Source organism: Phenylobacterium sp. (assembly GCF_965284355.1).
Taxonomy (GTDB): Bacteria; Pseudomonadota; Alphaproteobacteria; order Caulobacterales; family Caulobacteraceae; genus Phenylobacterium.
Map to the genome: position 1 here is coordinate 390,197 of NZ_OZ260078.1, position 53,148 is coordinate 443,344.

General features: G+C 68.8%; 61 protein-coding genes and 2 pseudogenes (1 of these 63 running past the window's edge). 23 read left to right on the forward strand and 40 right to left on the reverse strand.

Annotated features, from left to right (window positions below; translation table 11 throughout):
* Positions 1-109: 109 nt before the first annotated feature.
* The 8 genes from ACQ66R_RS01935 to ACQ66R_RS01970 form a co-directional block, all read right to left on the reverse strand.
* Entirely contained in the window at positions 110-763 is a 654-nt protein-coding gene (locus ACQ66R_RS01935; protein WP_430418746.1) for a hypothetical protein, read from the reverse strand.
* A gap of 241 nt (positions 764-1,004) precedes the next feature.
* Entirely contained in the window at positions 1,005-1,832 is an 828-nt protein-coding gene (gene panB / locus ACQ66R_RS01940; RefSeq protein ID WP_430418748.1) for a 3-methyl-2-oxobutanoate hydroxymethyltransferase, read from the reverse strand.
* A gap of 1 nt (position 1,833) precedes the next feature.
* Positions 1,834-2,208: a hypothetical protein gene (locus ACQ66R_RS01945; protein WP_430418750.1), complete on the reverse strand. Its 375-nt coding sequence runs from the start codon at positions 2,206-2,208 to the stop codon at positions 1,834-1,836.
* Positions 2,201-2,800: an RNA polymerase sigma factor gene (locus ACQ66R_RS01950; protein ID WP_430418752.1), complete on the reverse strand. Its 600-nt coding sequence runs from the start codon at positions 2,798-2,800 to the stop codon at positions 2,201-2,203. The genes ACQ66R_RS01945 and ACQ66R_RS01950 overlap by 8 nt, the downstream gene beginning before the upstream one ends.
* Positions 2,801-2,825: 25 nt before the next feature.
* Entirely contained in the window at positions 2,826-3,206 is a 381-nt protein-coding gene (locus ACQ66R_RS01955) for a DUF6249 domain-containing protein (protein WP_430418753.1), read from the reverse strand.
* Between the two features lie 96 nt (positions 3,207-3,302).
* Complete coding sequence (locus ACQ66R_RS01960; protein WP_430418755.1) at positions 3,303-3,614, reverse strand: hypothetical protein; 312 nt, start codon at positions 3,612-3,614, stop codon at positions 3,303-3,305.
* The gene (locus ACQ66R_RS01965; protein ID WP_430418756.1) at positions 3,601-4,140 is read right to left on the reverse strand and encodes an RNA polymerase sigma factor; all 540 of its coding nucleotides are present in this window, start codon (positions 4,138-4,140) and stop codon (positions 3,601-3,603) included. Before ACQ66R_RS01965 ends, ACQ66R_RS01960 begins: the two co-directional genes overlap by 14 nt.
* A complete protein-coding gene (locus tag ACQ66R_RS01970; protein ID WP_430418758.1) occupies positions 4,137-4,586 on the reverse strand; it encodes a hypothetical protein in 450 nt (149 codons plus the stop codon). Before ACQ66R_RS01970 ends, ACQ66R_RS01965 begins: the two co-directional genes overlap by 4 nt.
* Before the next feature lie 156 nt (positions 4,587-4,742).
* On the opposite strand from ACQ66R_RS01970, the gene ACQ66R_RS01975 reads away from it, so the two are divergent.
* Complete coding sequence (locus tag ACQ66R_RS01975; protein ID WP_430418760.1) at positions 4,743-5,828, forward strand: alkene reductase; 1,086 nt, start codon at positions 4,743-4,745, stop codon at positions 5,826-5,828.
* Here ACQ66R_RS01975 and ACQ66R_RS01980 read toward each other — a convergent pair.
* Positions 5,825-6,172 carry an ArsC family reductase gene (locus tag ACQ66R_RS01980; RefSeq protein WP_430418762.1) on the reverse strand — a complete coding sequence of 116 codons (348 nt, stop codon included), beginning with the start codon at positions 6,170-6,172 and terminating at the stop codon, positions 5,825-5,827. The two genes, ACQ66R_RS01975 and ACQ66R_RS01980, sit on opposite strands and share 4 nt — an antisense overlap.
* A 12-nt stretch (positions 6,173-6,184) precedes the next feature.
* Between ACQ66R_RS01980 and ACQ66R_RS01985 the strand changes: the two genes are divergently transcribed.
* Positions 6,185-6,439, forward strand: coding sequence for a DUF2164 domain-containing protein (locus tag ACQ66R_RS01985; RefSeq protein ID WP_430418764.1), 255 nt, complete (start codon positions 6,185-6,187; stop codon positions 6,437-6,439).
* A 109-nt stretch (positions 6,440-6,548) separates the two neighbouring features.
* On the opposite strand, the gene ACQ66R_RS01990 is transcribed toward ACQ66R_RS01985, so the two are convergent.
* Positions 6,549-7,529 (reverse strand): alpha/beta hydrolase family protein, encoded by a 981-nt coding sequence (locus tag ACQ66R_RS01990; RefSeq protein ID WP_430418766.1) that lies wholly within the window; start codon positions 7,527-7,529, stop codon positions 6,549-6,551.
* Positions 7,530-7,668: 139 nt separating this feature from the next.
* Between ACQ66R_RS01990 and ACQ66R_RS01995 the strand changes: the two genes are divergently transcribed.
* On the forward strand, positions 7,669-8,445 hold the full coding sequence (locus ACQ66R_RS01995) for a LytTR family DNA-binding domain-containing protein (protein ID WP_430418768.1): 777 nt from the start codon (positions 7,669-7,671) through the stop codon (positions 8,443-8,445).
* A gap of 9 nt (positions 8,446-8,454) precedes the next feature.
* On the opposite strand, the gene ACQ66R_RS02000 is transcribed toward ACQ66R_RS01995, so the two are convergent.
* The 4 genes from ACQ66R_RS02000 to clpX form a co-directional block, all read right to left on the reverse strand.
* Entirely contained in the window at positions 8,455-8,841 is a 387-nt protein-coding gene (locus ACQ66R_RS02000; protein ID WP_430418770.1) for a VOC family protein, read from the reverse strand.
* Positions 8,842-8,902: 61 nt separating this feature from the next.
* The gene (locus tag ACQ66R_RS02005; RefSeq protein WP_430418771.1) at positions 8,903-9,043 is read right to left on the reverse strand and encodes a hypothetical protein; all 141 of its coding nucleotides are present in this window, start codon (positions 9,041-9,043) and stop codon (positions 8,903-8,905) included.
* 17 nt (positions 9,044-9,060) lie between these two features.
* Positions 9,061-9,525, reverse strand: coding sequence for a hypothetical protein (locus tag ACQ66R_RS02010; protein ID WP_430418773.1), 465 nt, complete (start codon positions 9,523-9,525; stop codon positions 9,061-9,063).
* An 83-nt stretch (positions 9,526-9,608) separates the two neighbouring features.
* Positions 9,609-10,871 carry an ATP-dependent Clp protease ATP-binding subunit ClpX gene (gene clpX, locus ACQ66R_RS02015; protein ID WP_430418775.1) on the reverse strand — a complete coding sequence of 421 codons (1,263 nt, stop codon included), beginning with the start codon at positions 10,869-10,871 and terminating at the stop codon, positions 9,609-9,611.
* Between the two features lie 222 nt (positions 10,872-11,093).
* Here clpX and ACQ66R_RS02020 point away from each other — a divergent pair, with 222 nt between their 5' ends.
* Both ACQ66R_RS02020 and ACQ66R_RS02025 read left to right on the forward strand, forming a co-directional pair.
* Complete coding sequence (locus tag ACQ66R_RS02020) at positions 11,094-11,735, forward strand: HAD-IB family hydrolase (RefSeq protein WP_430418777.1); 642 nt, start codon at positions 11,094-11,096, stop codon at positions 11,733-11,735.
* Positions 11,732-11,983 (forward strand): hypothetical protein, encoded by a 252-nt coding sequence (locus ACQ66R_RS02025; RefSeq protein WP_430418779.1) that lies wholly within the window; start codon positions 11,732-11,734, stop codon positions 11,981-11,983. The genes ACQ66R_RS02020 and ACQ66R_RS02025 overlap by 4 nt, the downstream gene beginning before the upstream one ends.
* Here ACQ66R_RS02025 and ACQ66R_RS02030 read toward each other — a convergent pair.
* The 5 genes from ACQ66R_RS02030 to ACQ66R_RS02050 form a co-directional block, all read right to left on the reverse strand.
* Entirely contained in the window at positions 11,980-12,921 is a 942-nt protein-coding gene (locus ACQ66R_RS02030; protein WP_430418781.1) for a glycosyltransferase, read from the reverse strand. The genes ACQ66R_RS02025 and ACQ66R_RS02030 overlap by 4 nt on opposite strands.
* Before the next feature lie 105 nt (positions 12,922-13,026).
* Positions 13,027-13,647: an ATP-dependent Clp protease proteolytic subunit gene (locus ACQ66R_RS02035; protein WP_430418783.1), complete on the reverse strand. Its 621-nt coding sequence runs from the start codon at positions 13,645-13,647 to the stop codon at positions 13,027-13,029.
* Positions 13,648-13,769: 122 nt separating this feature from the next.
* Entirely contained in the window at positions 13,770-14,414 is a 645-nt protein-coding gene (locus ACQ66R_RS02040; RefSeq protein ID WP_430418785.1) for a PEPxxWA-CTERM sorting domain-containing protein, read from the reverse strand.
* Positions 14,415-14,423: 9 nt separating this feature from the next.
* Positions 14,424-17,918, reverse strand: coding sequence for an ExeM/NucH family extracellular endonuclease (locus ACQ66R_RS02045; protein ID WP_430418787.1), 3,495 nt, complete (start codon positions 17,916-17,918; stop codon positions 14,424-14,426).
* Between the two features lie 210 nt (positions 17,919-18,128).
* Positions 18,129-18,767, reverse strand: a complete 639-nt coding sequence (locus ACQ66R_RS02050) for a DsbA family protein (protein ID WP_430418789.1) — start codon at positions 18,765-18,767, stop codon at positions 18,129-18,131.
* Between the two features lie 92 nt (positions 18,768-18,859).
* Between ACQ66R_RS02050 and nthA the strand changes: the two genes are divergently transcribed.
* From nthA to ACQ66R_RS02070, 4 genes are all read left to right on the forward strand, one after another.
* Complete coding sequence (gene nthA, locus ACQ66R_RS02055) at positions 18,860-19,477, forward strand: nitrile hydratase subunit alpha (RefSeq protein ID WP_430418790.1); 618 nt, start codon at positions 18,860-18,862, stop codon at positions 19,475-19,477.
* The gene (gene nthB / locus ACQ66R_RS02060; protein ID WP_430418792.1) at positions 19,474-20,124 is read left to right on the forward strand and encodes a nitrile hydratase subunit beta; all 651 of its coding nucleotides are present in this window, start codon (positions 19,474-19,476) and stop codon (positions 20,122-20,124) included. The genes nthA and nthB overlap by 4 nt, the downstream gene beginning before the upstream one ends.
* The gene (locus tag ACQ66R_RS02065) at positions 20,111-20,446 is read left to right on the forward strand and encodes a nitrile hydratase accessory protein (protein ID WP_430418794.1); all 336 of its coding nucleotides are present in this window, start codon (positions 20,111-20,113) and stop codon (positions 20,444-20,446) included. The genes nthB and ACQ66R_RS02065 overlap by 14 nt, the downstream gene beginning before the upstream one ends.
* A 66-nt stretch (positions 20,447-20,512) precedes the next feature.
* Positions 20,513-20,725 (forward strand): hypothetical protein, encoded by a 213-nt coding sequence (locus tag ACQ66R_RS02070; protein WP_430418796.1) that lies wholly within the window; start codon positions 20,513-20,515, stop codon positions 20,723-20,725.
* A gap of 24 nt (positions 20,726-20,749) precedes the next feature.
* On the opposite strand, the gene ACQ66R_RS02075 is transcribed toward ACQ66R_RS02070, so the two are convergent.
* Both ACQ66R_RS02075 and ndk read right to left on the reverse strand, forming a co-directional pair.
* A complete protein-coding gene (locus ACQ66R_RS02075) occupies positions 20,750-21,112 on the reverse strand; it encodes a DUF6481 family protein (protein WP_430418798.1) in 363 nt (120 codons plus the stop codon).
* A gap of 79 nt (positions 21,113-21,191) precedes the next feature.
* Positions 21,192-21,611: a nucleoside-diphosphate kinase gene (gene ndk, locus ACQ66R_RS02080; RefSeq protein ID WP_430418800.1), complete on the reverse strand. Its 420-nt coding sequence runs from the start codon at positions 21,609-21,611 to the stop codon at positions 21,192-21,194.
* 218 nt (positions 21,612-21,829) lie between these two features.
* Between ndk and ACQ66R_RS02085 the strand changes: the two genes are divergently transcribed.
* On the forward strand, positions 21,830-23,710 hold the full coding sequence (locus ACQ66R_RS02085; RefSeq protein WP_430418802.1) for an ABC-F family ATP-binding cassette domain-containing protein: 1,881 nt from the start codon (positions 21,830-21,832) through the stop codon (positions 23,708-23,710).
* A gap of 3 nt (positions 23,711-23,713) precedes the next feature.
* Here ACQ66R_RS02085 and ACQ66R_RS02090 read toward each other — a convergent pair whose 3' ends face one another.
* Genes ACQ66R_RS02090 through ACQ66R_RS02100 form a run of 3 tightly spaced genes read right to left on the reverse strand, consistent with a single transcriptional unit; the run spans position 23,714 to position 24,910 of the window.
* Positions 23,714-23,989 (reverse strand): hypothetical protein, encoded by a 276-nt coding sequence (locus tag ACQ66R_RS02090; protein ID WP_430418804.1) that lies wholly within the window; start codon positions 23,987-23,989, stop codon positions 23,714-23,716.
* A 59-nt stretch (positions 23,990-24,048) separates the two neighbouring features.
* Positions 24,049-24,366 (reverse strand): polyhydroxyalkanoic acid system family protein, encoded by a 318-nt coding sequence (locus ACQ66R_RS02095; RefSeq protein ID WP_430418806.1) that lies wholly within the window; start codon positions 24,364-24,366, stop codon positions 24,049-24,051.
* Between the two features lie 58 nt (positions 24,367-24,424).
* On the reverse strand, positions 24,425-24,910 hold the full coding sequence (locus tag ACQ66R_RS02100; protein WP_430418808.1) for a BON domain-containing protein: 486 nt from the start codon (positions 24,908-24,910) through the stop codon (positions 24,425-24,427).
* A gap of 110 nt (positions 24,911-25,020) precedes the next feature.
* Between ACQ66R_RS02100 and ACQ66R_RS02105 the strand changes: the two genes are divergently transcribed.
* The 3 genes from ACQ66R_RS02105 to ACQ66R_RS02115 all read left to right on the forward strand — a co-directional run bounded on the left by ACQ66R_RS02105 (position 25,021) and on the right by ACQ66R_RS02115 (position 27,558).
* Positions 25,021-26,052 (forward strand): lysylphosphatidylglycerol synthase domain-containing protein, encoded by a 1,032-nt coding sequence (locus tag ACQ66R_RS02105; protein ID WP_430418810.1) that lies wholly within the window; start codon positions 25,021-25,023, stop codon positions 26,050-26,052.
* 324 nt (positions 26,053-26,376) lie between these two features.
* Positions 26,377-27,207 carry an HAD family hydrolase gene (locus ACQ66R_RS02110; protein ID WP_430418812.1) on the forward strand — a complete coding sequence of 277 codons (831 nt, stop codon included), beginning with the start codon at positions 26,377-26,379 and terminating at the stop codon, positions 27,205-27,207.
* A 6-nt stretch (positions 27,208-27,213) separates the two neighbouring features.
* Entirely contained in the window at positions 27,214-27,558 is a 345-nt protein-coding gene (locus ACQ66R_RS02115) for a hypothetical protein (protein ID WP_430418814.1), read from the forward strand.
* Positions 27,559-27,568: 10 nt separating this feature from the next.
* Here the strand turns inward: ACQ66R_RS02115 and ACQ66R_RS02120 are convergent, their stop codons facing one another.
* From ACQ66R_RS02120 to ACQ66R_RS02130, 3 genes are read right to left on the reverse strand one after another with little or no spacing between them, the layout of a single operon-like run.
* A complete protein-coding gene (locus tag ACQ66R_RS02120) occupies positions 27,569-29,014 on the reverse strand; it encodes an NAD(P)H-hydrate dehydratase (protein WP_430418816.1) in 1,446 nt (481 codons plus the stop codon).
* Entirely contained in the window at positions 29,011-29,580 is a 570-nt protein-coding gene (locus ACQ66R_RS02125) for a histidine phosphatase family protein (protein ID WP_430418818.1), read from the reverse strand. The genes ACQ66R_RS02120 and ACQ66R_RS02125 overlap by 4 nt, the downstream gene beginning before the upstream one ends.
* A gap of 6 nt (positions 29,581-29,586) precedes the next feature.
* Positions 29,587-31,128 (reverse strand): acetyl-CoA acetyltransferase, encoded by a 1,542-nt coding sequence (locus tag ACQ66R_RS02130; protein ID WP_430418820.1) that lies wholly within the window; start codon positions 31,126-31,128, stop codon positions 29,587-29,589.
* A 240-nt stretch (positions 31,129-31,368) separates the two neighbouring features.
* On the opposite strand from ACQ66R_RS02130, the gene ACQ66R_RS02135 reads away from it, so the two are divergent.
* The 3 genes from ACQ66R_RS02135 to ACQ66R_RS02145 all read left to right on the forward strand — a co-directional run bounded on the left by ACQ66R_RS02135 (position 31,369) and on the right by ACQ66R_RS02145 (position 35,232).
* Positions 31,369-31,707: a P-II family nitrogen regulator gene (locus tag ACQ66R_RS02135; protein ID WP_293359540.1), complete on the forward strand. Its 339-nt coding sequence runs from the start codon at positions 31,369-31,371 to the stop codon at positions 31,705-31,707.
* Positions 31,708-31,739: 32 nt separating this feature from the next.
* Positions 31,740-33,149, forward strand: coding sequence for a type I glutamate--ammonia ligase (gene glnA, locus ACQ66R_RS02140; RefSeq protein ID WP_430418822.1), 1,410 nt, complete (start codon positions 31,740-31,742; stop codon positions 33,147-33,149).
* A gap of 160 nt (positions 33,150-33,309) precedes the next feature.
* Complete coding sequence (locus ACQ66R_RS02145) at positions 33,310-35,232, forward strand: M61 family metallopeptidase (RefSeq protein ID WP_430418824.1); 1,923 nt, start codon at positions 33,310-33,312, stop codon at positions 35,230-35,232.
* A gap of 6 nt (positions 35,233-35,238) precedes the next feature.
* Here ACQ66R_RS02145 and ACQ66R_RS02150 read toward each other — a convergent pair whose 3' ends face one another.
* Positions 35,239-36,147, reverse strand: coding sequence for an alpha/beta hydrolase (locus ACQ66R_RS02150; protein WP_430418826.1), 909 nt, complete (start codon positions 36,145-36,147; stop codon positions 35,239-35,241).
* Positions 36,148-36,311: 164 nt separating this feature from the next.
* On the opposite strand from ACQ66R_RS02150, the gene ACQ66R_RS02155 reads away from it, so the two are divergent.
* Positions 36,312-37,427, forward strand: coding sequence for a helix-turn-helix transcriptional regulator (locus ACQ66R_RS02155; protein WP_430418828.1), 1,116 nt, complete (start codon positions 36,312-36,314; stop codon positions 37,425-37,427).
* Positions 37,428-37,432: 5 nt separating this feature from the next.
* Here the strand turns inward: ACQ66R_RS02155 and ACQ66R_RS02160 are convergent.
* Positions 37,433-37,531 (reverse strand): annotated as a pseudogene (locus tag ACQ66R_RS02160) (PEPxxWA-CTERM sorting domain-containing protein); the annotation flags it as partial.
* Positions 37,532-38,220: 689 nt separating this feature from the next.
* Between ACQ66R_RS02160 and parE the strand changes: the two are divergent.
* The 5 genes and pseudogenes from parE to ACQ66R_RS02185 all read left to right on the forward strand — a co-directional run bounded on the left by parE (position 38,221) and on the right by ACQ66R_RS02185 (position 44,796).
* Positions 38,221-40,271 (forward strand): annotated as a pseudogene (gene parE / locus ACQ66R_RS02165) (DNA topoisomerase IV subunit B).
* 165 nt (positions 40,272-40,436) lie between these two features.
* A complete protein-coding gene (locus ACQ66R_RS02170) occupies positions 40,437-42,044 on the forward strand; it encodes a DEAD/DEAH box helicase (RefSeq protein WP_430418829.1) in 1,608 nt (535 codons plus the stop codon).
* Between the two features lie 49 nt (positions 42,045-42,093).
* Positions 42,094-43,158: a diguanylate cyclase gene (locus tag ACQ66R_RS02175; protein WP_430418831.1), complete on the forward strand. Its 1,065-nt coding sequence runs from the start codon at positions 42,094-42,096 to the stop codon at positions 43,156-43,158.
* Between the two features lie 66 nt (positions 43,159-43,224).
* A complete protein-coding gene (locus ACQ66R_RS02180) occupies positions 43,225-44,031 on the forward strand; it encodes an enoyl-CoA hydratase/isomerase (RefSeq protein ID WP_430418833.1) in 807 nt (268 codons plus the stop codon).
* Positions 44,032-44,130: 99 nt separating this feature from the next.
* The gene (locus ACQ66R_RS02185; protein ID WP_430418835.1) at positions 44,131-44,796 is read left to right on the forward strand and encodes a glutathione S-transferase family protein; all 666 of its coding nucleotides are present in this window, start codon (positions 44,131-44,133) and stop codon (positions 44,794-44,796) included.
* Here ACQ66R_RS02185 and ACQ66R_RS02190 read toward each other — a convergent pair.
* From ACQ66R_RS02190 to ACQ66R_RS02240, 11 genes are read right to left on the reverse strand one after another with little or no spacing between them, the layout of a single operon-like run.
* Positions 44,793-45,071, reverse strand: a complete 279-nt coding sequence (locus ACQ66R_RS02190; protein ID WP_430418837.1) for a 2TM domain-containing protein — start codon at positions 45,069-45,071, stop codon at positions 44,793-44,795. The genes ACQ66R_RS02185 and ACQ66R_RS02190 overlap by 4 nt on opposite strands.
* 44 nt (positions 45,072-45,115) lie before the next feature.
* Positions 45,116-45,511, reverse strand: coding sequence for a HesB/IscA family protein (locus ACQ66R_RS02195; protein WP_430418839.1), 396 nt, complete (start codon positions 45,509-45,511; stop codon positions 45,116-45,118).
* A gap of 12 nt (positions 45,512-45,523) precedes the next feature.
* On the reverse strand, positions 45,524-45,901 hold the full coding sequence (locus tag ACQ66R_RS02200) for an SUF system Fe-S cluster assembly protein (RefSeq protein WP_430418841.1): 378 nt from the start codon (positions 45,899-45,901) through the stop codon (positions 45,524-45,526).
* A gap of 13 nt (positions 45,902-45,914) precedes the next feature.
* Positions 45,915-47,129, reverse strand: a complete 1,215-nt coding sequence (locus ACQ66R_RS02205; RefSeq protein WP_430418843.1) for a cysteine desulfurase — start codon at positions 47,127-47,129, stop codon at positions 45,915-45,917.
* 2 nt (positions 47,130-47,131) lie between these two features.
* Complete coding sequence (sufD, locus tag ACQ66R_RS02210; RefSeq protein WP_430418845.1) at positions 47,132-48,163, reverse strand: Fe-S cluster assembly protein SufD; 1,032 nt, start codon at positions 48,161-48,163, stop codon at positions 47,132-47,134.
* Positions 48,160-48,909: a Fe-S cluster assembly ATPase SufC gene (sufC, locus tag ACQ66R_RS02215; RefSeq protein ID WP_430418847.1), complete on the reverse strand. Its 750-nt coding sequence runs from the start codon at positions 48,907-48,909 to the stop codon at positions 48,160-48,162. The genes sufD and sufC overlap by 4 nt, the downstream gene beginning before the upstream one ends.
* 4 nt (positions 48,910-48,913) lie before the next feature.
* The gene (locus ACQ66R_RS02220; RefSeq protein WP_430418849.1) at positions 48,914-49,318 is read right to left on the reverse strand and encodes a hypothetical protein; all 405 of its coding nucleotides are present in this window, start codon (positions 49,316-49,318) and stop codon (positions 48,914-48,916) included.
* Complete coding sequence (locus ACQ66R_RS02225; protein ID WP_430418851.1) at positions 49,315-49,626, reverse strand: hypothetical protein; 312 nt, start codon at positions 49,624-49,626, stop codon at positions 49,315-49,317. Before ACQ66R_RS02225 ends, ACQ66R_RS02220 begins: the two co-directional genes overlap by 4 nt.
* Positions 49,623-51,092: a Fe-S cluster assembly protein SufB gene (gene sufB / locus ACQ66R_RS02230; RefSeq protein ID WP_430418853.1), complete on the reverse strand. Its 1,470-nt coding sequence runs from the start codon at positions 51,090-51,092 to the stop codon at positions 49,623-49,625. Before sufB ends, ACQ66R_RS02225 begins: the two co-directional genes overlap by 4 nt.
* Complete coding sequence (locus ACQ66R_RS02235) at positions 51,092-52,243, reverse strand: cysteine desulfurase family protein (protein ID WP_430418855.1); 1,152 nt, start codon at positions 52,241-52,243, stop codon at positions 51,092-51,094. Before ACQ66R_RS02235 ends, sufB begins: the two co-directional genes overlap by 1 nt.
* Positions 52,240-52,674, reverse strand: a complete 435-nt coding sequence (locus ACQ66R_RS02240) for an Rrf2 family transcriptional regulator (protein ID WP_430418857.1) — start codon at positions 52,672-52,674, stop codon at positions 52,240-52,242. Before ACQ66R_RS02240 ends, ACQ66R_RS02235 begins: the two co-directional genes overlap by 4 nt.
* 149 nt (positions 52,675-52,823) lie before the next feature.
* On the opposite strand from ACQ66R_RS02240, the gene ACQ66R_RS02245 reads away from it, so the two are divergent.
* Positions 52,824-53,148, forward strand: partial view of an alpha/beta hydrolase gene (locus ACQ66R_RS02245; protein ID WP_430418859.1) — the 5' portion only. Its footprint extends 326 nt past the window's final position; 325 of the gene's 651 nt are visible here — the first part of the coding sequence; its start codon is at positions 52,824-52,826; the stop codon falls past the right edge of the window.

Below are 53,148 nucleotides of genomic sequence, written 5' to 3' on the forward strand. Positions count from 1 at the left end.
CGGAACCACGGACCATCGCGGACCAGCACGGACGGAGCCGCGTGGGTGTCGGTGATGGTCGGTGATGGTCCGTGGTTCGATGTCGAGGGCGCTTCGCGCGGGCGGCGCGTCAGCCGGAGGGGCGCCAGGGCGGTTTCGCGGGACGCGCCGGGGTGTAGTCCGGGGCCGTCGCTTGCAGGCCGGCGGTGAAGGCGCGGGCGGCGGCGTTGGCGGCGGCGATGTCTTCGGGTGTGGCGGGTTCGGGGTCGGGGAAGAAGGTGGGGTCCGGCAGATCCCGCCAGCGTTGGGCGTAGTCGTCGGGGAGGCCCAGGGCCTTGCAGACGCGGCGGATGACGGCGTCGACGTCGTCGACGATCCAGTCGGGCTTCTCGGTCCAGTCATCGACTTCGCGGTCGAAGCGGTGACACCAGTCGGTGTGGAGCGTCTCGTCGCCATCCGCGGCGGCGGAGATCACCCGCTCGACGGCGTCCTGCACCAGCGCGGTGCGCTCATCGATGGCCTGGTCATGGAGATCTCGTGCGGAACGGCGCGGCGCCTCGCGTTCGGCCATGGCGCGGTCGGCCCTCAGCTTGCTGAGCAGGGCGAGCGTCTGGCGGAGTGAACGGGTGAGCCGGGTGTAGGCGCGGGCCAGGTCGGAGAGTTCGGCCACCTCTTCGGTGGCGAGCGCCTTGTTGTGGAGGCGCTCGGCGAAGGCGAAGTCCATGCGGGCCGCGCGGGCCAGCAGCTGGTCTTCCTCGAAGATGTCGGGCGTCTCGCCGGGCATGGTCGGGAGTGGAACACGCCCCTACGACAAAAACGGTCTTAGAAGCGCGCCTCGCTTCCAACTTTTCTTTGAACGTCATGGCCGGGACAGGCCCGGCCATGACGTTCTCAGGGTTGGTGATGGAGCGCGGGCGGGGATGCGGTGCGCCCTGCGGCCAGCGCCTCGTATCTGGGTGGCCGGGACAGGCCTGGCCATGTGGTTCAGGGGTATGGGATGAGGGGGGTTCAGGGCTTCGGGAGCCCTACCCCGCCTTGGCGAAGTAGATTTCGGCGGGACCCGGGAAGGTGCGGTTGCGCACGTCTTCGGCGTAGGCCGCGACGGCCTTGGCGATCTCGCCGCGGATGTCGCCGTAGCGGCGGACGAACTTGGGGGTCCAGTCGAACAGGCCCAGCATGTCGTCGGTGACCAGGATCTGGCCGTCACAGCCGGCCGAGGCGCCGATGCCGATGGTGGGGACGGCGATGTCCTGGGTGATCTCGCGGGCCAGGCCCTCGGCCACGCCTTCGACCACCACGGCGAAGGCGCCGGCGTCGGCGGCGGCGCGCGCCTCCTCCAGGATCAGGCGGCGTTCCTCGCCGCCCTTGCCCTTGGCCTTGAAGCCGCCCTCGACCATGACCGCCTGGGGCCTCAGGCCCACGTGGCCCATCACCGGGATGCCGCGGCGGACCATGTACTCGATATTGGCCGCCACCGTGGGGCCGGCCTCGACCTTCACGGCGCTGCAGCCGGTTTCCTTCATGACGCGGGCGGCGTTGTCGTAGGCGACCTCGGCCGAGCCTTCGTAGCTGCCGAACGGCAGGTCGACCACGACCATGGCGCGGCGCGACCCGCGCATGACCGCCTGGCCGTGGAGGATCATCATGTCGAGGGTGACGCCCACGGTGTTGGGCAGGCCGTGGATCACCATGCCGACGCTGTCGCCGACCAGCAGCAGGTCGCAGTGCTCGTCCAGCAGATCGGCCATCGGGGCAGTGTAGGCGGTCAGGCAGACGATGGGCGTCCCGCCCTTGCGCGCGAGGATGTCCGGCGCGGCGACACGACGGACGGGCGCTTCCCGATGGCTGGACAAACTACATTTCCTCGATCAGCCGCGACGCGAAGTAGAACATGGCCACCGCCGCCAGGGCGACGGCGATCCACACGCCATAGCCGCCCGAAAGGGCCGACACCATGTCGGTCGAGGGTGAAACGCGCGAAAGGCCCTGACCGACCAGTCGGGCCGACTGTTCGGCGGTCTCGACCCGCTCGAAGAGATTGGACATGAACAGCTGGCTGGCGCCGATCACGCCGCCGGTGAGGCCTGCAGCCCCGATCAGCCAGCGGCGCAAGTTCCAGCCGCGGTCCAGCTTGCTTTCGATCCGCTGGGCGAATGCGGCCGCGTCCGGAAGTTCCGGCGCGTCCATGAAGAGGCGTTCCAGACGCCGCTCGAAATCGAGTTCAGCCATTGCTCCGCCTCCCTTCAACAGTTGCGCCAGAGTCGCCGGCTTCCTTGGCCGGCGCCAGTCGCGCTCGGAGCTTTTCCAAACCACGTTTGACATGGGATTTGACCGTTCCAAGCGGCAGGTTCAAGGCCTCAGCCGCCTCCCCATGAGAAAGACCCGCGCCGTAGCACATCGACACGCAGAGCCGCTCGGCCGGGCTGAGGACCTTCAGGGCCTCGTCCAGATCGATGCGGTGGTCGGCGTCTCCGGCCGTGGCGTCGGCCTCTTCATCGGTTCCTTCGACCGCCAGTTCGGCGAGCCGCTTCTCGCGCTGCAGGCGGCGCAGATACTGCCGCGCCGCGATGCGTTTGACCCAGCCCGCGAAGGTCCCCTCCCCGCGGAACTCGGAGATCCGCTCGAACGCGGCCAGCAGCGCGTCCTGGGCGACATCGTCGGCTTCGGCGCCCTGGGCGCCCATCCGACGCAGCAGGCCCCGGATCGCAGAGCCGTGACGACGCACCAGCTCCCCGAAGGCGCGCCGCTCGCCCGCCGCGGCGTGGGCGCAGAGCTCCACATCGTGGAGACTGGCGTAGGTCGAGATCGTTGCGCCCGACATGGGCATCTATCCCCCGATCGCGCGCTTAGGGCTTCGTCTTGTTGAGCGAGGCCAGGGCGATGAAGGCCAGGCCAATGAAGATCGGGAAGGCCGCGATGCCCAGGATCGGGTAGAGCGCGTCGGCTTCCTCGAAGCTGACGGCCGCGCCCATGGCGACGAGGCCCGCGCCGATGCCCAGCCAGATGATGCCGGTGCGCAGGTCACGCTGCGGCGACGGCGGCAGGCCCGGCGTGCGCACATTCGACGACATGGCGTCGATGATCTCGGTGGGCAGCGGCTGGCCCTTCTCGATGGCGACCCTGAGGGTCTCGGCCATCCGCTGGCGTTCCATGCTCTTGAAGTAGCGCGGAACGATCACCAGCGCGGCGATCATCGCGAAAAAGCCCAGGGGGATCAGAATTTCCATCTCGATACAGTCCTCTCCAGGTGAGCGGCTTTCCGCCCTTTCTGATGGTTAGAGGCGCAGGACTGGCCCGACAGATGCAGACCCGCGCATGAAACCTTAGTCATGATTCCGGAGGCCACCCGGGATCAGGCGACCGTCGAGCACCGCCACGGCGGTGACCGCCAGGGTCAGGCAGGCCATGACGGGAACCAGTCCCGCGGAGGTGGTGGTGAGCAGCGGCGACAGCGTCGGCCAGGCCGCCCACAGTACGAACCCGCCGGCCGCCGCCACGATCGCCAGCAGGCCCATGTCGGCCACGAAGCGGCGTCGCGCCACCTCGGCCATCACAGCGGTGGAGAACGCGGGGTCGCGGGCCGGCGGTTCGTCCTCGGCGAAGAGGGCCTTCAGGCGCGCGTCAGCTTCCATCATCGGAGCCTCCCAAAACCTGCAACAGCCGCGTGCGGCCGCGCGTGACATGACTCTTTACCGTGCCCAACGGAAGGCCAAGCGCGTCCGCCGCCTCCGCGTGGCTGAAATCGGCCGCCAGGCAAAGGGCCACGCAGGCCCTCTGGTCCGGCGGCAGTTCGGCGAGCGCCGCTTCGAGCGCCAGGCGCTCGTCGGAGAGCGGGCGGGCGGACACGGGGCGATCGGCTTCATAGCCGGCCTCGCGGGCGCGGCTGCGGCCGGCGCTGCGGATCGCGCTCAGGTGCTTGTTGTAGCCGATGCCGCACAGCCAGGCCCGGACGCTGGCCCCGGACTCCAGCTTTCCGATCGCGGACCACGCCGCCAGGAACGTCTCCTGAGCCAGATCGTCGGCCTGGGCCCAGTTCCCGCAGGTGCGGCGCAGGAAGGCGCGCAAAGCCGCCTGGTGGCGTTCCACCAGGCGCGCGAAGGCGGCGGTCGAGCCCGCCTTGGCGGCCTCGACCAGCTGGGTGTCCAGGCCCTCGGGGCTCATCGGCTCCGGAAGGTCGAGGTGAAGATGGCGGCCACCAGGTGCCCCGCAGCGACGCAGGTCATGATGATCGCAACCAGCCGGAAGGGCCAGTCGACGCCGGGGATGTCGGCGTACTCCGAGGCGAACCAGAAGCCCGCCGCCACCGCGCCGGTGATGATCGCCGTGCGCCAGGCCCAATAGGGCGTGTAGCGCCAGTAGCGGTGGCGCATGCGGCGGGCGGCGCGGCGGCCGACGCGGCCATACATCACGTCGTCCTCGTCATCCTCCTCGTCCTGCAGCGCGCGCAGCAGTTCCGGCGGCGGATCCTTGCCCTGACTGGTGTAGCTGCGGAGCAGGTCCAGCCGGTCCTGGCTGCGCTTGTAGGACAGCCAGCGGTCCCACGCCCCGAACACGAAGAAGGCCAGGGGGAACAGCAGCCACCAGTAGCTCGAGAAGAAGTCTTCCATCTTGCGTCGCTCCGATCCGGCGACGGAGCCCTCTCCGACCGCCCTTTGCCTCTAGTCGCCGCCGCCCGGGCGATTGGATGCAGCGGTCGCCGCGGTTCTGGACTGACGCCGCGTCCGGCCTCCCAAAGTCGTCGCTGCTGCGATGGAGAGCCCCCGATGACCGACCTGTTCGACCCCTGCGAATTCAACGGCCTCAAGCTGCAGAACCGCATCGCGCTGTCGCCGCTGACGCGGACGCGCTCGAACGACGCCGGCGAGGCCGGAGAGCTCCAGGCGCTCTACTACGCGCAGCGCGCCTCGGCGGGTCTGCTGATCACGGAAGCCACCCCGGTGGCGCCGGGCGGGCGCGGCGGGCCCAACATCCCCGGCCTGTGGAACGACGACCAGATCGCGGGCTGGCGGCAGGTGACGGACGCGGTTCACGCCAAGGGCGGCGTGATCTTCAGCCAGCTCTGGCACGCGGGGCGGCTCAGCCACTCGTCGCTCGGCGGCGGCGAGGCGCCGATCGCGCCTTCGGCCTACCGCCAGCCGGGCCAGATCTTCACGCTGTCAGGCCCGCACGACTACGAAGAGGCCCGGGCGCTGCGCCTCGACGAGATGCCGGGGATCGTCGAGATGTTCCGCGCCGGGGCTGTGCGCGCCAAGGCGGCCGGGTTCGACGGCGTCGAGCTGCACGCGGCCCACAGCTATCTCATCGATGCGTTCCTGCGCGACATGACCAACAAGCGGACCGATGCGTACGGCGGCTCGATCGAGAACCGCGCGCGGCTGCTGGTGGAGGTGCTGGAGGCGATCATCGGCGTGTGGGGGCCCGAGCGGACAGCCGTGCGGCTGGCGCCCATCGGGCATGCCTACCAGGCCTGGGATTCAGATCCCGGGCCGCTCTTCACCTACGTCGTGGAGCGGTTGAACGACCTGAAGGTGGGCTGGCTCGACATGGTGGAGGGCGACACGGGCATCTCGCGCACCGCCGAGCCGTCGTTCGACCTGCAGACGCTGCGGCGCCTGTTCAAGGGCGTGACGATCGCCAACAACATGTACGACCGCGACCTGGCCATCGCCGCCCGCGCGGCCGACACCGCCGACATGATCGCGTTCGGCCGCCCGTTCATCGGCAACCCCGACCTGGTCGAGCGCCTGCGCCGCAACGCCCCGCTGCACGTGGCCGATCCGCGCAGCTACTACGGCGGCGGCGCGCGGGGCTACACCGACTTCCCGACCCTGGAGACCGAGGCCGGCTAGTCCGAAAGGGCCGCGTAGACCTCGGGCTTGAAGCCGACCGTCAGCTTGCCGCCGCGGTCCAGGACTGGGCGCTTGATCATCGAGGGCTGGGCCAGCATCAGATCGATGGCCTTGGCCGCGTCGATCCCCTGCTTCTCGGCGTCGGGCAGCTTCTTGAACGTGGTCCCGGCCCGGTTCAGCAGCACCTCCCAGCCCAGCTGGCGCACCCAGCCTTCCAGGGTGGCACGGTCGATGCCGACCTTCTTATAGTCGTGGAAGTCGTAGGCGACGCCGTGCTGGTCCAGCCAGGTCCAGGCCTTCTTCATCGTGTCGCAGTTCTTGATGCCGTAGAGCACAGCCGCCATCGGGGCCTCCGCATGTCGAAGATCGAACTCCCCAAGGACACGCGCGACGCCCTGGCCGTGGCGCTGTCGCGATACCTCAAGGATGAGCATGACGTGGAGGTGACGGGATTCGACGCCCACTTCCTCCTCGACTTCATCATCGAGACCATCGGGCCGCACGTCTACAACCAGGGCCTCGCCGACACCCACGCGCTGCTATCGAAGAAGCTGGACGAGCTCGGCGAGAGCATCTGGCACCTGGAGAAGCCGGCGAAGCTGCGGCGCTAGAGCGCGTTGGGCGAAAGTGGAAGCCGGTTTCGCCCCTGAAACGCGCTCTAAATCAAAAAGATGGAGCCTGTTGATCGGGTTCAGATGATCCATCTGAACCCGACAGGCTCTAGCGCAGCTTCTCGCGGAAGAAGCGGACGACCTCCCTGTTGAGCTCGACGTGGAAGGCTGAGCGGTCAAAGCCCGGCGTAGGCGTGCAGATGGCGGCGGCGCGGGCGACGGCCTCGGGCGCGCAGGCCGGCAGGAAGTCGAAGTGGTCGGCGCCCTTCACGAAATGGAACTCGGGCGGCGTCGGCAGGCCCGCGCGGACCGGCTCGACATAGAGCGGCTTGGGCAGCACGCGGTCATGCTCGGCCTGCCAGAGCTGGATCGGCATGGTGAGCGTCTTAAGGCTGGCTTCGGTGAAGGCGTAGCCGATGGCGGGCGCGGCCGAGACGATGACCTTGAGCCGGCGGTCCGGCGTGGTCTGCGCCCAGGCCTTCGGCGGACCGCTGGCGCGGATGAGGGCGCAGTCGAAGTACTCCGGGTGCGCGCCGCAGTGACGGCCCAGCCGGGTCGGATCCGCCACTGCGCCGGCGGCGGCAAGCACGGTGAAGCCGCCCGACGAAAAGCCGAACGCCCCCACACGCGCGGGATCCAGGCGATCCTTCTCCGGCCAGGCGCCCAGCATGTGGTCCACCAGAAGGCTCAGCTGGCGCGGCCGGTTCGGCATGTCGGTGGCGCGGCTCTGGTCGCGATAGTTGTCGCCGGTGTGGGTCAGCGCGGCGGCCACGAACCCGGCCTCGGCCAGGGCGATGGCGGTGTCGTAGTGGCTGCCGAAGAATCCGCCGTTGCCGTGCGACATCACCACCAGCGGCAGGCGCTCGCCCTTGAAGGGCGCGCCGGCCGCGACGGTCTGCGACGCCAGGCCGAACGGAGTCGGTTTGGCCGCCGCATCGGTGGGGTACCAGACGCCCACCTCGATCTGGGCGCCCGAGGGGTCGGGGATGTTGAGGACGCGGAAACCGACATCGGCCAGGGCCGGCGTGGCCAGCGACGCCGCAGCGACGGCGGCGGCAAGAATGCGAACGAGAGCGGACGGACGGGACATGGGGCTCCTCACGAAGATGACGTCCCTGCCCTCGCCCGCCGCGGCGGCCTTCGCCAGAGCGCCTTCGCGAATGGGCGAACGGGTTCGCGGGCCGGCAGGCGGGTTCTCAGACGCCCGACGCGCGCTGTAGAAGGGGCCCATGGCCGAGGCCCATCCGCTCCCGTTCAACACCCCGCGCGACTGGGCGATCGACCTGGCGGTGGCGGCGGGCGGCGGCGTGTTCCTGGGGCTCGTGGGGCCGTTCGGCAGCTACTACAACGACGACGCCCTGCCCCGCGTCGCCTACTGGGTCGGGACCTTCACGCTCAGCGCCCTGACCTATGGCCTGGCGATCCGCTGGACCATGCCACGGGCCGAGGCCGCCGGGGTGCCGATCTGGGCCTGGCTGCCCGCCATGGCGGTGGTGGTCTGCGCGCCGGTCGCCATTGCGACCCGGCTGATCGCCGTCGCCGTGTGGCCGTTCATCAGCCGGGTGGGCTGGCTGGAGTGGTACGGCCAGTCGCTGCTGATCACCGTCTTCTTCACCGGCGGATACGTCCTGCTGCGCCAGTACCTGCAGCCGAGGCGGCCGGCGCCGGTGCGGCCCGAGCCTGCCGACGGAGAGGCGCCGATTCTGCGGCGACTGCCCGGGCGACTGGGGCAGAACCTGCTGTGCCTGCAGATGGAGGATCACTACGTCCGCCTGCACACCGACCAGGGATCGGAACTCGCCCTGATGGCGCTCAGCCAGGCGATCGCCGAGTTGAACGGGTTGGAGGGCCTGCAGGTGCATCGGTCCTGGTGGGTGGCCCGGCGTGCGGTGACCGGCGTGATCGAGGACGGCCGCAACCTGCGCCTCAGGCTCTCCAACGGCCTCGAAGCCCCGGTCTCCCGCGCCAGCGTCGCGAAGCTCCGCGCCGCGGGCTGGATCGGCTGAGCCGCATCTTCAGCCGCGGGGCGTCGGGCCCTTCCAGTTGAGCTCGATGGTCACGCCGTTGGGGTCGCGCACGAAGATCTGCCGCACGGAGGTTCCGGGCGTGGCCGTGGCGCGGAACGGCAGTCCGGACGCTTCGACCCGAGCCAGGGCGTCGTCGTAATCGGCGATGTCGAAGGCGAAGTGATCCAACGCCGAGCCGGCGCTGTCGGCCGCAGGCTTGTCGACCTGCACCAAGTGGACGACATCCTTGTCGCCCGCGTAGAGCCAGGCGCCCGGGAACGGGAACGGTGGCCGCCAACCCTCGGCCAGGCCCAGCACGTCGACCAGGAACGCCTTGGTCGCCGCGAGGTCGGCGGTGCGGATGTTGATGTGGTCGAGGGCGCGGATCAGGCTCATGACGCGAACGTGGGCCTTCCCGCACCGGCCCGCCACCTCGATGGCCGATCCGACTGGGTTTTCAATCGAACTCGTCGAAGCGAGGCCCAGGTTTCGGACGCTCGCTCAGGCGCCAAACGAGGTAGCCCGCGCCGACAAGCAGGATGATCAGCACGGCCAACGCCACCCAGTGAAAAGCCATGCTGAAGGTCAAGCTGGGCATCCGGCCGCGCCGGCCCGCTACTTCGGCGTGACGCTGGCGACGGCCAGCCAGACGCCGGGCTTGTAGTGGCAGTAGCCCTCGTCCTTCTCCCGAACCTCGGCCGCCACCGTGGCGCAGGCGCCTCCGACCCGGCCGACGATCGTCACCAAGCGGGGCGCTGTCTGCGGCGCGGTGTCGAGTTGCGCCTTGGGCAGGTAGAGGCCTACGCGCCGCTGATCGAGGATCACGATGGAGAGCGCGTCGGTCTGAGCCGCCTCGGCCCGGCTGGGATAGAGGGCGATGTCGCGCCACCAGCCGTCGAGGCTGACGCACTTGCCCACGAACTCGGCCGGATTGGCCGCGACCTCCGCCGGCTCGGCGGCCCTGGCCGTCTTCGCCGTGCAGCCCTTCGCGTAGGCGGCGGACGGCGCAGGATCGCCGGCCAGGACCGGTGTCGTGGTCCACAGGCTCGCGAGGACAGCGGCAGTCATCAGTCGGCGCATCGGGGCCCTCTCCTGCGGCGATCCATAAACGACAAAGGCCCCGCAGTCGCCTGCGGGGCCCTCAGATCGGTTCGGGATGGCGCTTAGGCCGCGCCGCCCTTGTCGCGGCGCTCGGCGTAGATGATCAGCGGCTGGGCGCGGCCCTCGATGACCTCCTGGTTCACCACCACCTCCTCGACGCCGTCGTAGGTCGGCAGCTCGTACATGGTGTCGAGCAGCACGCCTTCGAGGATCGAGCGCAGGCCGCGGGCGCCGGTCTTGCGCTGGATGGCCTTGCGGGCCACCGCGTTCAGCGCGTCGTCGGTGAAGGTGAGGCCCACGTTCTCCATCTCGAAGAGGCGGACATACTGCTTCACGAAGGCGTTCTTGGGCTCGGTGAGGATCTTCACCAGGGCCTTCTCGTCCAGATCGTCGAGCGTGGCGATCACCGGCAGGCGGCCGATGAACTCCGGGATCAGGCCGAAGCGGAGCAGATCGTCCGGCTCCACCTGACGGAAGATCTCGCCCGTACGGCGCGCGTCCGGATCCGAGACCTTGGCCCCGAAGCCGACGCTGGTGCCCTGCCCGCGCGCCGAGATGATCTTCTCCAGGCCGGCGAACGCGCCGCCGCAGATGAAGAGGATGTTGGTGGTGTCGACCTGCAGGAATTCCTGCTGCGGATGCTTGCGCCCGCCCTGCGGCGGCACGGAGGCGACGGTGCCTTCCATGATCTTGAGCAGGGCCTGCTGGACGCCCTCGCCCGACACGTCGCGGGTGATGGACGGGTTGTCCGACTTGCGGCTGATCTTGTCGACTTCGTCGATGTAGACGATGCCGCGCTGGGCCCGCTCGACGTTGTAGTCGGCAGCCTGCAGCAGCTTGAGGATGATGTTCTCGACGTCCTCGCCGACATAACCGGCTTCGGTGAGCGTCGTCGCGTCAGCGACCGTGAACGGAACGTCGATGATTCGGGCCAGGGTCTGGGCCAGCAGCGTCTTGCCGGTGCCGGTCGGCCCGATGAGCAGGATGTTGGCCTTGCCCAGTTCGACGTCGTTGTTCTTCGTCGCGTGGTTCAGGCGCTTGTAGTGGTTGTGGACGGCAACCGAGAGAACCTTCTTGGCGTGGTCCTGACCGATCACGTAATCGTCGAGAACTTCGCGGATCTCCTTGGGAGTCGGCACGCCGTCCTTGGACTTCACGAAGGAGATCTTGTGCTCCTCGCGGATGATATCCATGCACAGTTCCACGCACTCATCACAGATGAATACGGTCGGACCCGCAATCAACTTGCGGACTTCGTGCTGGCTCTTGCCGCAGAAAGAGCAATACAGGGTGCTCTTCGAATCTCCGCTGGCGGCCTTGGTCATGGTCTCATCTCACTCTTTCGACGAGGCGGGCCGGTGTTCTGGATCGCCTCGACCCGGGCATCTGACGCCCTAGCCCTGCAGGATACGCGCCGCGGGTTGTCCAAGTCTTGACATTCCCCGATCCGCGCCGGGATCACAAGCCTTCGCTCGCCGGAGCGACAATGTGCGGCGTGGAGCCGGAACCTTGGGCGCCTCGCCTTACCAAATGGGAAACACGCGGAAATGGCACAAGAGCGTGACGTCGATGACGCGGACATTCCCGATGGTCCCGAGCGGCCGCTCGTCGCCTTCGACTTCGACGGCACCCTTACAGTGCGCGACAGCTACATGGCGTTCCTCAAATGGCGGACGCCGGCCGCAAAATGGTGGCTGGGCCTCCTGCGGCTGATCCCGGCCAGCGTCGCCTACCTGTTCGATCGTGACCGCGGACGGATCAAGGCGGCCGCCACGAAGGTCTTCCTCGGCGGCGTGCCGCGCCCCCAGCTCGAAGCCGACGCGCGCCGATTCGCTGAGCACTCGCGCAGTCTGCTGCGGCCTGACGCGGTGATCGCCTGGAAGCGGTGGCGCAAGGAGCCGGTGCGCCTGATCATCGTCACCGCTTCGCCCGACATCGTGGTGGCGCCGTTCGCACGGGGCCTGGGCGCCGACGACGTTCTGGGCACGCAGCTGAGCTTCGACGATCGGGACCGGGCAACCGGGGCCTTCGCGTCGCCGAACTGCCGCGCCGGCGAGAAGGTGGCGCGGATCCGTGCGGCCTACGGCGACCTGAGGGTGCGCGCCGCCTACGGCGACACCTCGGGGGACACCGAGATGCTCGCCATCGCCGAGGAGCCCTACTATCGGGTCTTCACCGGCAAGCCATGAAGCACGCTGGCGCGGCCGCCCTCGATCAGCTTGAGACATTGCTCAACGCGCTGCGCGCCGTGCCCAGCCTGCGAGAGACGTCGCGCGGGGTCTTCTACCGCAGAGGCCGGGCGTTTCTGCATTTCCACGAAGACCCGAGGGGTCTGTTCGCCGACCTGCGCGACGGACCCGACTTCGAACGGTTCGACGTCACCGACCCGGCCGGCCGGGACGCGCTGCTGGCTGCCGCCGTGCTCCGCAGCGCCTAGGGGGAGCCGGCGATCGCGGCCCACGCGGCGGCCAGCTGCGCCTCGAACGCCGAACGGCTGAATCCCGCTGCCGTCGCCTGCCCCGCCGCCCGGCGCGCCGCGAAGCTCTCGCCGGACCGAAGTTCGTCGATGCGTCGCGCGATCGTCTCGGCGATCTCCAGGTGGCCGTCGTCGTCGAACCAGTCGCCGTTCTCCGGCGTGGCGTACTCGCGCCCGCCCCCGCCGTGAAACCCGATCACAAGGGCGCCGGTCGCCAACGCCTCCAGCGGAGGCAACCCCAGCCCCTCCAATAGGCCCGTGGCCAGGAAGATTTCGCTTTCGGCCATCACTCTTGCCACCTCGCCGCGCGGCAGCCCCTTGATCTCGATCCACGGAATCTCTGCAAGGTCGGGGCGGCGGGAGCGCAGTACGCCACGGATAAGCCGCCACTCCTGCGGCCGCCGGTTGGGGATCATCGCGACCTGCAGCCGTCGCGCCCCAGCCGCAGAGGCGGCGAAAACCGGATCGAGCGCCGGCCGCACCACGTGGGTCGGAAGGTCCCAGCCCATGCGCGCGACCAATCCGGCCGCAAAGTGGCTGGGCAGGATCATCGCCTCGGCGCCCCAGCGGCGCATGGCGGCCAGGTCGGAGAAGGCCATGAAGCTGTAGTACGGGCCCTGGTTGTGGATCAGCTTGCGGGCCGGCGTCGGCATCACCGCCTGGGCGCCGGCGCCGAACATCTCGCCCACGACCACGATGTCCCCGGCGGTCAGCCCATCGACCCCGGCCTGCCAGGGCGCGTCATAGTCCGCGGGAAACGGCTCGGGCGGCGTGCCGTCGGTGCGGATGAACAGGAAGCGGGCGTCGTAGCCCAGCCCGCGCAGCGCCGCGACGTGATCCAGGTTGACCAGCTGGCCGCCCGTCCGGTGCACGCCCTGGGTGACGTAGAATATCCGCAAGCCCCGACCCCATGCTCCCCGCGCCGAACGTGAAACGATCCGGCGCAAACGAAAAGGGCGCCGGTCTGCGCCGACGCCCTGAATTCGCGGATGCGAGACCTGCGACTATTCGTCCTCGCCGTCGCGCTTTTCCCAGACGTGGTCGACCAGGCCCCAGTCGCGGGCCTCGGCAGCGGTCATGAAGTGGTCGCGGTCCAGGGTCTCTTCCACGACTTCGATCGGCTGGCCGGTGTGCTTGGCGTAGATTTCGTTGAGCCGGCGCTTGGTCTTGAGGATGTCCTCGGCGTGGCGACGGATGTCCTGCGCCTTGCCCGAGTAGCCGCCCGAGGGCTGGTGGACCATGATGCGGCTGTTCGGGAGCGCGATGCGCTGGCCCTTCTCCCCCGCCATCAGCAGGAACGAGCCCATGGAGGCCGCCATGCCCAGGCAAAGCGTGATCACCGGGCTCTTGATGTATTGCATGGTGTCGTAGATCGCGAGACCCGACGTCACCACGCCGCCCGGCGAGTTGATGTACATCTGGATCTCTTTCTTGGGGTTCTCGGCCTCGAGGTGCAGCAGCTGGGCGCAGATCAGGCTGGCCATGCCGTCCTCGACGGGACCGGCCAGGAAGATGATCCGGTCCTTCAGCAGGCGGGAGAAGATGTCGTAGGCCCGCTCACCCCGGCTCGTCTGCTCGACAACCATCGGCACGAGGCCAAGGGCGGTGGTCACGGGATCGCTCATGGAAAGTCCTCTTTGGTGGCGGGCGTCGACAGGCCCGCGCTCTCCCTCCCGATATCGCGTGCCCCGCGTCCCGGCGCAAGGCGGCAGGGTGGCGCTCCTGTCCGGAACGCCACCCGGACCGGTCAGGCGAAGGCGATGGCGCGGCGGCGCAGCGCGGCGCCGACGCCCGCAAAGCCGAGGATCATGAGACCCCAGGTCGCGGGTTCCGGAACGGCGCCCACGTTGTCGAGCAGAAGCTGGCTCGAGTAGGTCGGATCGGGATCGTCGAAGTTGCGGACGCCCGCTTCCAGCACATAGTCGCCGGCGGCCAGCAGGCCGCTGGTGAAGCGGGCCCAGTCGGTATGGCCCAGATCGCCGACGGCCAGCACGCTGCTGGCGAACACCACCTGCTCGCCGCCCGAGCTCAGGATGCGGACGTAGGCGTCGTCGTCGTAGGGGTCGTAGTCGAACGCCAGGAACGCGGCGTCGAAGCCCACGCGGGTCAGCTTGGTGACCGTGAAGGCCTGCCTCAGGGTCGTGTAGACGCCCGCCTCGCCCGCCGTGAGCTTGGCGAACTTGTCGCCCTCGGTGGCGGTGTAGTGTTCGCCGAAGGGCTCGGCGCCGCCGGTGGCGTCGTCGGCCTCGGTGACCACCTCGACGAGGCCGTCGGTGTAGGTCCAGCCCGCGAGATCCGCCTCGAAGCCGGCGTTGACGAAGGTCGTGGCCGAGGCCGGCAGGGCCAGGGCGGCGGCGAGCGCCCCGCCCACGGCGATGGAAGTGAGTTTCATGGTCAGTCCCTACACGAACAGGAAGTCGCCCGAGGTCAGGCTGGCAAGCTGAACGTTGTTCAGCTGCAGGCTGTCGCCGGAAGCGTTGGAGATGATGACGTTCGCGCCCGACTGGGTGGCGTGGGCGATCACATCGGCGAAGTTGGTGAAGCCGGCGCCGACGAGGCGGATGTCGTCCTCGCCCGGCTTGAAGTCGATCAGGACGTCGTCGCCGAAGCCCAGGCCGTTGAAGACGAACACGTCATTGCCGCGACCGGCGGCCAGCATATCGTCGCCGGCCCCGCCGTTGATCGTATCGTTGCCGTCGGCGCCATTCAGGCTGTCGATGCCCGCGCCGCCCGAGAGGTCGTCGTTGCCGGCGCCGCCCTTGAGCGTATCGGCCCCGTCCTCGCCCTTGAGGACGTCGTTGCCGGCCAGACCATCCAGCACCTCGTCGAGGGCGGTGCCGTTCAGGGTGTCCCCGCCCGTGCCGCCCGTCTGGGTGGCCCCGTTGGCGACGCCGTTGACCGTCACCTGGACCGTGGTCGTGCTGGTCAGGCCTGCGGTATCGCGCATCACGTAGGTGAAGCTGTCGGTGGCGGACTGGCCCGGGCCCAGCAGGTCGAACGCGTCCGGGTCGGCCGTGTAGACGACCTTCCCGCCGACGATCTGCACCGTCGCGCCCTTGGCCGTCGCCGAGACCGAGACGAGCGTCTTGGTGTCGCCGGCGTTCGGATCGGTGTCGTTGGCCAGGACGTCGATCGTCACGCTCGCGTCCTCGGCGACCGACGCCGTGTCGGCGACCGCGACCGGCGCCACATTGGGCGGCGCCAGGTTCAGGCCGATCAGCGTGACGTCGTGGTCCGAAGTCCGGTACGGCGTCGTGCCGTCGTACCATGTGGCCGGACGCGTGTAGGTCTGCGGCGCGTTGTCGACGCTGCGGTTGTAGTCGAGCGCCGGGGCCTGGTCGGCGTTGATGTGCCAGTGCGCCGCCCCGGCCACCTGGCCCGCCAGCGAGCCGTTGACGAAGGCATAGTCCAGCGTGCCGATCAGGCCGTCGAAGACATAGGACGACGTCGTCTCGCCGAACGGGATCTGGTAGCCCGCGCCCCGCAGCACATCGATCGGGTCTTCACGATAGTAGGCGTTGAAGTCGCCCAGCAGGACGTAGTCGCCGTCGCTGGTGCCCGTGGGGTTGGTGTCGAGCCAGGCGTCGAGGCGCTCGGCCTGCTGCACGCGGTCGAAGTTGGAACGCGCCTGACCATCGTTCTGGTCGGCGTTCACGCCCGTGCCGCTGCCCTTCGACTTGAAGTGGTTGGCGACGGCGGTGAACTCGGCGCCGTTGGACAGCTGCTCGAAGGTGACGGCCAGGGTCGGACGGTCGTTGACGGCGTTGAAGTCGACCGCGACGCTGGTCCCATCGGCGATGCCGACGACGTCGTTCTTGTAGATGAAGCCGACGGCGATGGCGTCCGTGCCGAGGTGGTCCGGACCCGGATCGACCCACGAGTAGACGTTGTCGCCGAGCTCCAGATTGAGCCGCTCCACGAGGTATCCGATGGCGTTGCCGGCCTCGCGGTACAGCTGGGCGCGGACGGCGGGGCCGCCGGTCAGGAACGTCGGGTCCGTGGGGATGCTGAAGTCGTTCTCCAGCTCCACCAGGGCCAGGACGTCGGCATCCAGCGTGATGAGGGTCTTCACCAGCTTGTCGACCTGGCGCAGGAACTCCTCTTCGGTGTTGGCGCCGCGCGGGTCCTGGCCGTTGTCCGTCGTGCCGCCGTTGTCCAGCGTCACGAAGAAGTTGAGGACGTTGAAGCTGGCGACCTTGAGCGAACCACCCACCGCCGGCGGGGTCGGCTCGTTCGGGTTGGCGTCGGTGAAGGTGTTCTGGCCGTTCTCGACCGAGCGGACACGGTAGGCGCCGAACCCAAAGTCCAGAACGCCTTCCAGGTTGGTGATGGTGTCGCCGCCCTGGATCGCGGTGGCGGTCGAGTAGACGCCGCCATTCGGGCTCTGGATGCCCTGCCACGTGCCGTTCAGGCCGTCGTCGTAGATGATCGTCCGGCCGGCGACGGCGGTGTTGTAGGCCGCGAAGCCCGCGACGCTGGGGTCATTGGTCTGGGTGAAGGTGTAGGGTCGGCCATCGGCCGCCTCGTCGATCTGGCCGCCCAGGCCGTCGCCCTCGCTGGCGTACAGCTTCACTTCGCCCAGCCGCTCCAGGTCTTCCTGGTCGGTGACGACCAGGGTCTGGGTCAGGCGGACCATCATGCCTTCATAGGCTTCCAGGCTGCCCGGGAGGGTGACGTTGGTGGTGAGCGTGCTGAGGTCGGCGACGGCCCCGGCCTGAGTCACCTGGACGCTGGAGGCCGTGAGCTGGGTGAGGCCGTTGGCCTCGCTGACCACCCCGGTCACCGTGACGATATCACCCGGGTTCACGTCGGTGGCGCCGCCCAGGATGAACAGCCCTTCCGAGGTCAGCGGGTTGCCGTCCTGGTCGACGAGTTCCTCCTGCACGAAGAAGCCGTTCAGATTGCGCGAGGCGTCGCCGTCGTTGTTCTGGAAGTCGCCCGTCACGATGGCCTGGATGGTGACCGTCTGGCCCACCATGCCGCTGGAGGCGCCCGAACCCTGGATCGCCGAGATCTTGGTGAGCGCGACCTCGTCGCTGGTGATCGAGGCCTGGGCCGAGCCCTGGGCGCCGACGTCGTAGGCCGCGCCGTCGACGACGGTGACCACGACCGTCTCCGCCGCCTCGAACGCCGAGTCATCGAGCACCGTGAACGAGACGGTGGCCGTGTTCTGGTTCGCCGCGAAGGTGACCGAGCCGCTGGCGACCGGCGTGTAGTCGGACCCCGCGGTGGCCGTGCCGCCGACCGTGTAGGTCACGGTGAGGGGCTGGGTGAGATCGCCCGTGCGGGTGAACGTGAAGCCGATGCTGGTGTCGGCGCCGACTTCGCCACCCGAAGCGTCGGTGGCCGCCACGGTGACGACGGGCGTCACCGGGCCGCCGCCCGAGGTGGTGTGGGAACCCAGGCCGCTGAACGTATCGGTCGCGAAGCCGTCCCACTGGGCGCTCGGGTCGAACGCGTCGGAGCCGTTGGTGTCGCCGTCGGTCACCGTTTCCTTGCGGCGGATGGTGTTGTCGGCGGTGCTGGTGAGGCCCGTGCCCCACTCCGCGCCGGGGTCGAAGCCCACCTGCCCGACCACGTCGAGCACCGTGGAGCCCTGGCGCAGGACGATCGCGTCGTCGCCGTTGAACCAGCCCGCGCCGTTCGTCTGGTCGGCCTGGGCCAGGATCGCCGCAGAGGCCGAGGCCTGCGCCAGCACGAACACGTCGCCCGGCTGCACCACGCCCGTGAGGTTGATGGTCAGGCCCGCGGTCGTCGAGCCGTTGAAGAACATCTGGATGCTGTAGCCACCGGCCGCGAGATCGATCGGCGCACCGGTGCCGTTGTAGATCTCGATCGCCTTGTTGTTGGACGATCCCTCGATGACTTCAGAGATGAAGAGATTGTTGCTCGGCATGGCCGGTCCGTAGGGGGCATGAAAACGCCGCGCCGGCGACGTCCCCAACGTCGACAGCGTCGCCAGGGTGAAGCCCTGCCGCTGATCTGGTTCGCAGCCGTCCCTCCCCAGGGCCGGCCAGTCTCCCAGTTACTCTGCTAACCGGGCTATGTGACAGTCCGAAGTTGGTTCGCGCGACAGGCGAGTGACCCGCGCGCGTTCGCTGCGAAGCTAGGCGGCGATGCCTGATATCCAGTCGCGCAGCACCGCCAGCACCTGTTCGGGGGGCGCGTAGCCGCGGGTCACGACGCCGTAGACCCCCTGATCGTTGGGACCGCCCACCAGGGTCGGAAAGCCGGTGACCCCGGCGCGCTGCGACATGGCGTAGTCGCGCCAGGTCTCGCTCTTGGCCTCTTCGGTGGACCAGGCCGCCAGGAAGGCTGCGCGGTCCAGCCCGAACTCGGCGGCCAGGTCGGCCAGCACCTCGCCCGAGGTCACGTCGCGGTTCTCGGCGTAGAAGGCCCGCTGAGCGGCGGCGAGATAGCGCAGCGCCAGCTCCTCACCCTCGCGGCGGACCACGACCACGGCGCGGGCGGCCGGGTCGGTGTCGTAGATGAAGCCCTCGCGCTGGAGGACCGCCGCATCGAACGGCAGGCCCGAGGCCTCGTGGACGTGATGCCAATGCCCGGCGATCTCGGTCTTGGCCTTGTCGGTCATCGGCTTGTCGGTCCCGGGGCGCAGGCCGCCCATCACCACGCGGATCGGCAGCGCGCGACCGTAGGCCTGGCGCACCTGGTCGATGACCGGTGAAAAGCCGTAGCACCACGAGCACATCGGGTCGGCGAAGTAGATGAGGTGAGGTTCGACCATGCACGCCTCCTGCCCGGCCAGCATTGCAGCGGATCGCATCGGGGTCACGCGCGGTCTTCACCCCGGCGCCGGGTTGGGCCACCTTGTCGGCCATGGCGCACGATCATCACGACCACGATCACCACCACGACCATGAGCAGGAGCCGCCCTCGGACATCGCGCTGCGGGTGAAGGCGCTGGAATCCCTGCTGGTCGAAAAGGGCCTCGTCGATCCGGCCGCGCTGGACGCCATCGTCGACCACTACGAGAACAAGGTGGGCCCTCGGAACGGCGCCCGGGTGGTCGCCAAGGCCTGGAACGACCCGGCCTATCTGGAACGGCTGCGCGCCGACGCCACCGCCGCCATCGCCGAGCTGGGATTCACCGGCCGGCAGGGCGAGCACATGATCGCGGTCGAGAACACGCCCGCCACACACAACCTCGTCGTCTGCACCCTGTGCTCCTGCTACCCGTGGCCGGTGCTGGGGCTGCCGCCGGTCTGGTACAAGTCGGCGCCCTACCGCGCCCGCGCCGTGATCGATCCGCGGGGCGTTCTGGCCGACTTCGGGACCGAGCTGCCCGACGATGTCGAGGTGAGTGTCTGGGATTCCACCGCCGAGGTCCGCTACCTGGTGATCCCCGAGCGGCCGGCCGGGACCGAGGGCCTGTCCGAGGCCCAGCTCGCCGAACTGGTGACCCGCGACGGCATGATCGGGACGGCGCGGCTGTGAACGGCGTGCACGACATGGGCGGGATGCACGGCATGGGGGCCGTCACGCCCGAGCCCGAGGGGATCGCCTTCCATCATGCCTGGGAGGGACGCGTCCACGCGCTGAACCTCGCCTCGCCCACCCGCGGCAACATCGACGCCGGGCGGCACAGGATCGAGCTGATGCCCCCCGCCGACTACCTGCGCCTGAGCTACTATGAAAAGTGGCTGGCCCGGGTGGAGCAACTGCTGCTGGAGGCCGGCTACATCACCGCCGACGAGCTGGCGTCAGGTCGCGCGGCGCCGGGCGCGCCGAAGGGCACGCCGGTCAGGCCGGCCGCCAGCGTCCCGGCCGCCCTCACCGGCCCCTACTCGTACGTTCGCGACGTCCCGCCCGCGGCGTTCGCGGTGGGCGACCGGGTCCGGGCCCGGGTGATGAACCCGACCGGCCACACCCGCCTGCCCCGCTACGTCCGCGGCCGCGTGGGCGTGATCGAGGGCCTGCATGGCGGCCACGTGTTCCCCGACCGCCACGCCCACGGGGAAGGCGAAGACCCGCATCATCTGTACTGCGTCCGCTTCGAGGCTCGCGAGCTGTGGGGCCCCGACGCTCCGGCCCGCGACAGCGTCCGGCTCGACCTGTGGGAGCCCTATCTTGAGCGCGCCTGACGTCCAGAGCCTGCCGCGGCTGCCCCGCGACGCCGAGGGGCCGATCTTCGCCGAGCCCTGGCAGGCGCAGGCCTTCGCCCTGACCCTGAAGCTGCACGAGCGCGGCGCGTTCACGTGGACGGAATGGGCCGACGCTCTATCGACAGAGCTCAAGCGTGATCCCGAAGACGACGGCTCTCGCTACTACGAGCATTGGGTGGCGGCGCTGGAGGGCCTGGTCACGGGCCGCAAGCTGGCCGGCGCCGACGAGCTGACGTCCCGCAAGGACGCCTGGCAACAGGCCTACCTGCGCACGCCGCACGGTCGCCCCGTCGAATTGTGACGCCGCAGGGTAAGCCCCGGGGAACCTTCACCGTAGTGACGCGCTGAGCGGTTACGGGAGGTCGACATGGTGCAATACGCTGTGGCGCAGAAGGACGGCGACTGGACCGTCTTCAAGGACGGCGAGCCGGTCGCCGGCGGCCTCTCTCGGTCTGCCGCCGTGCAGATGGCCCAGGATCTGGCCTTCGAGGCCGAGGCGCGCGGCGAAGTCGTCGAGCTGTTGACCCAGGGCTACTATGGCGAACTGAGCCGGCGGTTGACCGGCTCGGCCGACGGCTAGCGGGCGAGGCTTGGGCGACGGGGATCAACCCCGCCGCATCTGGGCCTTCATCTCGCGCTTGAGGCGCGCGGCTTCCTTCTCGGCGGCCTTGCGGGCCTTGCGCTCTTCGCGCTTCAGCTGAAGCATCAGCTCTTCGTCGTTCTCGATCGCGAGGCGGCGCTCTTCCTCGGCCTTTTCCTTGGCGAGGCGGGCGGCTTCCTTCTCGGCGGCGCGGCGGGCGCGCACTTCCTCGAGTTCGCGGGCCTTCTTCTGGGCGCTGGTTTCGAACGCGCCTTCGGCGGCTGGGACGGCGGGTTTCGGCTTGAACTTCGCCAGAAGGGCTTTCCGGGCCTCGGCCTGAGCGGCGAGGCGATCGGAGAAGCCAGGCATGACCTTGGATTCTCTCATGTTCACTTGTGCTGGGGTGGGGAACGAAACAGCTCCGCGGAGCGATCCCCGCGGAGCCTGACTAGGCGGGCCCTACGGCTCAGCCGACGATGTCGGCGTCCGTGAAGAACTGGGCGATCTCGAGCTTGGCGTTCTCGAGGCTGTCCGAGCCGTGCACCGAGTTCTCGCCGACGCTCTCGGCGTACAGCTTGCGGATGGTGCCGTCGGCGGCCTGGGCCGGGTTGGTGGCGCCCATGACTTCGCGGTAGCGCGCCACGGCGTTCTCGCCTTCCAGCACCTGGACCACGACCGGGGCCGAGGTCATGAACTCGACCAGCTCGCCGTAGAACGGGCGCTCGGCGTGAACCTCGTAGAACTTCTTCGCCTGGGCCTCGGTCATCTTGATGCGGCGCTGGGCCACGATGCGCAGGCCGGCATCCTCGATCACCGCGTTGACCTTGCCGGTCAGGTTACGACGCGTGGCGTCCGGCTTGATGATCGAGAAGGTGCGTTCGGTCATGGGCTCCGTTGGGGCTCTTGGGAAGATGGGGAGGTGCGCAAGGGCGGACCCTTCGCGCGTCGGCGCGGTCTATATCGCCAACCGCCGTCGCGGATCAACCCGCTAGAGGCCCCCTGCGCCGGCTCGCGACGTTTCGCCCCGCGCATTTCCGCCGATGCGCGGCGCGCCCATGACGCAGCGCACCATGTCTGCTAGACGCGGCGCCCACGGATCTTCCCATGCTGCAAATCAAAGACCTTGTCCTCGACGCCTGGGGCCGCCGCTTCTTCGACCAGGCCACGATCACGCTGCCCAAGGACGCCAAGGTCGGCCTCGTGGGTCGCAACGGCGTGGGCAAGTCGACGCTGTTCAAGGTGATCCTGGGCCAGCTGCATCCCGGCGGCGGCGAGATCGGCCTGCCCCGGCACGCGCGGATCGGCTCGGTGGACCAAGAGCATCCGGCCACCCCGGTCACCCTGCTGGAGACGGTGCTCGAGGCCGATGTCGAGCGGCACACCCTGCTCTCCAACCTGGACACGGCCCCGCCGGAAGAGCTGGGCGACATCTATGCGCGGCTGATCGAGATCGATGCCGACCGCGCGCCCTCACGCGCCGCCGAGATCCTGGCCGGCCTGGGCTTCTCGCAGGAGGACCTGGCCCGGCCCATGGCCGAGTTCTCGGGCGGCTGGCGGATGCGCGTGGCGCTGGCGGCCAGCCTGTTCGCCGAGCCCGACCTGCTGCTGCTGGACGAACCCACCAACTACCTCGACCTGGAAGGCGCCCTGTGGCTGGAGGCGCGGCTCAAGAAGTACCCGCACACGGCCATCGTCATCAGCCACGACCGCGAGCTGCTGAACAACTCCTGCGACCACATCCTTCACCTGAAGGACGGCAAGCTGAACCTGTACCCCGGCGGCTACGACAACTTCGAGCGGCAACTCGCAGAGAAGCTGCGCCTGCAGGAAGCGACCCGGGTGAAGGTCGAGGCCCACCGGGCCCATCTGCAATCGTTCGTCGATCGCTTCCGCGCCAAGGCCTCAAAGGCGACCCAGGCCCAGTCGCGCCTGAAGATGATCGCCAAGCTGCCGCCGGTCTCGGCGGTGATCGAGGAGAGGGTGACCCCGTTCTCCCTGCCCTCGCCCGAGCGCCCCCTGGCCCCGCCGCTGCTGCGGCTGGAGGACGCCTCGGTGGGCTACGGCGGCGCGCCGATCCTGAAGAAGCTGAACCTGCGCCTCGATATCGACGATCGGATCGGGCTGCTGGGGGTCAACGGGGCCGGCAAGTCGACCTTCGCCAAACTGGTCGCCGGCGCGCTGACCACCGAGGCCGGTACGCTGCATCGCAGTCCTAGGCTGAAGGTGGGCTGGTTCCACCAGCATCAGATCGAGGCGATGGATCCCAACGACACGCCGCTGGACATCATCCGGCGGCTGATGCCGGGGTCCACCGAAGCCTCGCGCCGATCGCGCCTGGCGCAGTTCGGGATCAGCTTCGAGAAGTGCGAGACGACGGTCGCCAACTTGTCCGGCGGCGAGCGGGCGCGCCTGTTGCTGAACATGGTGGCCATGGAGGCCCCCCACCTGCTGATCCTCGACGAACCGACCAACCACCTCGACATCGATTCGCGCCGGGCCCTGCTGGACGCGCTGAACGACTACGAGGGCGCGGTGATCCTCATCACCCACGACCGCTCGCTGATGGAGCTGGTGGCTGATCGGCTGTGGCTGGCGGCCGACGGCAGGATCGAGCCGTTCGACGGCGACATGGAAGATTATGCCGCAATGGTGCTCGAACGCGCCCGCGTGGCGGCGCGCAGCCCGACGCAGGTGAAGGCCGAGCCGGAGCCTGTAACCCCGCCCCCGCCGGCGCCCGCGCCGCGAACCAAGGTTCCAACCGGCACAGCACGACGCCGCGCCGAGACGGCCGAAGCCGCGTTGGCGAAGGCGAACGAACTGGTCGCGACGATCGACCGGGCCCTGAGCGACCCGGCGACCTTTGCCGGCAACCCCGCGAAGGCGGCGGAACTGGGGCGCAAACGCGAGGCCGCTCAGAGCGCCCTGGAGGCCGCCGAGCTCGAATGGATCGAGGCTCAGGAGGCCTACGAGGCGCTCATCCAGTAGGCGTCAGGTGATGTGCTTTGGGCTGATCGGGTCCGAGCCCGGGAAGGTCTCTTCCAGCGCTTCGTCGACCAGAGCTTCCTGGCGGTCCTCGGCCTTGGCCTCGCGCTCGGCCATGTGGTCGACCTTTTCCCCTTCCGGCGGCGGCTCGACCGGCCGGACGTGCGCCGCCTCGAAGTGACGGTGCTCTTCCAGCGCCTTTGCGGCCTCGGTCGAAGGCTGGTCGGTGTCGTGGCGGATCGGGGCCTCGGCGGCGTCGTGGCGGGTGTCGTTGTTGGGCATATGGGGCTCCTGAAACGTGTCTCCCGAACAACGTCCGCCTGCGGTTTAGGTTGCTCCGATCAGCCCCGCTTGGGTCCCTCCAGCAGAACCTGCCCCTGTTCCCGCAGCCGGCCTTTCACCTTGCCGGCGATCATCGCGAAGATGCCCGGCAAGTTCACCTCGAGGCAGACCTCGCGGTCGTGCACGAGGATCTTGCCCGACACGGTCTGACCGATCGCCACCAGCGAGAACTGCAGGGTGTCGCCGTCCCAGGTCTTCTCCAGGTCGCCCACCGCGCCGATCTGGCCGGTCAAACGCGCGGCCCCCTCGTCGATACGGCGGCGCGCCTCGGCGCGACCGAGTTCATGGGGAATGTTCACGACGACAGGCTTGCTCATGACGCCACAACACTTGGGGCGCCCGGTGCGGTTCCGCAGCCCCCTACCTCGTCATTCACTAGAAGAACGTCCACCGGGCGCGCTCGCGGACGCGGAGGTTGTTCTGCACGTTGCGCACGCCTTCGATGTCGGCGACGTCCTCGATGCGGCGCTTGTCGGCCTTGTGGCGAACCGTGCCGAAGAGCGTGACCTCGCGGTCGTGCACCTCGACCTTCACCTCGCGCAGATCCAGGCGGCGTTCGTCCTCCAGGCGCTCCATGATCACCGCCCACAGCACGCGGTCCGAAGGGCCGTCACGGCGAACAGCGCGACGGTCGCGATCGTAGGCCACCCGGTCGTCGCGATAGCCGCGGGGCTCTTCGGCGCGGGGCGGCGGATCGCCGGCGCGGGGGCGGCCGTCGTCATAGGCCCGATAGCCGGAGCGGGTCCGGGGGTCGTAGCCGTAGAGGTTCGAATAGTCCGCCTGGCCGTAGTCGTCGCGATGTTGGTCACGCAGACGCCGCAGACGATCGACTTCCGGATTGCGCCAGTCTTCGCGGTCCATGGGCCATCTCCTCAATTTCGTCGGGAAGTGGGGAAAGAACCTCCGCCTTGCGCTTCGGTTCCAGGCAGGGACCATGGGCGCGCCCTCGATTCCCTGCGGATATCCGGCCTTTGCTGACGCCCGACCCCACCGCCAGGCCCGATCCCCTCCTCGCGGACGTGGAAGAAGAGCTGGCCGCTGTCCTGCCCGAGACGCAGGGCTCGCGCTTCGGCCGGTTCCTGCGCAGCGCGGTATGGCACTTCGTGGCCGTCCTGCTGCTGGGGGCGGCGGCGTTTATCCTGTGGCGCGAGTTCCACGACCTCAGTCCTGAGGATCTCGCGGCGGCGATCCGGGCGTGGGGCTGGGATTCCACCCTGCTGGCGATCGTGTTCTCGGCCCTGAGCTTCCTGCTGATGGGCGTGGTCGAGCTGATGGGCCTTCGCTGGGCGGGCGCGAAGATCGGCGCCGGGCAAGCCCTGGCGGGCGGGTTCATCGCCTGCGCGATCTCCCACAGCCTGGGCGCCAACCTGCTGGTGGCCGGCGCGGTGCGGGCCCGGTTCTACGGCAAGCACGGGATCACCCTGCGCCAGGTGGCGGCCGCGACGGTCTTCAACAGCTTCACCTTCGCGGTGGGCATCTGCACCCTGGCGGGCGCCAGCCTGCTGCTGGCCGGCAGCAAGGAGATCGCCGCCGTCAGCCGGATCGCAAATCCGGTGGCCGATATCCTGGGCGGCCTGCTGATCACCGGCGTCGTCGGCTACATCGTTCTCTGCGCCGTGCTGCACAAGCCGCTGCGGGCGTTCGGCCACAGCGTGAAGCTGCCCTCCGTCCGGGTCGCGCTGGCCCAGCTGGCTATCGGCGCCGTCGACAACGCGGTGGCCGCGGCCATCCTGTGGATCCTGCTGCCCGCCGGCGCGGTCGGCTACTTCACGTTCGTGGGCGCGTATGCGCCATCGGTGGTTGTAGGCCTGATCAGCCATGTGCCGGGCGGCGTGGGCGTGTTCGAGAGCTCGGTCTCGACCCTGCTCAAGGGGATCGACAGCGCCGCCCTGGCGGCTGCCTTCCTCGGCTACCGCCTGTTCTTCTTCGTGCTGCCGTTGCTGATCGCGGGCCTGGCCCTGGCCTACGACACGGTCCGCGAGCGGGCGCGCCGAGCCGCCTGACCCGAAGAAAAATCGGGCTTCCGAAAAAAATTCTACGCAGGGGTGCATCTTTCCGCATCCGGGGCGGATCTGCCGACGTAACTCCCCTGTCCGCGCATCTCCCACAAGCATCGGACACCAGAAACGCGGCGGCGGCCCTGTTCCCCGACAACCGCCACCGTGCGCCCCGGTCCCCGCCTCCCGTCGCGGGACCGGGGCGACCCTTACAGGTCGCCCCGGCTTGTTTTGCTTAGGTGGGGGGCGACCCTTACAGACCGAGCCGCGCTTGACCGGAACAAGCGTCACCCTCGTCGGGCTCCCCCAACACTGCTACTGGAACCGGCCATGAGCCGTCCCCTCGCCGTCTTCGCCTACGATTTCGACGGCACCCTTGCGCCCGGCAACATGCAGGAACACGCCTTCATCCCTGACGAGCTGGGGATGGACCATGCCGACTTCTGGGCCGAGGCCGGCAAGTTGGCCCGCGAGCAACGGGGCGATGGCATCCTGGCCTACATGCACCTGATGCTGGCCAAGGCCCGCGAGAAGGGCCTGGAACTCAGCCATGACAGCTGGCGTCGCCGGGGGGCCGCCCTGCCCCTGTTTCCCGGGGTCGAGGACTGGTTCGCCCGCCAGAACGCCCGGGCAGAGGCCCTGGGCCTGGATCTGCGCCACTTCATCATCTCGTCGGGCAACCGCGAGTTGATCGAGGGCTCGCCGATCGCCCACTGGTTCGACCGGATCTACGCCTCTGGGTTCATGTTCGACGAGGACGACGACGCCATGGGGATCGCCCTGGCGATCAACTACACCGCCAAGACCCAGTACCTGTTCCGCATCAACAAGTGGACGCTGGACGAATGGGACAACGACGGCATCAACGCCTACCTCGTCGACCGTGAGCGTCCGGTCCCCTTCGATCGCATGGCCTTCTTCGGCGACGGCCTGACCGACATCCCCGTTATGCGCGTGATGACCGATCACGGCGGCCACCCCGTGGCGGTCTACGATCCCGGCAAGGCCAGCACCGAGACGGCGGCCGACAAGCTGCTGAAGGACGGCCGCGCGCGCCTGGCGGCCGGCGGCGATTACCGGGAGGGCTCTGCGCTCGACACCCTGGCCGACGAGATTCTGCGCGAGATGGCGCGGGGCGTGACCAGCAATATGTTCGGGTAGGGCTTCATGGCGCGTCCATGGATTTTCGGCCTTTGCCTCCTTCTTGCTGCCTGTGGGCAGGCTACGCCCAAGACACCGTTCGATCCTGAGCAATGGCGCAGCGCCGACCTCACGACGCGCTCGCGGGCCGAGATGGTCGATAGCCTGCTGCAACTGCACCCCCTACGGGGGAAAAGCCGCACAGCTATAGTGGCGCTACTCGGCGACCCGACCACAACGGATATGTGGCCGCAGAGCGAGATGGTCTACGTCCTCGGACCCACGCGCGGTTTCGCCATCGATCATGAGTGGCTCCTGATCGAGCTCGACGCTGACCAGAAGGTCGTAAGCTACACCGTCTTGAGCGACTAGATCCGCGGCCTCACCGCTCTTCGTACAGCCGCCGCAGCACCGCGGGCGCGAGGCCCGGCAGGTCCTCCGAGATCAGGCCCGGGCCATGTAGTTCCGCCGCCTCGGCGTGGATCCAGGCGCCCGCGCAGGCGGCTTCGAAGCTGTCCATGCCTTGGCTGACGAGGCCGCCGATGAAGCCGGCCAGGACGTCGCCCGAGCCCGCAGTGGCCAGCCACGGCGAGCCGTTGATGTTCACCGCGCAGCGGCCGTCGGGTGCGGCGATCACGGTGTCGGCGCCCTTGAGCAGCACGACGGCGCCGGCCTTGGCCGCGGCGCGGCGGGCGGCGGTGATGCGTTCGGGGGCGGACTTGAGCATCCCCGGGAACAGGCGCTCGAACTCGCCCTGGTGCGGGGTGAGGACGTCGTCGCGGTCCAGCACCGAGAACAGCTCGCCCGGATCGTCGCGGAAGACGGTGATGGCGTCGGCGTCCAGGACCAGCGCTGCGCCCGTGCGGGCCAGGGCCAGGACGTTCAGCAGCGTGGTCTCGGTGACGCCGGCGGCCGGGCCAATGACCGCGGCGTCGGCCTGGTCGGCGGCCTGTTCCAGCTCCAGGTCGTTGGCGTAGGGCTTCAGCATCACCGCCTCGAGGTGGGCGGCGTTGGCGGCCAGGGCCTCTTCCCGGGCGTAGATCGTCACCAGGCCGGCGCCGATGCGCAGTCCCGCGCGGGCCGAGAGCCGGGCGGCGCCCGTGCTCCAGGCGTCGCCGCTGACCACGATCAGGCGGCCGCGCTGGTGCTTGTGCGACGTCGCCGAGGGCCAGGGAAACCGCGCGCGCCACAGCTCGGGGCCGTTCTCGAACAGGGTCGCAGACGTCGCCCCCAGGCCGATATCGGCGACCACGATCTCGCCGCAGCGGCTGCGGCCGGGCTCCAGCACATGGGCCGGCTTGCGGGCGTGGAAGGTCACGGTCAGGCCGGCGCAGAATGACGGGCCCAGGGGCTGGCCCGTGTCGCCCGGCAGGCCGCTGGGCGTGTCGATGGCCACGACCGTCTCGGGACGATTGGCCAACTGGGCGGCGGCGTGGGCGGCGGGACCATCCAGGGCCCGTGACAGGCCGGCGCCGAACAGGGCGTCGATGACCAGCGCCTCCCCCAGCGCGCCGTCCAGCGGCAGGGTCTCGCCGTCCCAGCGGGCGCGCATGGCCTGGGCGTCGGGGGTCGCGGGCTCGCCCAGCGCGCGGACCGACACAGGCCAGCCCCGCGCCTTCAGCAACCGGGCCACCACATAGCCGTCGCCGCCGTTGTTCCCGGGGCCGCAGAGCACCAGCACGGGCTGGGCGTCGAACCGCTGGGTGACCGCGTCGGCCACCGCCAGGCCGGCGCGCTCCATGAGCTCGACGCCCGGCGTTCCGGCCGCGATGGCGGCCTTGTCGGCCGCCCCCATCTCGGCGACGGACAGGATGGGTCGCGCGCTCAAAGGACGCCCGTCGTGGCCTCGGCGCCCTTCTCGATCAGCCGCACGGTCGCGCCGTCGGTTTCCAGGATGGTGATCGAGCAGTGGTCGGGCCGGAAGGCCAGCACCTGGTCCACGCCCAGCAGCTTGGAGACCGCCGCATTGATCGCGACGTAGTGCGAAAACACCGCCGTGTTCCCCCGCTTCGCCAGCGACGCGATGATGTCGCCGCGCCAGGCGTCGTAGTCCATGTCGCCCTGAATGGCGCCCCAGGTCCCCTGAAACGCCTCGCGCAGCCAGCCGGGCCGGGCTTCGGCCGACAGCGCCTTGGGCGTCGGGATCTCGCCGACGACAGGATCGATCTCGGCGTCGACGCCCAGGGTCTGGGCGGTCGGCTCGGCGGTCTCGCGGCAGCGGCGCAGGGGGGAGCTGACCACCAGGCTCGGCCGCTCGGCGTCAGGACGCGAGAGCAGCCAGTCGCGGGCCGCCCTCGCCTGTTCCTGGCCCGTCTCGTCCAGACCCGGATCGTCGTCGTGTCCGCCCCAGGTGGAAGACGGACGGCCGTGCCGGATCAGGTAGAGACGCGCCATGAGGGATCAGTCCGGTGTGAAGATGTTGAGGTCGCCCTTCTGACTCACCGTGCCCGTCCGGCCAACCTGTTCCGACATTTCCATGCCTGCGAGCAGGGCCGGATCGTCGGGCGTGTTGGCGGCGAAGCGGCGGCCGTTGGCATCCCGGCCCACCACGATCGCCATGAACGGTCCCTCGCGCTTGTGGACGACCGTGTAGGTCTCGATCGTAGCCGAGCCTTGCGGCGATTCCGTGATCTCGGGATGCGGCAGGGCGTCGATCTCGCGCTGGAGGACGGCGGGATCCTCGCGCTCGAACGGCTTGCCGGGCGCCTTGGTGGAATAGATGCCGGTCGACTGCTTGGTCAGGTACCAGCCATTGCCGGTGATCAGGCCGTACTTGCCGGGGTTTTCCGTCAGCTTGCGGTGCATCGCCGCCACCGAGTGCATGACGTAGTTGTTGCCCGGCCCGCCCATGTAGGGGAGCCCGCCGGTGATCGTCAGGCCGCGCGGGTCGTCCAGCGAAAGGCCCAGCTCCTCGGCGCCGACCTCGACCGCCACGGGGAAACACGAATAGAGGTCGATCAGGTCGACCTGATCCAGGCCGATCCCCGCCATTTCGAACGCCCGCTTGCCCGTCAGCCGCATGGCCGGGCTGGAGTGGAAGTTCTGGCGGTCCAGCGGATGCCAGAGGTCGGCGGCGTCGGCGCAGCCGTGCAGGTACAGCCACTTCGACTCCGGCACGCCCAGCTCGCGGGCCTTCTTGACGCTGCAGACGAAGACGGCGGCCGACTGGTCGACCTCCATGATCGCGTTCAGCAGCTTGGGGTACGGATAGCCGATCATCCGGTTCTTCTCGGAAACCTCGACCAGCTCCTCGGGCGTCCGCTCCGTCGGGAACCAGGCGTACTCGGGGTTCTTCGCGGCCACCTTGCTGAACGACGAGAACAGCCGGCCCATCTGCTTCTGGTGGTCGCCCAGCGAGCGCTTGTCGCGGGCCCGCAGCGCGTTCTCGAACAGCGGGTAGATGTTGATCGGGCGGTTCAGGCCGTGGCGGGCCTCGTAGGCCGTGTTGCCGGGCCGCGGGTCGCCCACGCGCTTGGGCAGATCGAGGGTCTCGTCCTCCACCGCCTTCCAGTCGTCGAACGACAGGCCCTTCCCCGCCCGCTTCATCGCCGAGCCCAGGAACTCGCAGCCGACGGTCAGCGCCAGCTCGGCCTCGCCCTTGGCGACGCGCTCGGCCAGCATGTTGATCAGGTATTGGGGCGTGTTGCCCCCCATCTCGGAATAGACGCTCCAGCGGGGCTCGGCGCCGATCATCGACGACAGCAGCGCGGGCGGGTTGGTGGAGTGCGGGATCATCCCGCGCTTCGATCCGGGCGCGTCGATCGTGAAGCCCACGACGGCCAGGGTGTCGATCGCCGCCAGCCCTTCGGCGCCTATTCCGGCGTCGGCCGCGGCCCGTTCCGCTGCAATCTTCAGCAACGTGGTGGGCGACGGGGAAGCGGCCGGATCGCCCCGGTATGTGAATTGGCCTGCTCCGATGAGCACCGGGGTCCGTTCATCCATCTCAACCCGTCTCCCAAACCTTGTTTCAACGCGATCCTAGGCGTCGAACCCGCCCCAACAAGGCGATTTCCGACGTGATCATTTTCTGAACTTTCGGCGCCCACTTTTTAGGCGCCCGATCAGTTTCCCAGGCAGCCGCAACGGCAGGCAACCAAACCCTGCTTGTCGCCTGCGGCCGGTGCGTGCTGGGTCGCCCGCGATCGCCGGGGCGTCTTCCCACCGGTTCCTGAAGTTGGGTCCATGAAAAAGATCGAAGCCATCATCAAGCCGTTCAAGCTGGACGAGGTGAAAGAGGCCCTCCAGGAGCTCGGCGTCCAGGGCATGACCGTGGTCGAGGCCAAGGGCTACGGCCGTCAGAAGGGCCAGACTGAGCTGTACCGCGGCGCCGAGTACGTCGTGGACTTCCTGCCCAAGATCAAGATCGAGGTGGTCCTGGCCGACGACCAGGTCGACCGCGCCGTCGAGGCGATCGCCGGCGCCGCCCGCACGGGCCGCATCGGCGACGGCAAGATCTTCATTTCCGAGGTCCTCGACGTGGTGCGCATCCGCACCGGCGAGACCGGAACCATCGCTATCTGATCATCGAGACTTCCAAGAAGGGGATAACCGCCATGGCTTCCGCCAAAGACATCCTGAACATGATCAAGGAGAAGGACGTCAAATACGTCGACGTCCGCTTCACCGACGTGCGCGGGAAGATGCAGCACGTGACCTTCGACATCGACTTGGTGGACGATGACTTCCTCACCGACGGGACCATGTTCGACGGCTCCTCGATCGCCGGCTGGAAGGCCATCAACGAGTCCGACATGAAGCTGCGTCCCGATCTGGACACGGCGATCATCGACCCGTTCTACCAGCAGACCACGCTGGCGCTGTTCTGCGACATCGTGAACCCCGACACCAACACGCCCTACAACCGCGACCCGCGCTCCATCGCCAAGGCGGCGCTCAATTACGTGAAGTCGGCCGGGATCGGCGACACCGTCTACTTCGGCCCCGAGGCCGAGTTCTTCATCTTCGACGACGTGCAGTGGAACACCTCGCCGCAGGACACCCGCTACTCGTTCGACTCGGTCGAGCTGCCGGTGAACAGCGGCAAGGCCTACCCCGAGGGCAACATGGGCCACCGCCCGGGTCCGAAGGGCGGCTACTTCCCCGTGAACCCGGTCGACTCCGGCCAGGATCTGCGCGGCGAAATGCTGGCCGTCATGGGCGAGCTGGGCATGAAGCCGGAAAAGCACCACCACGAGGTGGCGCCGGCCCAGCACGAGCTCGGCCTGAAGTTCGACACCATGATCACCATGGCCGACCGCCTGCAGCTCTATAAGTACGTGATCCACAACGTGGCCCACGCCTACGGCAAGACGGCCACCTTCATGGCCAAGCCGATGTTCGGCGACAACGGCTCGGGCATGCACGTGCACCAGTCGATCTGGGCCAACGGCAAGCCGCTCTTCGCGGGCGACAAGTACGCCGGCCTGAGCGACCTGTGCCTGTGGTACATCGGCGGCATCATCAAGCACGCCAAGGCGATCAACGCGTTCTCGAACTCGACGACGAACTCGTACAAGCGCCTGGTCCCCGGCTACGAAGCGCCGGTGAAGCTGGCCTATTCGGCCCGCAACCGCTCGGCCTCGATCCGCATCCCGCACGTGGACAGCCCCAAGGCCAAGCGCCTGGAAGCCCGCTTCCCCGACCCGATGGGCAACCCCTACCTGACGTTCGTGGCCCTGCTGATGGCCGGCCTCGACGGCATCGAGAACAAGATCGATCCGGGCGCGCCCGCCGACAAGAACCTCTACGATCTGCCGCCGCGCGAACAGAAGAAGATCCCGGAAGTCTGCGGCTCGCTGCGCGAAGCCCTCGAGAACCTCGACAAGGACCGGGCCTTCCTCAAGAAGGGCGGCGTGATGGATGACGACTTCATCGACAGCTACATCGAGCTGAAGATGGAAGAGGTCATGCGCCTTCAGCTCCACCCGCACCCGGTGGAATTCGACATGTACTACAAGTGCTAGTCAGCGAAAGTTGATGTGCGTGGGGGCCGCGGAGAGATCCGCGGCCCTTTTCGTTCGGCGCGACCGAGCCGCCGGAGCGACTTCGGACGCGGCGGCGACGGTTGAGGCGGACGGCCATCCGGCTTTAGAACGTCAGAAAATCCGTCATCCGAGTGTCACCTTGAAATCCGCGTTCCTTGCCGCCGCCGCGATGCTGGCGGTGGCCATGCCGGCCATCGCCCAGCCGTCCGAAGGGCCACAACCTGCGCCGATGCCTCCAGCGGTCCCGACGCCGCGGGACGTGGCCTATCCGGGCGTGATCAGGCTGGAGGTCGATCTCACCGATACGGCCCGGCGCATCTGGCGCGTGAAGGAGACCATCCCCGTCGCTCAGGCGGGGCCGCTCACCCTGCTCTACCCGCAATGGCTGCCCGGCAAGCACGCCCCGCGCGGCGCGATCGACAAGCTGGCCGGGCTGGTCATCAAGGCCGACGGCAAGGTCATCCCGTGGGTGCGCGACACGGTCGACGTCTACGCCTTCCACCTGACCGTGCCCGCCGGCGCGCGCGAGATCACGGCCGAGTTCCAGTTCCTCACCCCTACGGCGCCCAACCAGGGTCGGGTGATGGTGACGCCCGAGATGCTGAACCTGCAGTGGGAGGCGGTGGCCCTCTACCCGGCCGGCCACTTCAGCCGCCGCGTGATGGTCGAGCCGCGGATCAAGCTGCCCGCCGGCTGGGGCTACGGGATCGCGCTGGACACGGTCAGCCGAGAGGCGGACTCGGTGCGCTTCAAGCCGGTGGACTTCGAGACCCTGGTGGACAGCCCGATGTTCGCCGGCCGCTACTTCCGCCAGATCGATCTCGACCCCGGCGCGAAGTTCCCGGTCCGTCTCAACGTGGTCGGGGACACCGCGGGCGAGTTGGAAGTGAGCGCGCCGGTCGTCGAGAAGCACAAGAACCTGATCCGCCAGGCCGACAAGCTGTTCGGCTCGCGCCCCTTCGACCGCTACGAATTCCTGCTGGCCATCTCGGATCGCCTGGGCAGCATCGGTCTGGAACATCACCGGTCCAGCGAGAACCAGGTCGAGCCCGGCTACTTCACCGACTTCGACAAGGCGGTCACCGACCGCAACCTGCTGCCGCACGAGTACTCCCACTCGTGGGATGGCAAGTATCGCCGCCCGGCCGAGCTGTGGACGCCCAACTACAACGTGCCCATGCGCGGCCAGCTGCTGTGGGTCTACGAGGGGCAGGATCAGTACTGGGGCTATGTCCTGGGCGGCCGCTCGGGGATGTTCTCGAAGGACGAGAGCCTGGAGGCGCTGGCCGCCACCGCCGCCACCTTCGAGAACCGCATCGGCCGCCGCTGGCGGCAGATGGAAGACACCGGCCAGGACCCGGTGATGTCGGCCCGCCGGCCGCAGCCGTGGGTGAGCTGGCAGCGCAGCGAGGACTATTACTCCGAGGGCCAGCTGATCTGGCTGGACGCCGACACCCTGATCCGCGAGCGGTCGGGGGGGAAGCGGTCGCTGGACGACTTCGCCCGCGCCTTCTTCGGCGGCAAGGACGGCGACCGCACGGTTCGGCCCTATGCCTTCGACGACGTGGTCGCGACCCTGAACGCGGTCGAGCCCTACGACTGGGCCGAGTTCCTGAAGGTCCGGGTCAAGGACGTGGCCGTGAAGCCGCCGCTGGACGGCATCACCCGCGGCGGCTGGAAGCTGGTCTACACCGACACGCCGACCGGCTACTTCAGGGCGGTGGAGACCGCCAACAAGCAGACCAACCTCACCTACTCGCTGGGCGTGGTGCTGAACCGCGAGGGCGAGGTCACGAGCGTGCTGTGGGACAGCCCGGCCTTCGACGCCGGCCTGACGGTCTCGACCCGGATCCTGGCGGTGGACGGCATCGCTTATGACGCCGAACGCCTGAAGACCGCGATCACGGCGGCCAAGGACGGGCGGCCAATCAGCCTGCTGGTCAAGAACGGCGACCACTTCCAGACCATCGCCATCACCTACAAGGGCGGCCTGCGCTACCCGCGGCTGGAACGCATCCCAGGAACGCCGGACCTGCTGAGCGAGATCTACCGGGCGAAGTAGGCCGGTTCAGGCGAACCGTTCGTCCATCCAGACGCCCGCCACCCTGATGGCCCGGCGGGCGGCCTGCAGGGCGGCGCCCCAGGCGTGGAAGACGTGGATCATCTCGGGCCAGACCTCGAGACGCACGTCCACGCGGGCGTGGGCCAGGACATCGGCCAGGGTGATGCTGTCGCTGAGCAGGGCCTCTTCCGAGCCGGTCTGGATCAGCACCGGGGCGACGCCTTCGAAGTCGCCCAGGATCGGCGAGGCCAGCGGGTCGGACGCCTCCAGGCCGCCGAGATAGTCGCGCGCGCTGGCGTCGAGGCCCGCCTTGCTGATCATCGGGTCCGTGTCGGCCTTGGTGCGATAGCTGGGGCCGGACTGGGCGAGATCGACCCAGGGGCTGATCACGAAGAACCCGGCGGGCTGGGGCAGGTTCTGGGCCTTGAGCCGCAGCGCCAGCGCCATGGTCAGGCCGCCCCCTGCCGAGTCGCCCGCCACTACGAGGCTCGCCGGCGCCACGCCCTCGTCCAGCAACGCCCGATAGACCGCCTCGGCGTCGTCCACCGCGGCGGGGAAGCGATGCTCGGGCGCAAGCCGATAGTCGGCGACGATCGCGCGCGTCCGCGCCGCCTCCGCCAGACGCGCGGCCAGCGGCCTGTGGCTGCGCGGGCTGCCGGCCGTATAGGCGCCGCCGTGGAGATAGAGCAGGCGTCGTTCGGCCAGGGCGCCGTCGGGCGTGACCCGCTCGCAGCGGACACCGCCCAGGGTCAGCGGCTCGTGCCAACAACCCGTGGGCAATGCGCCCGCCTCGCCCAGGGCGTCCATCGCCGAGCGGCGCTCTGAGAGGCTGGGCGGAGGCGCGCCGGGGTCAGGACGGCGAGCCGCCATCAGCGCGCGAACACCCGCAATCTCCGGATCCCGCCAGCTCGCCAAGACGCCCTCCGACAGCCGCGCGGCAAGGGTGCACCAGAATCAACCTCGCGGGACAGCCCCCGCGGCTCGACACATGGCGCCCACCGCTCCGGCATAGCGCGATCGGGGGATGCCGAACGTGGGCGGCAAGCTCCAGCATAGCGCGATCGTGCTATGGAGACGCCATGTCCGGGGATGAGGACATCGTGGACCTGATCTACGGGGCGGCGCTGGATCCCAGCCTGTGGACCAAGGTCATGGAGCGGGTCGCCGACCGGGTCGGCGGCGAAGGCGCCACGCTGTCCCGGCTGAGCATCGTCGACGGCTCAGGCGAAGCCCTGCTGGCGCGCGCGGACCCCGAGACGCTGACGGCCTATGCCGAGCACTTCGAACGCCGCAACGTGCTCACCGTCGTGGAAGACCCCGCCAGCTACCGCCTGGGCCTCAGCTCGGGCGTCGCGACCGACGAGGCGGCGCTGTCGCGCGAAGACTTCGAGCGAAGCGAGTTCTTCAACGACTTTCTGAGGCCACAGAACATCAACTCCGCGCTGTGGATTCGGTTGGAACTGGCCGAGCGTGAGGTCTGCACCATCACGGTGGGCCGGTCACAGCAGCGCGGACGCTACGACGGCGCCGACCTGGAAGCCGCCCTTCGGCTGCGGCCGCACCTGGTTCGCGCCTACAAGATGGGGCGCAACCTGGCCGGCCGTCTGGGTCTCACGCACGACCTGGTCCAGGCGGTCGAGGCCTCGGTCCACGCGGTCTTCGTGCTCGACGCCGCCGGCCAGGCGATCCACGCCAACCAGCGCGCCACGTCGCTGCTGGGCGAAGGCCGTGGCCTGGGCCTCACCGCCGGTCGCCTGTACGCTTCCAACTCCGAGAGCAACGCCGCGCTGCAGAAGCTCATTGCGGCCGGCCTCCTGGCGGACGGCGAGCGGACGGGCGGCGCCATGGGCATCCCCTCGCCTCTGGGCCGACTGCCGCTGGCGCTGCGCACATCGCCCATCCCAGGCGGCGGGATGCCGATCTTCGGTGCGCCGGGCGGCCTGCTGGTCTCGGTCGCCGACCTGGATCGCCAGCTTCGCTCGCCGGCCGACGAACTGCGGCTGCTGTTCGGCCTGACCGCCGCCGAAGCCCGGCTGGCCGACGCGATCTTCGACGGCCTGAGCCTGCCGGAGGCCGCGGACCGCTTCGGGCTGAGCCTGCATACGGTCCGCTTCCAGATCGCCCGCGTCTTCGAGAAGTCGGGCGTGGCCCGCCAGACCGACCTGGTGAAGCTGATGATGCGACTGGCGGGTTAGCCCTCTCAGGCCACCGCGAGCCGACGGCGACGGATCGCCACGCCGGCGGCGCCGAAGCCGAGGATCATCATCGCCCAGGTCGCGGGCTCAGGGATTCCGCCCACGGGCGCGTCGAAGTCGACTCTGGCGACCGAACCCGCAGCTTGGCGCGCATCGAGCTGCCCGCTGAACAGCAGGGAGTCACCCGCTCCGAAGATGCTGACATTCCAGAAGTCGCGGCTTCGGCAACAGTCGGTGCGACCCAAGATGCTGAGGCTGGACAGCGTCGCCGTCCGGCCCAGCTGGATGGTCAGCTTTTCCGAACTGTCCCCCGAAGCCGAATAGTAAGGCGAGAAGACGGACCCATCGATCGCATCGATCGTCGACGTACCGAACCCTGAGCTGACGGCGCTTGCCGAGGCGCCCTCGGCCACTGAAGCAACGTCATCCAGCGTCCCGAACTCCAGGGCGCTGACGTCGAAAATCTGGAGGAAGTCGGGCACCGCGCTGGTGATCTCGACGCGCACGGCGCCGACAACCGTAACGCCGGCCGAAGCCTCGGCGCCCATGGCCAGGACGCAGGCGCCGGCCAGGCCGGCGACGAGTTTGCGAAAGTGTGACATGGCGTTTCCGGTGGTGTTTCTCGTCGCCCCCACGGTCGCCGAATCCGGGGCCTCCCCGCATCAGCCGATCGCGCTATGCGCAGGAGGCGACTCCCGTTCGCCCCTCGGGAGAATTTCGCTTTCCTTTGACCCGACCACCCCCGCGCGCCCATAGGGTGGCCGGCCGAGAATCGACGCAAATTCACCGCAAGATGTCCAACCCCTCCCCCAAACCTGTTCCCGACCTCTTTGGCGACGACGCCCTCAATCCCGTGCCGGCCGCGCCGCTGGCCGAGAGCCATGAGCCGCGGGCCGACGCCGCCCCGGCCAAGGGCGGCTATTCCGCCAAGGACATCGAGGTTCTCGAGGGACTGGAGCCGGTCCGCAAGCGGCCGGGCATGTACATCGGCGGCACCGACGAGCGCGCGCTGCACCACCTGTTCGCGGAAGTGCTCGACAACGCCATGGACGAGGCCGTCGCCGGCCACGCCAAGGTGATCACGGTGAGCCTGGACGCCGACGGGGCCCTGACCGTCACCGACGACGGCCGCGGCATCCCCGTGGACCCGCACCCGAAGTATCCGGGCAAGTCGGCCCTGGAAGTCATCATGACCGTCCTGCACTCCGGCGGGAAATTCTCGGGCAAGGCTTACGAGACCTCGGGCGGCCTGCATGGGGTTGGCGTCTCGGTGGTGAACGCCCTTTCCGAGCGCGTCGAGGTCACCGCCTGGAAGGACGGCTTCGAATGGCGCCAGGCCTTCACGCGGGGCAAGTCGGTCGCTCCGATCGAGAAGCTGGGCCCCACGCGCAAGAAGGGCACGCAGATCAGCTTCACGCCCGACCCGGTGATCTTCGGCGACGGCGTGGCGTTCAAGCCGGCCCGCCTCTACCGGATGGCGCGGTCCAAGGCCTATCTGTTCGGCGGGGTCGAGATCCGCTGGAAATGCGATCCGTCACGGATCCAGGACCAGACGCCGCCCGAGGCGGTCTTCCGCTTCCCCAACGGCCTGGCCGACTTCCTGGCCGAGCGGATCAAGGGGCTGGAGACCGTCACGCCCGAGCCCTTCACCGGCCGCTACGAGCGCCCCGGCGAGGCCGGCAAGGTCGAGTGGGCGGTCGCCTGGACGCCCGCCGGCTTCGGCGAGGCCGACAGCTTCATGCAGTCGTACTGCAACACCGTGCCCACGCCGGAGGGCGGCACACACGAGAGCGGCCTGCGGGCGGCGATGACGCGCGGGCTCAAGCAGTACGCCGAACTGGTGGGCGAGAAGCGGGGCGGCCTGATCACCGCCGACGACGTGGTCTCCCAGGCCGGCGCGCTGGTCAGCGTGTTCATCCGCGACCCGGAATTCCAGGGCCAGACCAAGGAAAAGCTGGTGACGTCGAGGCCCAGCGCCTGGTCGAGAAGGCGCTGGCCGACCCCTTTGACCACTGGCTGACCGCACAGCCCAAGGCCGCCAGCGCGCTGCTCCAGTTCGTGGTGGAGCGCGCCGAGGAGCGCCTGAAGCGGCGCAAGGACAAGGAAGTCGCCCGCGCCTCGGCCACCCGCAAGCTGCGGCTGCCCGGCAAGCTGGCCGACTGCGCGGGATCGTCCACCACGGGCACCGAACTCTTCCTGGTCGAAGGCGACTCGGCCGGCGGCTCGGCCAAGCAGGCGCGCGACCGCAAGACCCAGGCGATCCTGCCCCTGCGCGGCAAGATCCTGAACGTCGCCTCGGCCACGGCCGACAAGTTCGGCGGCAACAAGGAGCTGTCCGACCTGCTGCTGGCGCTGGGCGCGCAGACGGGGTCGAAGTTCAGGGACGAAGACCTCCGCTACGACCGCATCATCATCATGACGGACGCCGACGTGGACGGCGCCCACATTGCGAGCCTGTTGATCACCTTCTTCTATCGCACGATGCCCGACCTGATCCGGACCGGCCGTCTCTACCTCGCGCTGCCGCCGCTCTATCGCCTGAGCCACGGCGGCAAGGCGGTCTACGCCCGTGACAACGAGCATCGCGACCAGCTGCTGGCCAGCGACTTCAAGGGCAAGAAACCCGAGATCAGCCGCTTCAAGGGCCTGGGCGAGATGATGCCGAACCAGCTCAAGGAAACCACCATGGATCCCAAGACCCGTACGCTCGCGCGGGTCACCCTGCCTCGGGCCGAGGAACTGGTGGAGGACCTGGTCGAGCGCCTGATGGGCCGCAAACCCGAGGCGCGCTTCCAGTTCATCCAGGAGAACGCCGAGTTCGCCGTGGCCGATCTGGACATCTAGAGCGCCCTGCGCCGGGGGTCCGCCGCGAGGCGCAATGAACTTCACTGTCCGGCACGCGTTGACTTGACGCAGGTTGACCGTATGTTCCGCGCGCGTGGCGATCTCCGCCTGCGCAGCCGCGTTGCGCCAGCCTCACTTGAGTGGGCGCCGCCCACCCGGACACGAATGACCGAATTCTCCGATCTTGGCCTGTCGCCTGCGACCCTGAAGGCCGTCGCCGACACCGGCTACACCACCGCCACGCCGATCCAGGCCGAGGCGATCCCCTATGCCCTGCACGGGCGCGACGTTCTGGGCATCGCCCAGACGGGCACCGGCAAGACCGCCGCCTTCACCCTGCCGATGATCGATCGTCTGGCCGCCGGCCGCGCCAAGGCGCGCATGCCGCGCGCCCTGGTGATCGCGCCGACCCGCGAACTGGCCGACCAGGTCGCCGCTTCGTTCGAGAAGTACGCCAAGGACCAGAAGCTCACGTGGGCCCTGCTGATCGGCGGCGTCTCGTTCAAGGACCAGGAACAGAAGCTGGACCGCGGCGTCGACGTGCTCATCGCCACGCCTGGCCGTCTGCTGGACCATTTCGAGCGCGGCAAGCTGCTGATGACCGGCGTGCAGATCATGGTGGTCGATGAAGCCGACCGCATGCTGGACATGGGCTTCATTCCCGACCTCGAGCGCATCTTCAAGCTGACGCCGCCCAAGAAGCAGACGCTGTTCTTCTCGGCGACCATGCCGCCCGAGATCACGCGCCTCACAAAGCAGTTCCTGAACGATCCGATCCGCGTCGAGGCCTCGAAGCCGGCGACGACCGCAGACACGATCACCCAGAACCTGGTGCGGATCCCGACCGCCGACCCCAAAGCCAAGCGCACGGCGCTGCGCGAGCTGATCGGCCGCGCGGACGTGAAGAACGGCATCGTGTTCTGCAATCGCAAGTCCGAAGTCGACATCGTCGCCAAGTCGCTGAAGAAGCACGGCCTGGACGCCGCGCCGATCCACGGCGACCTGGACCAGGCCACCCGGATGCGCACGCTGGAGAGCTTCCGCAGCGGCGCGCTTCGCCTGCTGTGCGCCTCTGACGTCGCGGCCCGCGGCCTGGACATCCCCGCCGTCAGCCACGTCTTCAACTACGACGTGCCGCACCACGCCGACGACTATGTGCACCGTATCGGCCGGACCGGCCGCGCGGGGCGCCTGGGTCAGGCGTTCATGATCGTGACGCCCGCCGACAGCCGGAACCTGGACAAGGTGCTCAAGCTGATCGGCAAGGTCCCGGAAGAGATCGTCATCGACGGCATCGACTGGGGCAGCATCAAGGACGAACCGCGCGCCGGCCGCAGTGGCGGCCGCGAACGCAGCGGCGGCCGGGACCGCGGGCCTGGCGGTCCGCGCGGCCGCGACCGCGAACGGCCCCCGCGGGAAACCCGCCCGCAGGCCGAGGCCCCTGTCGAGGTCCAGGCCGAGGCGCCTGCGCCCCAGGCCGAGGAGGCCCCTGCCCGCGCCCGTCGCGAGCGGCCCCGTCGCGAGCGTGAAGACCGCGCCCCGCGCGAAGCCCGCCCCGAAGCTGAAGCGCGTGAGCCTCGTCCGGACCGCGAGCCCCGTCCCGACCGCGAATCTCGCCCGCGCCGCGACGAGCGCCCCGCACGCAACGATCGCCCACGGGACGACCGCGGCGCCCGCGGGCGTGACCCCGAGGACAATGACCGGGTCGTCGGTTTCGGTGGGGACATCCCCGCTTTCCTGACCCGCGCCACGCCGAAGACCTCGGAAGATTAATCTGGCGCTTTAACCCGTCGTTTGGGGTCGGGCCGATATTTTCGGCGGCATGTCGAAGGACCTCGATTCTATCCTACGCAGCCCCAAGGCATACGATTGGGCCCGCAAGGCCATCGAAGCCATGGAGTCCAACCGCGTCTGGCCCACCACGCTCAATTTCGAGCTGTGGCTGCACTACGTCGCGGCCAAGGACGGCGATGTCGCCACGGAGATCGACTCCGTGCTGTCGTCGGGCCAGCACTTCACCGAACAGGTCGCCGAGCAGATCGCCGAGAAGCATCTGCCCCACGCCAAACTGTCGGGCGAGATCCTCGACGCCGGGAAGAGCCTCACTCAGGAACTGGAAAGCGTCACCCGGGCGTTGGAATCGGCGCGCGAGAGCAGCGAGGCCTACGGCCAGCAGCTGGCCAGCGCGTCCGCCTCGCTGGAGCACGACGAGAACTCCGATGCCGTCCGCGCCATGGTCGAGACCCTGAGCGTCGCCACCGCCAAGGTCCGCGATGAGAACAAGACGCTCGAGAGCCAGCTCGCCGACACCAACGATGAACTGAGCCGCCTGAAGCAGCACCTGGAGCAGGCTCGCCGAGAGGCCATGACCGACTCGCTCACGATGCTCGCCAACCGCAAGGCGTTCGACGAGACGTTCGAGTCGGCCTGCGCCCATGCTGTGGCGACCGGAGAGCCCCTGGCCCTGGCCATCCTCGACATCGACCACTTCAAGAAGTTCAACGACACCTGGGGCCACCAGACCGGCGACCAGGTCATCCGTTTCGTCGCCAGCGTGATCGGCCGCGCCGCCAACGAGGGACGCCGCTTCTCGGCCCGCTACGGCGGCGAGGAATTCGCCTTGATTTTCCCGGGCGAGACCAGCCGCTCGGCGATGGGGATCCTGGAGACCGTGCGTGAGGAGATCAGCTCGCGCATCCTGAAGCGCCGCTCGACCAACGAGGATCTCGGCGCCATCACCATCTCGATCGGGGTCGCCGACCATCTCGGCAACGAGCACACCACTAGCCTCCTCGACCGGGCCGACGGCGCGCTCTATGCCTCGAAGAACGGCGGGCGCAACCGGACCTCGATCGCCCCGGCCAACGAGCAGACGCGGGCGGCCTGATCATTCGTCTTGGCTGACGCCGGGGTATCTGGCCTTCACTCCTCCGAGACATTCAAGGAGGACGCCATGGACGGCGCACAAGCCCCCGCCAAGGTGAAGACGACCGTCGCCGACGGCGTCGCGACCATCACGCTGAACGATCCCGGCACCCTGAACGCCGCCGGCCTGGAGCTGATGGCCGACCTGGACGCCGCCGTCAGCGCGGCCATCGCCAACAAGGACGTCCGGGCGATCATCCTGACCGGGGAAGGCCGCGGCTTCTGCTCGGGCGCGAACCTCTCGGGCGGCGGGTCCGCCGGCCGCGCCACCGACAGCGGCGAGGGCCCGAACCAGGCTCTGCTCAACGTCTACAACCCCTTCGTCAGCCGGATCCGCAAGTCGCCCAAGCCGCTGGTGGCGGCGGTGAATGGCGTGGCCGCGGGCGTCGGCGTCTCGCTGGCGCTGGCCTGCGATCTCGTGGTGGCCGGCGAAAGCGCCTACTTCCTGCTGGCGTTCCGCCGCATCGGGCTGGTGCCGGACGGCGGCGCGACGTGGCTGCTGCCGCGGCTGGTGGGCAAGGCCCGCGCCATGGAACTGATGCTGCTGGGCGAGAAGCTGCCGGCGGCGACCGCCGAACAGTGGGGCCTGATCAACCGCTGCGTCCCCGACGGCGAAGTCCTGGCCAAGGCCACCGAGCTGGCCAGGGCGCTGGCCACCGGGCCGAAGTCGCTGGGCCTCACCCGCAATCTCGTGTGGGATTCGCTGGACGCCGCCTGGCACGACCAGGTGGAGGCCGAAGCCTATGCCCAGGGCGACGCCGGCCGCACCGAGGACGCCCGCGAAGGCATCATGGCCTTCGTCCAGAAGCGCCAGGCCGAATTCACGGGTCGCTAGGAGCCTGCCGAGAAGAGCGAGCGCATCGCGCGCGCGGCCGATACGACTCCGCGCTTAGAGTGTAAGAGCCCTCGTAAGACAGCTTGCGAGGGCTCTTTCGTGCTTACCGTCCACCATCTCGAGAATTCCCGGTCCCAGCGCGTGCTTTGGCTGCTGGAGGAGCTCGAGGTTCCCTACGAGATGATCCGCTACGACCGCGATCCGCAGACCATGCTGGCGCCCGAGTCGCTACGTGCGATCCACCCGCTGGGCAAGTCGCCGGTGATCACCGAGGACGGCGAGGCGATCGCAGAGACCGGGGCCATCGTCGAATACATCCTGGAGCGCTATGGCCAGGGTCGGCTGGCGGCGGCCCCGGGCGAGCGGCAGCGCCTGCGCTACTGGCTGCACTACGCCGAGGGCTCGGCCATGCCGCCGCTGTTGTTGAAGCTGGTGTTCGGCGCCCTACCCGAGCGGGCGCCGAGGCTGCTGCGACCGCTCGTCAACGCCATCGCCAAGGGCGCCCAGAGCGGTTTCATCGACCCGCAGCTCAAGTTGCACTTCGACTACTGGGAAGCCGAGCTGGAGAAGGCCGAGTGGTTCGCCGGCGCCGAGTTCAGCGCCGCCGACATCATGATGAGCTTCCCCGCCGAGGCCGCGGCCGAACGGGGCGCCGCCCGCGTGGGCCGCCCCAAGCTCTCGGCGTTCCTGAAGAAGATCCACCAGCGGCCCGCCTACCGTCGCGCCCTGGAGCGCGGCGGGCCCTACGCCTACGCCGGCGACTAGTTCTTGCGGCGCAGCTTTTCGAGCTCCTGCTCGATCAGCCGGTCACGCATGCCCTCGCCATCCATGTAGACCGTGAACGCGTGCGCCGAGAGGCCGAGGCCCCAGCCCAGCATCGGCCAGATGGGCCAGAAGTAGTCACCGAAGTCGCCGGTCATCAGGTAGATGGCCACGAGACCGGCGTTCACGATGACGTACGCCATCAAGTGGCTGCGGAAGGCCAGCTTCATATCCGCCCGGCGGGTCGCCAGTCGGCGCAGTTCGACGTCGTCGGTCATGTCCGGTCCCGAGTTGCTGGCCACAGGATACCCCGTTCGATCCGTCAGTCGAGTTTCGCTGGTGTAATGGTTACGGACTCGCCGCAGCCGCACGCGTCGGTCTCGTTAGGGTTGCGGAAGACGAACTTCGCCGAGAGCCGGCTCACCTCATAGTCGATCACGGTGCCGATCAGGAACAGCACCGCCTTGGGATCGATCAGGATGGTCACGCCCTTGTCCTCGACCACCTCGTCCAGAGGATTCGCCGTGTCCGCATACTCGAGGACGTATTCCTGACCCGCGCAGCCGCCGTTCTTCACCCCGACCCGCAGGCCGGCATAGGGCTTGTCGGCCTTGGCCATGATCTCGCGCACGCGCTCGGCGGCGGCGTCGCTGAGCGTGACCACCTTGGGCCGGGGCCGTCTGGCGCGGGGCGTGGGCGTGATGTCGAGGTGCGTCATCGGAACATGTCCCTAGAACATATTCAGGGCGAGTTTGGCCTCGTCGCTCATGCGCGACGGGTCCCACGGGGGATCGAACACCAGATCGACCGTCACTTTGCGCACGCCGTCGATCTCGCGCACCGCATCCTCCACCCAGCCCGGCATCTCGCCGGCCACCGGGCAGCCGGGGGCGGTCAGGGTCATGTCGATGGCGACATCCTTGTCGTCGGATACGTCGACTTTGTAGATCAGGCCCAGCTCATAGATATCGACCGGGATTTCCGGGTCGTAGACCGTCTTCAGCTTCTCGATGAGCTGATCGGTGATCGCGTCCAGCTCCGCCTGGCTCAGCGGCGGCGTCTGGGTCGGCTCCCCTACGACAGGGTTCGGGGCGGTTGCGTCGTCCATCGGGCTCATGGGCTTAAGCGAAGAAGGCTTGGGTCTTGGTCAAGGCGTCAACGAAGGCGTCGGCCTCATCGAGGGTGTTATATAGGGCGAAGGAGGCGCGAGCGCTCGACGTCACGCCGAAACGCCGCATCAGGGGCTCGGCGCAGTGGGTTCCGGCCCGGACGGCCACCCCGTATCGATCCAGGATCTGGGCCACGTCGTGGGCGTGGGCGCCCTCCATCGTGAACGACAGGATAGCCCCCTTCCCTGGCGCGTCGCCAATCACGCGGAGCCAGTTGAAGCCCTTCAGCCGCTCGCGGACGTGGGCGTAGAGGGCGTGCTCGTGCGCGGCCGCGGCCTGGCGGTCGAGGCTGCCGACCCAGTCGATGGCGGCGCCCAGGCCGATGGCCTCCAGGATCGGCGGCGTGCCGGCCTCGAAGCGATGCGGCGGGTCGGCGTAGGTGATCTCGTCCTCGGAGACCGAGCCGATCATCTCGCCGCCGCCCTGGTAGGGGGGCAGCGCGGCCAGCCTGTCGGCCTTGCCGTAGAGGATGCCAATCCCCGTCGGGCCGTACAGCTTGTGGCCCGAGAAGACGTAGAAATCGGCGTCGATCTCCTTCACGTCCACCGGCTTGTGGACGATCGCCTGGCAGCCGTCGAACAGCACCAGCGCGCCGGCCTCGTGGGCCATGCGCGCCAGCGCCTTTGCGTCGTTGATCGTGCCCAGCACGTTCGACATGTGGCTGAGCGCCACCACCCGGGTCTTCGGACCCAGCATGCGCTGGTAGGCCTCCAGGTCCAGGCGCCCATCGTCGGTCACCGGAACCCACTTCAGCACGACGCCCTTCTGCTCGCGCAGGAAGTGCCAGGGCACGATGTTGGCGTGGTGCTCCATCTGGGAGATCACCACCTCGTCGCCGGCCTGCAGCGAGGCGCCGATCCCGTGGGCGACCAGGTTCACCGCCTCGGTCGCGCCCTTGGTGAACACGATCTCGGCCGGATCGGCGTTGATGAAGGCCGCCACCGTCCTGCGGGCGGCCTCGTAGGCGTCGGTCGTCTCGTTGGCCAGGGTGTGCAGGCCGCGGTGGACGTTGGCGTAGCTGTGCTCCATCGCGTGCGTCATCGCCGCGATCACCGCCCGCGGCTTCTGCGCCGAGGCGGCCGAGTCCAGGTAGACCAGCGGCTTGCCGTGAACCTGGCGCTGCAGGATCGGGAACTCGGCGCGGACGGCTTCGACGTCGAAGGCCATGCTCAGACCCTCAGCCGCTCTGCGGCCCACGCGCGGGCGATCTCGCGCGCCGGCTCTTGGACAATCCGGTCCACGACCTCGCCGATGAAGGCCTCGGTCAGCATGGCGCGCGCCTCAGGCTCAGGGATGCCGCGCTGGCGGGCGTAGAACAGGGCTTCGTCGTCCAGCGCGCCCACCGTGTTGCCATGCGCGCACGAAACGTCGTCGGCGTAGATTTCCAGCTCGGGCTTGGCGTCCACCTCGGCGCGGTCCGACAGGATCAGGGCGTGGTGGCCCATGCGCGCATCGGTGTGGTCGGCGCCCTCGGCCACGACGATCTTGCCCTGGAAGACGCCGCGGGCCTGATCCCGCACGACGCCCTTGGTCAGCTGTTCGGTCGTCCCGTGGACGGCGACGTGGGTGACCAAGGTCGTGAGATCGGCGTGGCGCTTGTCGGCCAGGAGATAGACGCCGTCGAGGCGCAGGGCCGCGTGACCGCCGGGATGGCGGACGGTGGTCTGCAGGCGCTGGCGGCGCGCGCCGCCGGTGAGCACGGTCTGGGCGAAGGCCGATCCGGGCGCGAGCTCGACTTGGGCTTCGCTGACGGTCACGCCCTCGGCGCCGTCCGACGCCAGGACGATCCGCTCGATCGCCGCATTCTCCGCCACGCTGATCAGCAGGCCCACCTGGCCCAGGTATCCGCCTTCGTCGCCCTCATAGCTTTCGAGCAGGACCAGCCGACCGCCCGTCTCGACGTCCACCGAGACGCGGGCCGCATGCGCGCCGTCGCCCCGTGAGATGACCCGCAGGGCCACGATCTTGGTCTCACCGGGCTCAACGCCGATGTGAGCGGCGCCACGGCCATTGGCGACGACGATGACGTCCTCGGCCAGCCCCACGAAGGGTCCGGGGCCCAGAGACGCCGGATCGATCTCGGCCGACGGCTCGAGCGCCTGGCGGATCAGGCCGCGCAGGTCGGTCCAGCGCCATTCCTCGTCGCGCTTGCCGGGGAGCTGCGAGACGTCGCGCTCTCGTATGGCGGCGGCGACGGTCAAGCGGCCGCCCTCGCGTACTTGTCGTAGCCGTCCCGCTCCAGCTCCAGCGCCAGCTCGGGCCCGCCCGAGGCGACGATGCGGCCGGCCGAGAGCACATGGACGCGGTCGGGTTTGATGTAGTCCAGCAGGCGCTGGTAGTGCGTGATCACCAGCATGCCGCGGTCGGGCGAGCGCAGGGCGTTCACGCCGTCGGCCACGATGCGCAGCGCGTCGATGTCGAGGCCGGAATCGGTTTCGTCCAGGATCAGGAAGCGCGGCGAAAGCATCGCCATCTGAAGGATTTCCATCCGCTTCTTCTCGCCGCCGGAGAAGCCGACGTTGAGCGCGCGCTTCAGCATGTCGAAGTCGATCTTCAGCTCGCCCGCCTTCTGGCGCGCCAGCTTCAGGAACTCGGGCGCGGTGATCTCGGCCTCGCCGCGCGCCTTGCGCTGCGCGTTGAGCGCCGTGCGGATGAAGGTCAGCGCCGGAACGCCCGGAATTTCCAGCGGATACTGGAACGACAGGAAGACGCCCTTGGCCGCCCGCTCGTTGGGCTCCAGCGCCAGCAGGTCCTCGCCATCCAGCGTCGCCGAACCGGCGGTCACCTCGTAGCCGGAACGGCCGGTGAGCACGTACGAGAGCGTCGACTTGCCCGCGCCGTTCGGCCCCATGATCGCGTGCACTTCGCCCGCCGGAACCTCCAGCGAGAGACCCTTCAGGATCTCCTTCTCATCGACGGTGGCGTGGAGGTTGGAAACGGACAGCATTCGGTTATCGGGTCTCGTCGGCGAGGAACTGGGCCATGACCTTGAGCGCGTCTTCGACGGTCTCGACGGTCTCTTGTTTGCGGGGCGCGGCCGAGCCGGGGCTGGTCGTGCGCTTGTCGGAGAGGGTGATGTTCACCTTGCCGGCCTCGAAATAGGCCGCCACCCGGTAGTTCGTGTGATCGAGCGACACGGTGTAGCGGCGCAGGTCGGCGACCAGGCCGCGCTCGGCCAGGAAGCCGCGATCCGCGCTGACCGCCGCCAGCAGCGCCTCGGCGCTGGCCAGGTCGTGCTCCTGCTGGCGGCGCTCGGCGTCCTCACGGGCGCGGCGCTCGGCCTCTCGGCGCGCGGATTCGGTCTCGAACGCATCGCGCAGAGTGAGAAGCTTCGGCGGTTTGGCGCTTACGCTCAAATCTCGACCGCCTTCTTGTCCTCGATCCGCTCGACCACCCGAACGTCGGCGCCGGCCCCGTGGGCGAACGCATAGAGGTCGCCGGTGGCGTCGAGATAGCACTCGAGATCGAAGACGCCCTTTTCCGGGTCGAGCAGGGTTATGGCCGTCGCCCGCGTGCCGGCCGGGATCGTGGCCGGCATGGCCTCGCAGTTGCCTTGCGCCGTGGCCGCCAGCTCGCGCACCAGGACGACGCCGTCCCACTCGCGGAGCATGGCCCCGTCGGCGTCCACCGCCGTCTGCTCGCCGTCGTAAGTCGGCCGGCTCATCCGACGCTCCCTTCGAGGCTGATCGCCACCAGCTTCTGCGCCTCGACAGCGAATTCCATAGGAAGCTCCTGCAGTACGTCCTTCACGAACCCATTCACGAGGAGCTGCACAGCTTCCTCCTGGGTGAGTCCACGCTGCATCGCATAGAAGAGTTGATCTTCGGACAACCGCGTTGTCGTCGCCTCGTGCTCGAACTTGGACTGGCCGTTGCGGGCCTCGATGTAGGGCACGGTGTGGGCGGCGCACTGCTTGCCGATCAGCAGGCTGTCGCACTGGGTGAAATTGCGGGCGCCCTTGGCCTTCGGGTGCGCCGAGACCAGACCGCGGTAGGTGTTCGACGACTTACCCGCGCTGATCCCCTTCGAGATGATCCGCGATCGCGTGTTGGCGCCCAGGTGGATCATCTTGGTGCCGGTGTCGGCCTGCTGGCGGCCGTTGGTGATGGCGATCGAATAGAATTCGCCCGAGCTTCCCTCACCCCGCAGGACGCAGGACGGGTACTTCCAGGTGATCGACGAGCCGGTCTCGACCTGGGTCCAGCTCACCTTCGAACGGTCGCCCCGACAGTCGGCGCGCTTGGTGACGAAGTTGTAGATGCCGCCCTTCCCCGTCTCGGGATCGCCCGGGTACCAGTTCTGGACGGTGGAATACTTGATCTCGGCGTCATCCAGGACAACCAGCTCGACGACGGCGGCGTGCAGCTGGTTCTCGTCGCGCATCGGGGCCGTGCAGCCCTCCAGATACGAGACGTAGGCGCCCTTGTCGGCGATGATCAGGGTGCGCTCGAACTGGCCGGAATTCTCGGCGTTGATCCGGAAATAGGTCGACAGCTCCATCGGGCAGCGGACGCCCGGCGGCACATAGACGAAGCTGCCGTCCGAGAAGACGGCCGCGTTCAGGCAGGCGAAGTAGTTGTCGCTGACCGGCACGACCGTGCCCAGGTACTGCTTCACCAGCTCGGGGTGCTCGCGGATCGCCTCGCTCATCGAGCAGAAGATCACGCCCACCTGGGCCAGTTCCTTCTTGAAGGTGGTGACCACGCTGACGCTGTCGAACACCGCGTCGACGGCATACTTGGGCGCGCCCACCACGCCGGCCAGGACCTCCTGCTCGCGCAGCGGGATGCCCAGCTTCTTGTAGGTTTCCAGCAGGTCCGGATCGACCTCGTCGAGGCTCTTGGGTCCCGTCTTCTCCTTCGGCGCGGCGTAGTAGTAGCTGTCCTGGTAGTCGATGGGCGGGAAGCTGACCTTGGCCCAGTCGGGCTCGTCCAGCGCCAGCCAGCGCTCGAACGCCTCCAGGCGCCACTGCAGCATCCACTCAGGCTCGTTCTTTTTGGCCGAGATGAAGCGCACCGTGTCGGCGTTCAGGCCCTTGGGCGCGAAGTCCTGTTCGATCTCGGTGACGAAGCCGTGCTTGTACTTTTCCAGCGAAGCGACGTGTTCGACGGTCTGTTTGACGGCGGCCATCAGGCGACTTGTCCCAGAGAAGAGTGTGGCCGGCGCGAGGAGTGTCTGGCGTAGGCCTGCAGCCATGCCTCGGTGAACGTGGTCCAGTCGGCCTGGGTCGAGCACCAGCCGCCGCTGACGCGGATCGCGCAGGCGGCCAGGTCGCCCTGCCCCATGGCCTCCAGGACCGGCGAGGCTTTCACCTTGCCCGACGAGCAGGCCGAACCGGCGCTGACCATGACCCCGGCCAGATCCAGGCCCATGACCTGAAGGTCCGACGTCCAGCCCGGGGCGGCGATGCAAAGGGTGTTGGGCAGCCGCGGGGCGGCCTCGCCCATGACGACGCAGCCTTCCGCCTTCATCCGTTCGGCCGCCGCGTCGCGGAAGGCCGCCTGCTGCTGATAGCTGTCGAGCCCCGCCAGCGCCTCACGGGCCGCGGCCCCAAAGCCTGCGATGCCCGGCAGGTTTTCGGTGCCGCCGCGACGACCGCGCTCCTGTCCCCCACCATGCTGGCGTCGGAACAGGCTGGCGCGCGGGCCGAACGTCAGCGCGCCGATGCCCTGCGGGCCGCCGATCTTGTGCGCCGAGACGCTGAGGGTGTCAGCGCCCAGGGCGCGGCTGTCGACCGCGATCTTGCCGGCGGCCTGAATGGCGTCGACGTGGAGCCAGCCTTCGGCGGCGCGCACGATCTCGGCCGCCGAGGCCACCGGCTGGATCACGCCGGTCTCGTTGTTGGCCAGCATCAGCGCTACGAAGGGGCGGCCGTCGGCGGCGTCCCAGCGGACCAGGCGGTTCTTCAGCCAGACGAGGTCGGCCACGCCGTTCGCATCGACCGGCAGGACTTCGACCGCGACGCCACTGGCCTGTGCGGTCTCGCGGATGCTGTCGTGTTCGATGGCCGAGACGATCAGGCGGCGCGTTCCGCCGGCGACGGCGCTTTCCATGGCCAGCGCGTTGGCCTCCGTCCCGCCGCTCAGGAAGATGACGGTCGAGGCCGGCGCCGCGATCAGGGCGGCCACGTCGGCGCGGGCCTGCTCCATCACCGCGCGCGCGGTGCGGCCCGCGGCGTGGATGGACGACGGGTTGCCCACGTTCTCCAGCACCTGCGTCATCGCCGCGATGGCTTCGGGGCGCACCTTGGCGGTGGCGTTATGGTCCAGATAGACGCTCATGCCGCTTGCCGGTCCGGACGCAGGCGCCCGCCGATCACGTCGGCCAGGCTGACCGAGGCCAGATAGTCCTCGATCCGGTCGCCCAGGTCGGCCCACAGGTCGTGGGTCAGGCAGCGCTCGCCCTTGATCATGCAGCCCTTGCCCGAGGTGCAGCGGGTGGCGCGAAGAGGCTCGTCCACGGCGTGCACGATCTCGGCGATGGTGGTGGTGTCGGCGGTGCGCGCGAGGCGATAGCCGCCGCCGGGGCCGCGGGCGCTCTTCACCAGCCCCTTGCGGCGCAGCCGGGCGAACAGCTGCTCCAGATAGGACAGCGAAATCTCCTGCCGCGCCGCGATATCGGCCAGGGCGACCGCACGCGCGGCCTCGTGCTCACGGCGCGCAAGGTCGGCCATGGCCATCACGGCGTAGCGGCCTTTTGTCGAGAGTCGCATGGTCAGATGCCCAATGCAGTTTTCGCGCGCATCCGGAGCGTCCTATGTTATGAGCCCGGCCTCGCTCGAAGCGGGGTCGCGCCGGATGGCTGCGACTTAGGAAGACCGACTACAGCAGTCAAGTATTCTGGGCTGAGAAGAGGGTTCGAATGCCAGAGGTGGTTCTGACCGGTGCAGCCGGGCGGATCGAGGGACGCTATTCCCAGGGCAAAAGCGAGACCGCACCGGTCGCGCTGATCCTGCATCCCCATCCCAAGGCCGGCGGCCAGATGAACAATCCGGTGGCGGTGCAGCTCTTCCACCTGTTCATGAAGCGCGGCTTCTCGGTCCTGCGGTTCAACTTCCGCGGCGTGGGCCGTTCGCAGGGCGAGTTCGACGGCGGCATCGGCGAACTGGCCGACGCGGCCACCGCGCTGGACTGGCTCCAGTCGACCAATCCCGCCGCCTCGCAGTGCTGGGTCGCCGGCTATTCCT

Coding starts and splice junctions, on each gene's coding strand:
- ndk (WP_430418800.1), bottom strand. CDS start 21,611: ATGACCGAACGCACCTTCTCGATCATCAAGCCGGACGCCACGCGTCGT.
- ACQ66R_RS01980 (WP_430418762.1), bottom strand. CDS start 6,172: ATGGCGGCTGTGCTCTACGGCATCAAGAACTGCGACACGATGAAGAAG.
- ACQ66R_RS02135 (WP_293359540.1), top strand. CDS start 31,369: ATGAAAAAGATCGAAGCCATCATCAAGCCGTTCAAGCTGGACGAGGTG.
- ACQ66R_RS02190 (WP_430418837.1), bottom strand. CDS start 45,071: ATGACCGACGACGTCGAACTGCGCCGACTGGCGACCCGCCGGGCGGAT.
- sufB (WP_430418853.1), bottom strand. CDS start 51,092: ATGGCCGCCGTCAAACAGACCGTCGAACACGTCGCTTCGCTGGAAAAG.
- ACQ66R_RS01965 (WP_430418756.1), bottom strand. CDS start 4,140: ATGAGCCCCGAGGGCCTGGACACCCAGCTGGTCGAGGCCGCCAAGGCG.
- ACQ66R_RS01985 (WP_430418764.1), top strand. CDS start 6,185: ATGTCGAAGATCGAACTCCCCAAGGACACGCGCGACGCCCTGGCCGTG.
- ACQ66R_RS02200 (WP_430418841.1), bottom strand. CDS start 45,901: ATGGACGACGCAACCGCCCCGAACCCTGTCGTAGGGGAGCCGACCCAG.
- ACQ66R_RS02170 (WP_430418829.1), top strand. CDS start 40,437: ATGACCGAATTCTCCGATCTTGGCCTGTCGCCTGCGACCCTGAAGGCC.
- nthA (WP_430418790.1), top strand. CDS start 18,860: ATGGCGCACGATCATCACGACCACGATCACCACCACGACCATGAGCAG.
- ACQ66R_RS02125 (WP_430418818.1), bottom strand. CDS start 29,580: ATGGCGCGTCTCTACCTGATCCGGCACGGCCGTCCGTCTTCCACCTGG.
- ACQ66R_RS02095 (WP_430418806.1), bottom strand. CDS start 24,366: ATGAGCAAGCCTGTCGTCGTGAACATTCCCCATGAACTCGGTCGCGCC.
- sufC (WP_430418847.1), bottom strand. CDS start 48,909: ATGCTGTCCGTTTCCAACCTCCACGCCACCGTCGATGAGAAGGAGATC.
- ACQ66R_RS02035 (WP_430418783.1), bottom strand. CDS start 13,647: ATGAGCGATCCCGTGACCACCGCCCTTGGCCTCGTGCCGATGGTTGTC.
- ACQ66R_RS01950 (WP_430418752.1), bottom strand. CDS start 2,800: ATGTCGGGCGCAACGATCTCGACCTACGCCAGTCTCCACGATGTGGAG.
- ACQ66R_RS02225 (WP_430418851.1), bottom strand. CDS start 49,626: ATGAGCCGGCCGACTTACGACGGCGAGCAGACGGCGGTGGACGCCGAC.
- ACQ66R_RS02180 (WP_430418833.1), top strand. CDS start 43,225: ATGGACGGCGCACAAGCCCCCGCCAAGGTGAAGACGACCGTCGCCGAC.
- ACQ66R_RS02115 (WP_430418814.1), top strand. CDS start 27,214: ATGGCGCGTCCATGGATTTTCGGCCTTTGCCTCCTTCTTGCTGCCTGT.
- ACQ66R_RS01975 (WP_430418760.1), top strand. CDS start 4,743: ATGACCGACCTGTTCGACCCCTGCGAATTCAACGGCCTCAAGCTGCAG.
- ACQ66R_RS02000 (WP_430418770.1), bottom strand. CDS start 8,841: ATGAGCCTGATCCGCGCCCTCGACCACATCAACATCCGCACCGCCGAC.
- ACQ66R_RS02235 (WP_430418855.1), bottom strand. CDS start 52,243: ATGAGCGTCTATCTGGACCATAACGCCACCGCCAAGGTGCGCCCCGAA.
- ACQ66R_RS02045 (WP_430418787.1), bottom strand. CDS start 17,918: ATGCCGAGCAACAATCTCTTCATCTCTGAAGTCATCGAGGGATCGTCC.
- clpX (WP_430418775.1), bottom strand. CDS start 10,871: ATGACCAAGGCCGCCAGCGGAGATTCGAAGAGCACCCTGTATTGCTCT.
- ACQ66R_RS02155 (WP_430418828.1), top strand. CDS start 36,312: ATGTCCGGGGATGAGGACATCGTGGACCTGATCTACGGGGCGGCGCTG.
- ACQ66R_RS02110 (WP_430418812.1), top strand. CDS start 26,377: ATGAGCCGTCCCCTCGCCGTCTTCGCCTACGATTTCGACGGCACCCTT.
- ACQ66R_RS01970 (WP_430418758.1), bottom strand. CDS start 4,586: ATGGAAGACTTCTTCTCGAGCTACTGGTGGCTGCTGTTCCCCCTGGCC.
- glnA (WP_430418822.1), top strand. CDS start 31,740: ATGGCTTCCGCCAAAGACATCCTGAACATGATCAAGGAGAAGGACGTC.
- ACQ66R_RS01990 (WP_430418766.1), bottom strand. CDS start 7,529: ATGTCCCGTCCGTCCGCTCTCGTTCGCATTCTTGCCGCCGCCGTCGCT.
- ACQ66R_RS02195 (WP_430418839.1), bottom strand. CDS start 45,511: ATGACGCACCTCGACATCACGCCCACGCCCCGCGCCAGACGGCCCCGG.
- ACQ66R_RS02175 (WP_430418831.1), top strand. CDS start 42,094: ATGTCGAAGGACCTCGATTCTATCCTACGCAGCCCCAAGGCATACGAT.
- ACQ66R_RS02070 (WP_430418796.1), top strand. CDS start 20,513: ATGGTGCAATACGCTGTGGCGCAGAAGGACGGCGACTGGACCGTCTTC.
- ACQ66R_RS02050 (WP_430418789.1), bottom strand. CDS start 18,767: ATGGTCGAACCTCACCTCATCTACTTCGCCGACCCGATGTGCTCGTGG.
- ACQ66R_RS01935 (WP_430418746.1), bottom strand. CDS start 763: ATGCCCGGCGAGACGCCCGACATCTTCGAGGAAGACCAGCTGCTGGCC.
- ACQ66R_RS02085 (WP_430418802.1), top strand. CDS start 21,830: ATGCTGCAAATCAAAGACCTTGTCCTCGACGCCTGGGGCCGCCGCTTC.
- ACQ66R_RS02010 (WP_430418773.1), bottom strand. CDS start 9,525: ATGCGCCGACTGATGACTGCCGCTGTCCTCGCGAGCCTGTGGACCACG.
- ACQ66R_RS02090 (WP_430418804.1), bottom strand. CDS start 23,989: ATGCCCAACAACGACACCCGCCACGACGCCGCCGAGGCCCCGATCCGC.
- ACQ66R_RS02020 (WP_430418777.1), top strand. CDS start 11,094: ATGGCACAAGAGCGTGACGTCGATGACGCGGACATTCCCGATGGTCCC.
- ACQ66R_RS02075 (WP_430418798.1), bottom strand. CDS start 21,112: ATGAGAGAATCCAAGGTCATGCCTGGCTTCTCCGATCGCCTCGCCGCT.
- ACQ66R_RS01955 (WP_430418753.1), bottom strand. CDS start 3,206: ATGGAAATTCTGATCCCCCTGGGCTTTTTCGCGATGATCGCCGCGCTG.
- ACQ66R_RS01995 (WP_430418768.1), top strand. CDS start 7,669: ATGGCCGAGGCCCATCCGCTCCCGTTCAACACCCCGCGCGACTGGGCG.
- ACQ66R_RS02240 (WP_430418857.1), bottom strand. CDS start 52,674: ATGCGACTCTCGACAAAAGGCCGCTACGCCGTGATGGCCATGGCCGAC.
- ACQ66R_RS02025 (WP_430418779.1), top strand. CDS start 11,732: ATGAAGCACGCTGGCGCGGCCGCCCTCGATCAGCTTGAGACATTGCTC.
- ACQ66R_RS01945 (WP_430418750.1), bottom strand. CDS start 2,208: ATGGCTGAACTCGATTTCGAGCGGCGTCTGGAACGCCTCTTCATGGAC.
- ACQ66R_RS02005 (WP_430418771.1), bottom strand. CDS start 9,043: ATGCCCAGCTTGACCTTCAGCATGGCTTTTCACTGGGTGGCGTTGGCC.
- ACQ66R_RS02100 (WP_430418808.1), bottom strand. CDS start 24,910: ATGGACCGCGAAGACTGGCGCAATCCGGAAGTCGATCGTCTGCGGCGT.
- ACQ66R_RS02130 (WP_430418820.1), bottom strand. CDS start 31,128: ATGGATGAACGGACCCCGGTGCTCATCGGAGCAGGCCAATTCACATAC.
- ACQ66R_RS01960 (WP_430418755.1), bottom strand. CDS start 3,614: ATGATGGAAGCTGACGCGCGCCTGAAGGCCCTCTTCGCCGAGGACGAA.
- ACQ66R_RS02205 (WP_430418843.1), bottom strand. CDS start 47,129: ATGGCCTTCGACGTCGAAGCCGTCCGCGCCGAGTTCCCGATCCTGCAG.
- ACQ66R_RS02040 (WP_430418785.1), bottom strand. CDS start 14,414: ATGAAACTCACTTCCATCGCCGTGGGCGGGGCGCTCGCCGCCGCCCTG.